At 70.0% G+C, this 57,671-nt stretch carries 48 protein-coding genes and 1 tRNA gene (1 of these 49 running past the window's edge); 29 read left to right on the forward strand and 20 right to left on the reverse strand.

Annotated features, from left to right (window positions below):
• Nucleotides 1-264: 264 nt before the first annotated feature.
• Nucleotides 265-2,004: a ubiquinone-dependent pyruvate dehydrogenase gene (gene poxB / locus MHO01S_RS07365; protein ID WP_060960111.1), complete on the forward strand. Its 1,740-nt coding sequence runs from the start codon at nt 265-267 to the stop codon at nt 2,002-2,004.
• Here the strand turns inward: poxB and MHO01S_RS07370 are convergent.
• Entirely contained in the window at nt 1,886-2,932 is a 1,047-nt protein-coding gene (locus MHO01S_RS07370; RefSeq protein WP_232784009.1) for a DMT family transporter, read from the reverse strand. The two genes, poxB and MHO01S_RS07370, sit on opposite strands and share 119 nt — an antisense overlap.
• A 71-nt stretch (nt 2,933-3,003) precedes the next feature.
• Here MHO01S_RS07370 and MHO01S_RS07375 point away from each other — a divergent pair, with 71 nt between their 5' ends.
• The 4 genes from MHO01S_RS07375 (at nt 3,004) to MHO01S_RS07390 (ending at nt 6,771) form a co-directional block, all read left to right on the forward strand.
• On the forward strand, nt 3,004-3,900 hold the full coding sequence (locus MHO01S_RS07375; protein WP_060960110.1) for a LysR family transcriptional regulator: 897 nt from the start codon (nt 3,004-3,006) through the stop codon (nt 3,898-3,900).
• A gap of 60 nt (nt 3,901-3,960) precedes the next feature.
• Nucleotides 3,961-4,179: a PLDc N-terminal domain-containing protein gene (locus MHO01S_RS07380; protein WP_060960109.1), complete on the forward strand. Its 219-nt coding sequence runs from the start codon at nt 3,961-3,963 to the stop codon at nt 4,177-4,179.
• Between the two features lie 95 nt (nt 4,180-4,274).
• On the forward strand, nt 4,275-6,686 hold the full coding sequence (locus MHO01S_RS07385) for an acyltransferase family protein (RefSeq protein WP_061782081.1): 2,412 nt from the start codon (nt 4,275-4,277) through the stop codon (nt 6,684-6,686).
• Nucleotides 6,687-6,699: 13 nt separating this feature from the next.
• Nucleotides 6,700-6,771, forward strand: a tRNA-Arg gene (locus tag MHO01S_RS07390).
• A gap of 201 nt (nt 6,772-6,972) precedes the next feature.
• On the opposite strand, the gene MHO01S_RS16735 is transcribed toward MHO01S_RS07390, so the two are convergent.
• Nucleotides 6,973-7,335, reverse strand: coding sequence for a tyrosine-type recombinase/integrase (locus MHO01S_RS16735; protein ID WP_174524668.1), 363 nt, complete (start codon nt 7,333-7,335; stop codon nt 6,973-6,975).
• Between the two features lie 821 nt (nt 7,336-8,156).
• Here MHO01S_RS16735 and MHO01S_RS16280 point away from each other — a divergent pair.
• The 6 genes from MHO01S_RS16280 (at nt 8,157) to MHO01S_RS16285 (ending at nt 20,336) form a co-directional block, all read left to right on the forward strand.
• On the forward strand, nt 8,157-9,428 hold the full coding sequence (locus MHO01S_RS16280) for a DNA cytosine methyltransferase (RefSeq protein ID WP_218016048.1): 1,272 nt from the start codon (nt 8,157-8,159) through the stop codon (nt 9,426-9,428).
• Nucleotides 9,429-9,487: 59 nt separating this feature from the next.
• On the forward strand, nt 9,488-10,390 hold the full coding sequence (locus tag MHO01S_RS07400) for a NaeI family type II restriction endonuclease (RefSeq protein WP_060960107.1): 903 nt from the start codon (nt 9,488-9,490) through the stop codon (nt 10,388-10,390).
• 582 nt (nt 10,391-10,972) lie between these two features.
• Nucleotides 10,973-13,009, forward strand: a complete 2,037-nt coding sequence (locus MHO01S_RS07405; protein WP_061782083.1) for a hypothetical protein — start codon at nt 10,973-10,975, stop codon at nt 13,007-13,009.
• Nucleotides 13,010-13,013: 4 nt separating this feature from the next.
• Entirely contained in the window at nt 13,014-13,937 is a 924-nt protein-coding gene (locus MHO01S_RS07410) for a hypothetical protein (RefSeq protein ID WP_060960105.1), read from the forward strand.
• A gap of 16 nt (nt 13,938-13,953) precedes the next feature.
• Nucleotides 13,954-19,383, forward strand: a complete 5,430-nt coding sequence (locus tag MHO01S_RS07415) for a DEAD/DEAH box helicase (protein ID WP_060960104.1) — start codon at nt 13,954-13,956, stop codon at nt 19,381-19,383.
• A complete protein-coding gene (locus MHO01S_RS16285; RefSeq protein WP_082734198.1) occupies nt 19,380-20,336 on the forward strand; it encodes a PD-(D/E)XK nuclease family protein in 957 nt (318 codons plus the stop codon). The genes MHO01S_RS07415 and MHO01S_RS16285 overlap by 4 nt, the downstream gene beginning before the upstream one ends.
• Before the next feature lie 155 nt (nt 20,337-20,491).
• Here the strand turns inward: MHO01S_RS16285 and MHO01S_RS07420 are convergent, their stop codons facing one another.
• The 3 genes from MHO01S_RS07420 to MHO01S_RS07430 all read right to left on the reverse strand — a co-directional run bounded on the left by MHO01S_RS07420 (nt 20,492) and on the right by MHO01S_RS07430 (nt 22,383).
• Complete coding sequence (locus tag MHO01S_RS07420) at nt 20,492-20,923, reverse strand: hypothetical protein (protein WP_060960103.1); 432 nt, start codon at nt 20,921-20,923, stop codon at nt 20,492-20,494.
• 236 nt (nt 20,924-21,159) lie between these two features.
• On the reverse strand, nt 21,160-21,558 hold the full coding sequence (locus tag MHO01S_RS07425) for an ester cyclase (RefSeq protein WP_060960102.1): 399 nt from the start codon (nt 21,556-21,558) through the stop codon (nt 21,160-21,162).
• A gap of 45 nt (nt 21,559-21,603) precedes the next feature.
• Entirely contained in the window at nt 21,604-22,383 is a 780-nt protein-coding gene (locus MHO01S_RS07430; RefSeq protein ID WP_218016049.1) for an SDR family NAD(P)-dependent oxidoreductase, read from the reverse strand.
• Nucleotides 22,384-22,439: 56 nt separating this feature from the next.
• Between MHO01S_RS07430 and MHO01S_RS07435 the strand changes: the two genes are divergently transcribed.
• Together MHO01S_RS07435 and MHO01S_RS07440 are read left to right on the forward strand one after the other, a co-directional pair.
• Entirely contained in the window at nt 22,440-23,186 is a 747-nt protein-coding gene (locus tag MHO01S_RS07435) for a TetR family transcriptional regulator (RefSeq protein WP_082734197.1), read from the forward strand.
• A gap of 69 nt (nt 23,187-23,255) precedes the next feature.
• Nucleotides 23,256-23,456 (forward strand): hypothetical protein, encoded by a 201-nt coding sequence (locus tag MHO01S_RS07440; RefSeq protein ID WP_060960099.1) that lies wholly within the window; start codon nt 23,256-23,258, stop codon nt 23,454-23,456.
• A gap of 28 nt (nt 23,457-23,484) precedes the next feature.
• Here MHO01S_RS07440 and MHO01S_RS07445 read toward each other — a convergent pair whose 3' ends face one another.
• The 5 genes from MHO01S_RS07445 to MHO01S_RS07465 form a co-directional block, all read right to left on the reverse strand.
• Complete coding sequence (locus tag MHO01S_RS07445; RefSeq protein WP_060960098.1) at nt 23,485-24,459, reverse strand: Dyp-type peroxidase; 975 nt, start codon at nt 24,457-24,459, stop codon at nt 23,485-23,487.
• A 71-nt stretch (nt 24,460-24,530) separates the two neighbouring features.
• Complete coding sequence (locus tag MHO01S_RS07450) at nt 24,531-25,745, reverse strand: cupin domain-containing protein (protein WP_060960097.1); 1,215 nt, start codon at nt 25,743-25,745, stop codon at nt 24,531-24,533.
• A gap of 136 nt (nt 25,746-25,881) precedes the next feature.
• A complete protein-coding gene (locus tag MHO01S_RS07455) occupies nt 25,882-26,166 on the reverse strand; it encodes a hypothetical protein (RefSeq protein WP_060960096.1) in 285 nt (94 codons plus the stop codon).
• A gap of 54 nt (nt 26,167-26,220) precedes the next feature.
• Nucleotides 26,221-27,867, reverse strand: a complete 1,647-nt coding sequence (locus tag MHO01S_RS07460; RefSeq protein ID WP_167626516.1) for an MFS transporter — start codon at nt 27,865-27,867, stop codon at nt 26,221-26,223.
• Nucleotides 27,860-28,585, reverse strand: coding sequence for an alpha/beta hydrolase (locus MHO01S_RS07465; RefSeq protein ID WP_060960094.1), 726 nt, complete (start codon nt 28,583-28,585; stop codon nt 27,860-27,862). The genes MHO01S_RS07460 and MHO01S_RS07465 overlap by 8 nt, the downstream gene beginning before the upstream one ends.
• 266 nt (nt 28,586-28,851) lie before the next feature.
• Between MHO01S_RS07465 and MHO01S_RS07470 the strand changes: the two genes are divergently transcribed.
• The gene (locus MHO01S_RS07470) at nt 28,852-29,913 is read left to right on the forward strand and encodes a helix-turn-helix domain-containing protein (RefSeq protein ID WP_060960093.1); all 1,062 of its coding nucleotides are present in this window, start codon (nt 28,852-28,854) and stop codon (nt 29,911-29,913) included.
• 93 nt (nt 29,914-30,006) lie between these two features.
• Nucleotides 30,007-31,131: an FAD binding domain-containing protein gene (locus MHO01S_RS07475; protein ID WP_061782085.1), complete on the forward strand. Its 1,125-nt coding sequence runs from the start codon at nt 30,007-30,009 to the stop codon at nt 31,129-31,131.
• Here the strand turns inward: MHO01S_RS07475 and MHO01S_RS07480 are convergent.
• From MHO01S_RS07480 to MHO01S_RS07495, 4 genes are all read right to left on the reverse strand, one after another.
• Nucleotides 31,101-33,407 carry an XRE family transcriptional regulator gene (locus MHO01S_RS07480; protein WP_060960092.1) on the reverse strand — a complete coding sequence of 769 codons (2,307 nt, stop codon included), beginning with the start codon at nt 33,405-33,407 and terminating at the stop codon, nt 31,101-31,103. The two genes, MHO01S_RS07475 and MHO01S_RS07480, sit on opposite strands and share 31 nt — an antisense overlap.
• A gap of 64 nt (nt 33,408-33,471) precedes the next feature.
• On the reverse strand, nt 33,472-34,695 hold the full coding sequence (locus MHO01S_RS07485) for an MFS transporter (RefSeq protein ID WP_060960091.1): 1,224 nt from the start codon (nt 34,693-34,695) through the stop codon (nt 33,472-33,474).
• A 3-nt stretch (nt 34,696-34,698) separates the two neighbouring features.
• Complete coding sequence (locus MHO01S_RS07490; protein ID WP_060960090.1) at nt 34,699-35,235, reverse strand: DsbA family protein; 537 nt, start codon at nt 35,233-35,235, stop codon at nt 34,699-34,701.
• Between the two features lie 13 nt (nt 35,236-35,248).
• A complete protein-coding gene (locus MHO01S_RS07495) occupies nt 35,249-35,755 on the reverse strand; it encodes a redoxin domain-containing protein (protein WP_060960089.1) in 507 nt (168 codons plus the stop codon).
• A gap of 259 nt (nt 35,756-36,014) precedes the next feature.
• Between MHO01S_RS07495 and MHO01S_RS07500 the strand changes: the two genes are divergently transcribed.
• Nucleotides 36,015-36,851 (forward strand): alpha/beta fold hydrolase, encoded by an 837-nt coding sequence (locus MHO01S_RS07500; protein ID WP_060960088.1) that lies wholly within the window; start codon nt 36,015-36,017, stop codon nt 36,849-36,851.
• Nucleotides 36,852-36,913: 62 nt separating this feature from the next.
• On the opposite strand, the gene MHO01S_RS07505 is transcribed toward MHO01S_RS07500, so the two are convergent.
• Nucleotides 36,914-38,065 carry a GDSL-type esterase/lipase family protein gene (locus MHO01S_RS07505; RefSeq protein WP_061782086.1) on the reverse strand — a complete coding sequence of 384 codons (1,152 nt, stop codon included), beginning with the start codon at nt 38,063-38,065 and terminating at the stop codon, nt 36,914-36,916.
• Nucleotides 38,062-39,165, reverse strand: a complete 1,104-nt coding sequence (locus tag MHO01S_RS07510; protein WP_060960086.1) for a LacI family DNA-binding transcriptional regulator — start codon at nt 39,163-39,165, stop codon at nt 38,062-38,064. Before MHO01S_RS07510 ends, MHO01S_RS07505 begins: the two co-directional genes overlap by 4 nt.
• A 76-nt stretch (nt 39,166-39,241) precedes the next feature.
• Here MHO01S_RS07510 and MHO01S_RS07515 point away from each other — a divergent pair, with 76 nt between their 5' ends.
• Entirely contained in the window at nt 39,242-40,459 is a 1,218-nt protein-coding gene (locus tag MHO01S_RS07515) for a serine hydrolase domain-containing protein (protein ID WP_061782087.1), read from the forward strand.
• Nucleotides 40,460-40,491: 32 nt separating this feature from the next.
• Here the strand turns inward: MHO01S_RS07515 and MHO01S_RS07520 are convergent, their stop codons facing one another.
• Complete coding sequence (locus tag MHO01S_RS07520) at nt 40,492-43,056, reverse strand: glycoside hydrolase family 2 protein (RefSeq protein ID WP_061782088.1); 2,565 nt, start codon at nt 43,054-43,056, stop codon at nt 40,492-40,494.
• A 162-nt stretch (nt 43,057-43,218) separates the two neighbouring features.
• Here MHO01S_RS07520 and MHO01S_RS07525 point away from each other — a divergent pair, with 162 nt between their 5' ends.
• From MHO01S_RS07525 to MHO01S_RS07545, 5 genes are all read left to right on the forward strand, one after another.
• Entirely contained in the window at nt 43,219-44,601 is a 1,383-nt protein-coding gene (locus MHO01S_RS07525) for an ABC transporter substrate-binding protein (protein ID WP_167626517.1), read from the forward strand.
• A 108-nt stretch (nt 44,602-44,709) separates the two neighbouring features.
• A complete protein-coding gene (locus MHO01S_RS07530; RefSeq protein WP_060960082.1) occupies nt 44,710-45,597 on the forward strand; it encodes a carbohydrate ABC transporter permease in 888 nt (295 codons plus the stop codon).
• A complete protein-coding gene (locus MHO01S_RS07535; protein WP_060960081.1) occupies nt 45,594-46,469 on the forward strand; it encodes a carbohydrate ABC transporter permease in 876 nt (291 codons plus the stop codon). The genes MHO01S_RS07530 and MHO01S_RS07535 overlap by 4 nt, the downstream gene beginning before the upstream one ends.
• A gap of 95 nt (nt 46,470-46,564) precedes the next feature.
• Entirely contained in the window at nt 46,565-48,637 is a 2,073-nt protein-coding gene (locus tag MHO01S_RS07540) for a right-handed parallel beta-helix repeat-containing protein (RefSeq protein WP_061782089.1), read from the forward strand.
• 104 nt (nt 48,638-48,741) lie between these two features.
• On the forward strand, nt 48,742-50,958 hold the full coding sequence (locus tag MHO01S_RS07545) for an alpha-L-rhamnosidase (RefSeq protein WP_061782090.1): 2,217 nt from the start codon (nt 48,742-48,744) through the stop codon (nt 50,956-50,958).
• Between the two features lie 29 nt (nt 50,959-50,987).
• Here the strand turns inward: MHO01S_RS07545 and MHO01S_RS07550 are convergent, their stop codons facing one another.
• The gene (locus tag MHO01S_RS07550; RefSeq protein WP_060960077.1) at nt 50,988-51,359 is read right to left on the reverse strand and encodes an ArsR/SmtB family transcription factor; all 372 of its coding nucleotides are present in this window, start codon (nt 51,357-51,359) and stop codon (nt 50,988-50,990) included.
• Between the two features lie 85 nt (nt 51,360-51,444).
• Here MHO01S_RS07550 and MHO01S_RS07555 point away from each other — a divergent pair, with 85 nt between their 5' ends.
• Together MHO01S_RS07555 and MHO01S_RS17020 are read left to right on the forward strand one after the other, a co-directional pair.
• Nucleotides 51,445-52,761, forward strand: a complete 1,317-nt coding sequence (locus MHO01S_RS07555) for an FAD-dependent oxidoreductase (protein ID WP_060960076.1) — start codon at nt 51,445-51,447, stop codon at nt 52,759-52,761.
• 130 nt (nt 52,762-52,891) lie between these two features.
• Complete coding sequence (locus MHO01S_RS17020; protein WP_371836320.1) at nt 52,892-53,098, forward strand: GNAT family N-acetyltransferase; 207 nt, start codon at nt 52,892-52,894, stop codon at nt 53,096-53,098.
• 3 nt (nt 53,099-53,101) lie between these two features.
• On the opposite strand, the gene MHO01S_RS07560 is transcribed toward MHO01S_RS17020, so the two are convergent.
• Nucleotides 53,102-53,776 carry an arsenate reductase/protein-tyrosine-phosphatase family protein gene (locus MHO01S_RS07560; RefSeq protein ID WP_061782091.1) on the reverse strand — a complete coding sequence of 225 codons (675 nt, stop codon included), beginning with the start codon at nt 53,774-53,776 and terminating at the stop codon, nt 53,102-53,104.
• 50 nt (nt 53,777-53,826) lie between these two features.
• Between MHO01S_RS07560 and MHO01S_RS07565 the strand changes: the two genes are divergently transcribed.
• The 4 genes from MHO01S_RS07565 (at nt 53,827) to MHO01S_RS16790 (ending at nt 56,650) form a co-directional block, all read left to right on the forward strand.
• Nucleotides 53,827-54,567 carry an aquaporin gene (locus tag MHO01S_RS07565; RefSeq protein ID WP_060960074.1) on the forward strand — a complete coding sequence of 247 codons (741 nt, stop codon included), beginning with the start codon at nt 53,827-53,829 and terminating at the stop codon, nt 54,565-54,567.
• Nucleotides 54,564-55,952, forward strand: coding sequence for an FAD-dependent oxidoreductase (locus MHO01S_RS07570; RefSeq protein WP_060960073.1), 1,389 nt, complete (start codon nt 54,564-54,566; stop codon nt 55,950-55,952). Before MHO01S_RS07565 ends, MHO01S_RS07570 begins: the two co-directional genes overlap by 4 nt.
• Complete coding sequence (locus MHO01S_RS07575; protein ID WP_060960072.1) at nt 55,949-56,380, forward strand: arsenate-mycothiol transferase ArsC; 432 nt, start codon at nt 55,949-55,951, stop codon at nt 56,378-56,380. Before MHO01S_RS07570 ends, MHO01S_RS07575 begins: the two co-directional genes overlap by 4 nt.
• A 117-nt stretch (nt 56,381-56,497) precedes the next feature.
• A complete protein-coding gene (locus MHO01S_RS16790) occupies nt 56,498-56,650 on the forward strand; it encodes a hypothetical protein (protein WP_197425773.1) in 153 nt (50 codons plus the stop codon).
• 76 nt (nt 56,651-56,726) lie between these two features.
• On the opposite strand, the gene MHO01S_RS07580 is transcribed toward MHO01S_RS16790, so the two are convergent.
• Complete coding sequence (locus tag MHO01S_RS07580) at nt 56,727-57,272, reverse strand: GNAT family N-acetyltransferase (protein ID WP_060960071.1); 546 nt, start codon at nt 57,270-57,272, stop codon at nt 56,727-56,729.
• A gap of 43 nt (nt 57,273-57,315) precedes the next feature.
• Here MHO01S_RS07580 and MHO01S_RS07585 point away from each other — a divergent pair, with 43 nt between their 5' ends.
• On the forward strand, nt 57,316-57,671 hold the 5' portion of the coding sequence (locus MHO01S_RS07585; RefSeq protein WP_060960070.1) for a TetR family transcriptional regulator C-terminal domain-containing protein. 289 nt of this gene lie beyond the right edge of the window; 356 of the gene's 645 nt are visible here — the first part of the coding sequence; the start codon lies at nt 57,316-57,318; its stop codon lies beyond the right edge, outside the window.

Consider the following 57,671-nt stretch of genomic DNA (forward strand, 5'->3'; position numbering starts at 1 on the left):
CGTTTCGACTCGGGCCTGGGGCCCTCGCTCAACGACCGGGCGGCGGTGACGTGCGGGTGGCGGGGGTGGGGCGTTTCGACTCGGGCCTGGGGCCCTCGCTCAACGACCGGGAGGCGGTGACGCGCGGGTGGCGGGGGTGAGGCGTTTCGACTCGGGCCTGGGGCCCTCGCTCAACGACCGGGCGGCGGTGACGTCCCAGCGGGCGCGCACGTTTCGACCGACGTCGAGGCCCGCCGTGCCGACAAGCGGCGTAGCGTCGAGGGCATGGCGAATGTTGCGGACTTCTTCATCGAGACTCTCAAGCGTGCCGGCGTCACCCGCATCTGGGGGCTCCCCGGCGACTCGCTCAACGCGTTCACCGACGCGCTGCGCCGCGACAGCGCCGGCGACGCGATCCGCTGGATGCACATGCGCCACGAGGAAGCCGCGGCCTTCGCCGCCGGCGCCGAGGCCGAGCTCACCGGCGAGCTCGCCGTGGTCGCGGGCTCGTGCGGTCCGGGCAACCTGCACTTCATCAACGGCCTGTTCGACGCGAACCGCAACCGCGTGCCGCTGCTGGCGATCGCATCCCACATCCCTTCGGCCGAGATCGGCAGCACCTACTTCCAGGAGACGCACCCGCAGGAGCTGTTCCGCGAATGCAGCGTCTACACCGAGCTCGTCGCCGACCCGTCCCAGCTGCCGTGGGTGCTGGAGATCGCGATGCGCACCGCGGTCGAGAAGCGCGGGGTCGCGGTGGTGGTCGTCCCCGGCGACGTGTTCTTCGCCGACGCGCCCGACCGCCGTCCCACCGCCCCGATCCGGGCGACGGGCTCGACCGTGCTGCCCGCGGCATCCGCCCTGGCCGCCGCCGCGACGGTGCTCAACGACGCGAAGAAGGTGACGATCCTCGCCGGATCGGGTGTCGCCGGCGCGCACGACGAGGTGCTCGCCCTCGCCGAGGCGCTCCAGGCGCCGATCGTGCACGCCCTGCGCGGCAAGGAGCACATCGAGTGGGACAACCCGCACGACGTCGGCATGACGGGACTGCTGGGCTTCGCCTCGGGCTACAAGGCGATGGAGTCGTGCGACACGCTCCTGATGCTCGGCACCGATTTCCCGTACCGGCAGTTCTACCCGTCGAAGGCGACGGTCATCCAGGTGGACGTCCGCGGCGAGCAGCTGGGGCGGCGCACGCCCATCGACGTCGGCGTCGTCGGCGGGGTGAAGGAGACGGCGAACGCGCTGCTGCCGCTGCTGCAGCGGGACCGCTCCTCGTCGCACCTCGATGAGAGCGTCGCGCACTACCGCAAGACCCGCGAGCGGCTGGACGATCTCGCCATCGACGACGGCAAGGCGCCCGTGCGGCCCGAGTACGTCGCCCGCGTCATCGACGAGCTCGCCGCCGAGGATGCCGTGTTCACGGCCGATGTCGGAAGCCCCGTGATCTGGGCCGCGCGCTATCTGCGCATGAACGGGCGCCGGCGGCTCATCGGTTCCTTCGCCCACGGGTCGATGGCCAACGCCATGCCGCAGGCGCTCGGAGCGCAGGGTGTCGACCGTTCGCGTCAGGTGATCGCGCTCGCCGGGGACGGCGGCCTCGCGATGCTGCTGGGCGATCTGCTGTCGATCCGCCAGAACGACCTGCCGGTGAAGATCGTGGTCTTCAACAACTCCTCGCTGAACTTCGTCGAGCTGGAGATGAAGGCCGCCGGCATCGTGAACTTCGGCACCGGGCTCGAGAACCCGAGCTTCGCGGCGATCGCGGAGGCGATGGGCATCACCGGCATCCGCGTCGAGAAGGCGAGCGAGCTGCGCGGCACCGTCGCGCAGGCCCTCGCCGTCGACGGGCCGGTGCTGATCGACGTGGTCACCGCCCGGCAGGAGCTCGCGATCCCGCCCGCGATCACGCTCGCTCAGGCGAAGGGGTTCTCGCTGTGGGCGCTGCGGACGGTGCTGTCGGGTCGGGGCGACGAGCTGATCGACCTCGCCGAGACCAACGTGTGGCGCCGTCTGTTCCACTGACCGCTCGGGCGGTGCGGTGCGGCTCACCCGCCGCCTCGCGGCGACCGAGGCGGTGGCGGCGCTCGATCGCCTGACCCGCGTAGCTGGCGGCGACGATGAGGGCCGCGCCGCCGATGCCGACGACCCCGATCGCCTCCCCGCCGAGGGTCACGCCCACGACGAGCGCCCACACCGGCTCGGTGCCCATGAGCATGCTCGCCCGCGCGGCGGAGGTGCGCCGCACCGCCCACAGCTGCACGACGAACGCGAAGACCGAGCAGAGCAGACCGAGGAAGACGACGTCGGCGACGGCCGCGGCATCCAGCGCGCCGACCGCGCGGGGCAGCGCCGGGCCCGCGAGGAGGGTGAACACGGCGCTGCCGACGACCAGCTGCACGAACACGACGCCGAGCGAGCCGTCGGCGCGTGAGCGCGTGAGGTGGCCGCTCGCGGTGACGTGCACGGCGCGGACCACGGCGGCCGCGATGACGAGCAGGTCACCGGCGGTGGGTGGGCGGATGCCGTCGCCGGAGACGAGCAGAGCGACGCCGACGACGGCGGCGACGGCCGCGACGAAGTAGGAGCGCGGCAGCCAGACCCGCGAGACGATCCCCTCGAGCGCCGGCGTCATCACGAGGGCCAGGCTGATGAGCAGGCCCGCATTGGTCGCCGAGGTCAGGCTCACTCCCCAGGTCTCCAGGCCGATGATCGCGGCCTGCGAGATGCCGAGGATCACGGCGATGAGCAGGCCGCGTCCGCGGGGCAGGCGCTGTCGCGCGAGCAGGCACAGGATGCCGGCGCCCGCCGCGGCGACGAGGAAGCGCAGCGCGTTGGCGCTCGGGACGCCGGTGACGGCGATGAGGTCCTTGGCGGCGAGGAAGCTCGCGCCCCACACGACGGCGACGGCGAGGAGGGCGAGGTCGACGAGGAGGTCGGCGCGCCGTGTCATGGAGTCAGAGTGGCAGCATCCGGCGTGAAGAACATCGGGCAATGTCTTCATCGATGTGTTAGAGATTGCTTATGGATCCGATGCGGCTGCGGCTGCTGCGCGAGCTCGGCGACCGGGGGAGCGTGACCGCGGTCGCCGCCGCGCTGCACGTCAGTGCGTCGGCCGTGTCGCAGCAGCTGGCGATCCTGCAGGCGGACGTCCCGGTGCCGCTCACCGTGAAGCAGGGGCGCACGCTCGTGCTCACGGATGCCGGGCGCGCGCTGGCCGCAGCGGGGATGCCGGTGGAGGAAGCCCTGGTGCGCGCGCGGGAGAGCGTCGGCGCCTACCTGGCGCTCGACCGGACGCCGGTGCGCGTCTCGGCGTTCCACAGCGCGGGCGTCGCCCTGTTCGGACCGCTGCTGGCCGCGGTCGGCGGCGATGCCGTCGCATTCGCCGACGCGGATGTCGCACGGGAGGACTTCGCCGGTCTCACCGCCGATCACGATCTGGTGATCGCGCACCGGCTCGCCCACGATCCGCCCTGGCCGCGCGAGCGGGTGCGGGTCACGCCGCTGTTCGCCGAGCCCCTCGACGTCGCCCTTCCCGCGGCCCATCCGTTGGCGGCCCGAGACGCGATCACCCCCGCGGAGCTGCGCGGTCAGACGTGGATCTCGACCCATGACGGTTTCCCGCTGGCCGGGGTACTCCATGCCATCGCCGCCGTCGGCGGCGAGCCTCCCGTGATCGGTCACCGGGTCAACGAGTTCTTCGTCGCAGCCCAGATCGTGCGTGCGGGCGCGGCGATCGCGATCATGCCGCGCTACACCGCCCGGGCCCTCGCGACGGAGGGCATGGTGCTGCGCCCGGTCGCCGGGCTCGCGCTGGTGCGCCACGTCGACGTGCTCGCTCGTCCCGACGCTCTCGCCCGCGCGGCGGTCCGCCGCGTGCTCGGTGCGCTCGCCGACACCGCCGCCGATCTCGCACGGTGAGACTGCGGGATGTCGGGCCGACCCCGTGAGTTCCGTCGCCGTGTCGGGCATGCTGGGGGCATGGTGATCTCCGGCTGGCACGTCCTGATCCTGATCGCGGTGCTCGCGGGCATCGCGTTGTTCATCGCGGCCGTCGTCAGCATCGCCTCGTCGGCGGCGACGAGCTTGGAGAAGACGCTCTGGATCCTCGTCACACTGATGTTCCCGCTCATGGGTCCGATCGTGTGGTTCGCCGTCGGGCGGCGTTCGATCGTCGCCAATCCCGCCGAGCGACGTTGAGCGTTGTCGAGCGGCGGATCGCGGTCCTGCGCCGTCGCAGTGGGAGCGCTCCCTTAGGCTGAGTCCAGCCCCTCTTCCCGTCCCCGGTCTCCTCCGTGCCTCTACGTCGCGACATCCAAGGTCTGCGCGCGCTCGCCGTGCTGGCCGTCATCGGCGCGCACGCCGCCGGCTGGCCGCGGGGCGGGTTCGCCGGTGTCGACGTGTTCTTCGTGATCTCCGGCTTCCTCATCACCGGGATGCTGCTGCGCGAGCAGCGGGCGACGGGCCGCATCCGCTTGGCGCGCTTCTACGGCCGGCGCGCCCGGCGGCTGCTGCCGGCCGCGCTCGTCACGGTCGGGGCGGTCATCGGTGCCGCGTTCGCCCTCTTCGGTCGTGCGCGGGCCGAACAGGTGCTGTGGGACGGTGTCTCGGCGCTGCTGCTGGTGTCGAACTGGCGGTTCACGCAGCAGGGCACCGACTACTTCCATGCGGGCGATGCCGTGTCGCCGCTGCAGAACTTCTGGTCGCTGTCGGTCGAGGAGCAGTTCTACCTCGTATGGCCCGGCCTTCTCATCGTGTCGCTGCTGTTCGTGCCCGCCGTCGCGCGCCGCGGGCGGGCGGTCGCCACGGTGGTGGCGGCGTGGGCGGTCGTCGTGATCGCGGCATCCTTCGGCTGGGCGCTGCTGCAGGGGGCGTCGGCGCCGACGGCGGCGTACTTCTCGACAGCGACCCGGGCGTGGGAGTTCGCTCTGGGCGCCCTGCTCGCCGCCGGGGTGCCGGTGCTGCGTCGGATTCCCGCGGCCGCCGCGGCCCTGCTGGCCTGGATCGGCGTCGCCGGTGTCGTCGCATCGCTCCTGCTCATCGACCCCGCGACTGTGGGCTTTCCCGGACCGTGGGCTGCCGCACCGACGGCCGCGACCGCGCTGGCGCTCGCCGGCGGCGTCGCCGCATCGCCGCGGGCGCTGTTCCCGTGGACGAACCCGCTGGCGGTCGTCGTCGGCAACGCCTCGTACTCGCTCTATCTGTGGCATTTCCCCGTGGTCGTGTTCGCCGCCGCCCTGCTTCCGGCGTCGCCCTGGTCGCTGCCGCTCACCCTCGCGATCGTCGCCGTGGTGGGCTTCGCGTCGTACGCGATCGTGGAGCAGCCGCTGCGCTACGCGCCGTTCCTGGGCGGCCGGGTTCCCGTGGCGGATGCGGGCGCGGACGCTGACGCGGCGCCGGACGTGGGACTGGATGCCGCGCCGGCGACGGCCGGTCGAGTGGCGCCGGCTGCCCCCGCTCCGCGCACCCCCGAGATCGCGACGCGCCGGCCCGCGGGGTGGCAGCCGGGCACCCGCTACTACCCGGGCGGCGCGCGCATGGTGGCCGAGGCTGCCGCGCCGGACGCGGAGGCGGTGCCGCCGGCATCCGTCGTCGAGGCGATCGTCGAGGAGCGGCTTCCGGAGCCGGACCCCGTCGCTCCGACACCGCCGGTCCTCGAGGCCGCCGGGCCGGTGGCGAGCGTTGCTCCGATGGTGGCCTGGCGGGAGCGGTTCCGCACGCAGGTGCCGCTCGCGACCGCGGGGCTGGTCGCCGCGGCGCTGCTGCTCGTGCTCGCCGTGCAGGTGCAGCAGCCGCGTCCGGTTCCGCCGAGTGCCGACGCGGCCCAGGCGGCGCCCGCGATCGACGACCCGACGGCTGCGCTGCAGGCAGACCTGGCCGCCGCGGTGTCGGCGACGACCTGGCCGGAGCTGCATCCGTCGCTCGATGAGGTGATGGCCCAGTCGTCGGGGGCCAACCCGGCGCACGACTGCTTCGCGCCGACGCCGCTGCCGGATGCCGCGGCGTGCACGTGGGGGAGCGGCGCCGCGCCGCGCCACCTCTACCTCGTGGGCGACTCGACGGCGATGGCCTACGCGCCGGCGCTGAAGGCGCTCGCCGAGGAGAGCGGGGGTGCGATCCGCGTCACCACCGTGGGGCTCTACGGATGCCGGTTCACGGACGTCTTGGTGCAGAACGACGACCCCGCGGTGATGCAGGCCTGCACGCAGCGGAAGAACGACGTCGCGGCGATGATCGCGGCCGACCAGCCCGAGACGGTGCTCGTCTCGAACGCGTACACGCTGGGCCGCACCGCCGACGGGCGCGACCTCAGCGCGGCGGAGCTCACCGCCGCCGAGGCCGCGGAGATGGCACGCTACGGGATGCCGGGGCGCATCGTCTATCTCGAGGCTCCGCCGGAGGGCGCCCCGCTCGGCAATTGCTACACGCGCCTCGGCTCGCCCTACGCCTGTGCGACGAGCATCACGCCGACCTGGCGCGACATGCAGGTGGCGACGACCGCCGCGGTGGCCTCGTCCGGTGATCGCGTCGTGGATGCCCTGGCCTTCACCTGCTGGCAGGGCGTGTGCCCGGCGTTCGCGGGGGCGCTGCCCATCCGCTATGACCAGACGCATCTGACCGTCGCCTACTCCGCACACCTCGCCCCGTACCTGCGGTGGGCGCTGGATGGGGGCGGCGGGGCCGGTGCCGCGGCGCCGCCCGGGTAGAATCGACGCGCCAGCCTCTGTAGCTCAGTGGAAGAGCCACTCCGTCCTAAGGAGCGGGTCGGGGGTTCGAATCCCTCCAGGGGCACCGCGTCTTTTTGCTCCTGACCAGGCATTTCTTCCGTGGTCGGACCTCTCAGGATCGCCTTTTGCCCGCGTTTTGCCCGCATTTGTAGACGCTGTGAATGGAAACAGAGCCCGTCAGAGCGCTACATCCGGCGTCCCCGAACACTGAGTTGGCTCGTTTCGTGCGGCGTGGAGTTCGACGAGAATTTGAGCAATCTGCTCTCTACGGTCGGGTCGGCAATTCGTAGCGCGTCTGCGGACCCGCCGGCAGCGCGACGAGCGGCATCTGGGCGTTGAGTTGTGCCGTGACGGCATCCAGATCGTCGTTGAAGAGGTCGGCATAGGTGTCGAGGGTCATCGCCGCGGACTCGTGCCCGAGCATCCGCTGCACGGCCTTCACGCTCGCGCCGGGGCTGATTACGAGCGACGCCAACGCTTGGTTGAGGTCGTGAGGGGTTGTCGATGGATCGAGGGATCGTTCGCTTGCGCGCTTCACCGCGTTCGCGAACCAACCCTGGCTGCCGAGTTGCGCAAGTGATGCACGCCATAGACGAAGAGCAACCGTTGTGGGCTCCTGCCAGAGCACGCCTGCTCGATCATCGGAGGGAGGCGATCGGGGTAGGGAACCGAGCGCTTCTCTTGCGTCTTCGGTGTGCTGACGTGGCTCGTGTCGCCGATCCTCACCGCATTCTGCTCGATGACGAAGCGCTTGCGTAGCCGGTTCGCGCTGCGCACAAGCACTCTCGTCGCTTCGCACCAGTACACACCGGTGTAGGCGAACTTCAGCACCCTCGTCGGGTGCGTTGAGCATGCCGTCGGCGTTGCGACCTGGTCGGGGGAGAGGAAGACGCGGCACTAGCCCGGCCCCGTCCGGCGGAGATTCCGGAAGGTTCGCGCTGGATTGGTTGCAAGGCGCGATCATCCATCGCGACGTCGAGGAAGTCGGCGAGCAACCTCAGCGCGTGAGAACGACTGTGCGCGGCTACATCGTCGAGAGCTCCGACACCCAATCCTGAACCTCGGGTGCCGGATCGGCCACGTATCCCTGCCCGCCCAGGGGGCGCGACGTTGCTCTTCCACGCCCGCTCGAGCGTCATCTAACTCAACGGCTTCGACGACATTGGCGGCTGCTTCGAACGCAGCCAGCTCTCGGCGAACACCATGACCGGCACCCGTTACTCCAGCTGGCGTCAACGCGCCTGGTGGCGGATGCGGGTCGATGGCGAACTACGCTGCCAACTGGCGTTGGTGAGAACACTTGCCTCGCTCCCCACACCCCGAATGTAGCGCCCGGGCGGGTACCTGAGTGGGCTGTGGGGGTTTCGGCGAGGGGCCGTGTTCAAGAGGACACGGCAACTTGCCATAGCCTCGTGCCCAGTGTCCCCGTTGACTCGTACTATCGACAGTGTGGACAGAAATGAGTCGCGGGTGCATACAGTAGTGGAGATCTGCGCTGGCGCTGGTGGGCAGTCACTCGGCCTCCACAAGGCAGGATTCACTCATTCGCTTGCGGTGGAGATCGACGCAACCGCGGCGGAGACGCTCCGCGCGAATCTGGATGGTCCCGTTGCGGTCGGCGATGCTGCCAACCCCGAGGTGTGGGATCCGCAGGACTACAGCGGCGTGACCTTGCTTGCGGGCGGTGTGCCTTGCCCTCCCTTCTCGATCGCCGGCAAGCAGCTCGGTTCGTCCGATGAGCGTGATCTCTTCGCATGGGCAATCGAGCAGGTCGGAGTGATGCGGCCGCGAGCAGTCATGCTGGAGAACGTGCGCGGGCTCTCGGCTCCCAGGTTCTCGGCATACCGGCAACGAATTATCGATCGCCTCGACGAGTACGGGTACGTCGGTGAGTGGAAGCTTCTTCACGCGTCAGACTACGGAGTCCCGCAGCTGCGACCTCGCTTTGTTCTTGTCGCAATGCGGCCTGAGGACCACGCGTACTTCCGTTTTCCAGACACCGACGGTAGCGAGACCACGACAGTTGGCGAATCGCTCTATGAGCTCATGGCATCCAACGGTTGGAAAGGCGCTGCCGCATGGAGATCGCTGGCTAATGGGATTGGTCCGACGCTAGTGGGTGGCAGCAAGAAGCATGGAGGCGCAGACCTTGGCCCGTCTCGGGCAAAGCTCGGGTGGGCCAAGTTGCACGTAGATGGGCGTGGGATCGCAGACGCAGCACCCGCGCGCGATGCACCGTCGCCCCACGAGTGGCATCCGCGCCTGACAATCGCGATGGCGGCGCGAGTCCAAGGTTGGACGGCGGAGGACAACTGGGTGTTCAGCGGTCGAAAGACATCTCAATACCGCCAGATCGGCAATGCTTTTCCGCCACCGGTCGCGGAATCAGTCGGGCGGAGCATCATCGCAGCCGTCAACCACGAGGGACCAGCTCGCGACGACATTGGTCGTGAGGTGGATCTACACGACTCCGTCTACCGCGCACTTGCTAGCGCGTCCGGCGCGCTCACGTTTGAGGACCTCGTGAAGGCGCACAACGAAGGAAGCAGCGCAGCCGTCGAACGGAAGCTGGCGGCACTCGCCCACGACTTTGAACTAGAGGTCCTTGAGGATCGCTCAGGCAAGACTCGATACCGACTTGGCGCGTTCAAGGGGTTCACTGGCCAAGCAGATCACCTGCGCCACGAGTTCGTAGCCCAACACCGCAACCGAGTCAGTTGAACTTGTCTGATCAGCTACCAGGAGACTGGTCCTACGATCCGGTCGCTTACGAATCCGATATGGCTCTTGTGCAGGTGTACCGAGCATTCGAGCGAGCCGATTCCGACGGAGCACGGATCGCGCAGATGATGCGGAAGACACTTGATCAGCTGTACGACGGGCAGCGTACCGGTCGGTACTCGTGGAATCAGCTTCACAAGACCGAACGCACCCATTTCGGGACTCTGTTCGAGATCAATCTTCGTCGTGAGTTCGACGACGTTATCGATGAAGGTGTCGGGCTCGACTATCGAATCGCTGGTCACGACGTAGACTGTAAGTTCTCGCAAACTATGAATGCATGGATGATTCCGCCCGAGGCCGTCGGCGAGCTGCTCTTCGTTGGTTATGTCAACGACTCCGCGAGTGAGTTTGCGGTCGGTGTGGTTCGCGCATCGCCCGAACATTTGAGATCGGGAGCGAACCGCGACGCCAAGGTCGGCCTGAACCAAGCTGGACGTGATGCTGTGCGCTGGCTTCACCGCCACGGTGACCTTCCGCCCAACGTGCTACTTCAAGCCGATCCGGATGATCTCGCTGCAATCTTCAAGAGGGGTCTGTCAGGGCAAGCTCGCGTGAACGAGCTGTTCCGCCGTATCGTGCGTCGCCGAATCGGCCGGAGTGCTGTTGCGACAGTGGCGCAGCAAGACGACTTCATGAAGCGCGTACGCGAGAACGGCGGTGCGCGCAGCCTCCTGCGCCCCGAGGGATACGTGATCCTTGGGGGCGACTACGCGCTGCACCGGCGGGCCGCCGAAGAATTTGGAGTGCCTGTGCCTCAACCGGGTGAGATGGTCAGCCTCCGGATCACCAAGGCGGACGACGGCGACGTGAACACCGTCGAAATTGCAGAATCGTCGTGGCGCGCTGCGGACGATGGAGAGCAGGTCAGCGGCCCCGCACCGCTGATTCCCCACCGATAGCGGAATGTGTGCCGATGGCGTCCGAGACACGGTCAAATGCGACTTCGGCATCCCTCGCGCTCCCGAACCTTGACATCCTCGTGCCGTGTCCCGAGCACCGCTGGCATCCTGCAGGTCTCGCTCGCGGTTACGTGCAAGCCTCACTTCCCAGTAGCCCGTGTTGAGGCGTGGCTTCGCGCCGCACCACGCCCCCGAGAAACCAAAGGCAATCCACTACGAACACTGCGCGCCGGGCTTCGTATAGAAGATATCCGGCCGCACCGACTCTGGACCGAACGCGAGACGATGGTCACACCGACTTCTGTACCCGCGGCGTGAAGCCTCGAGCGCGATGCCAACCAAAGCTTGCTGCCTCTGTCGGCGATTCGACGGCGTGCCTCTCTGGCGAGCTGATGGCTCGCTTTCGGCGGCCAGTGGTGCGACTTCGCTACCGCTCCTCGCGTGCCGGTGTCGGGCTGAGCTATCGGCGACTCGATTGTCACTGCGGGCACGCGGTCTCCTCAAGGGCGATCGACCGCCTTCCACTTTTAACGTTCTGTTGGCGGTGCTCATGAGTATTGTGTGTTGAATGGGGACCTGCCGATGACGAACGAGCGCTACCTTTGGTGGCAAGAGGCGCTTGCCGACTACTTCTTGGTGCCGCAGGACGGGGCCCTCGTACTGTTCATCGATGACGACGAATTACGAAAGATTGCCCCAGATCTAGAGGACCCGGCCGGTGACCTGGCGCAGGCCGTCCGCGACGCGAGCTCGCGTGCGCCGCTTTCCTACTTCGGTCGGGTAGCGGGCAATCGCCGAATATGGCAGCGCGGTGACCGCGCATTGCCGCCTCCTGTTCTTCCGGTGCTGGCGATGACTGTGCTCGCGGCCACCCGTATGCGCTCGGACGGGGAGGTGCGTTCCACGAACTACTACCGGCGCCTTGCCGAATCGATCGAGCCCGCTGCGGGTGCGTCGCGCGTAGCTCAGCTGAAGGCAGAGGTCGAAGGGAGCGCTTTCCTCGACGTCGTCGAAATGTGGTGCGCCCTCGACGAGTGGATTCACGAGCAGGCCGGTCGTGTCGGCGTATCAACGATCCGAACGCACGAACGTCTCACGCGAATCGGATACCCGCAGTCGCAGGCCCTTCTCACTAGGAACGACCGCGCCGAGCTGACGCGGTTCTTTGCCGCGCTCAGCATCAGCGAGTCCGGACTCCCCGATGAGAACTCGATGCTGAGGGCTCTGGAAGTCTGGACCTCCGCCAGCTCGAACAGGCTGGGCGACACGTTTATGGACGCGCTTCGTGGCGCAGACACGAAAGGACTGATTGCCGCGGTGGTTTTGGCGTGCGCGGCTGCATGGGACGGTCAGGTGATCACAAAGGATGGCCGCCGGCGCATCGCTGTGCGGCTGGGCATCGACCTCGAGGAATGGACTACAGGGTGGCTGTTCCCGCTTCAGGACGCGGGCTCGGGGCCCATCACGCTCGGCGGCCTGACAGCGGCGGACAAACCTGTCACGCTCGTCCCCAATCCGCCCTCACGCTACTACGCCGCCGGCGATGCCCCCTTCGTGACCATCGACAACATTACGCACGGTCTCCGCCTACGGGGCAGTGAGTACGCTGCTGAGTTTCCGAAGGCAGAAGTGGTCATCTTCTCCCGTGACGCCGACACCGGGGCGTGGTCGTCAACGACAGGCATCACCCCTTACGAGACCCATGTGATTGCCGCAAAGGGCGCAGAATCATCGGCAGTCTCCCGCGTGCTTGGTGCGGCTGCCGAGTCGGGATGGGCGACGCGTAGGCAGGGGGCGAGACCGCTTCTCCCGGGTTTCGTCCTGTTCGAGGGCGTCAGGTTCACCGAGGATGCTGCGCTTCAGAAGGCATTGAGCGACGAGCCGGGGCTGCGGGCGCTTGGAGTCGCCCCGACTCTCATTCCCCGGGCGCGTTTCGTCCGCGGACTGCCGCTAGACCGAGATCTTGCGCCGAATCACTATCTACTCGGTGGCGAGCCTGACCTTCTCCTCCCCACTGAGAATGAGAGCCGGATGGTTGCGCTGTCGCTCGGAGGCAAGGAGGACCGGGTCCCCGCGAACGGTTTTCCGTTCGAGGTGAGGCGCTGGCCGTGCCCCGAGGGTGTGACGGAGATCCTCGCGGAGGGGCAGCAGCTCAGCTTCACGCTTCTCGCGGAGTCTGTCGTTGAAGCGACCCCGAAGGGAACCGCCACGTTGGGTTGGGACGAGAACTCAGAACTCGGAGCGCTGAAAGTGACTCCTAAGCTCATCGGCGCCGTCGTCAGCGGCACGTTCGCTGACACATCCGTGATGTGCCGGTGCGGGCGTGACGAGTCCTGGCTGCTTCTGGAGGGCGGCAGAACTCAGCCTCTCGCGGAACCAAGGCCACCGACCTTCACCGATGCTGCTGGGTTCGCGTTCACTCCCCGATACTTCGAGGCATCCGCACCCCCGTCGGCGCGGTGGCTCGCGCAGCGCAGCGGGACGACCTGGCACCTCAGTAGCCTCGTTTCACCGCGGGAAGTGCGAGCCACTTTTGACGTGCTCGGAACGTGGTCACGCAACGCCGACGCCACGGGGCCCGCGCTCTGGGAGATTCAGATGGGACTCGCCAATGGATGAGACCGTGGGCGACCTGCTGTTCCGATGGATGAGCGAGGTCGGCTCAGGAACAATCACCGATGTGCGCACCCGAATCGACTGGATTGCCCGGACGACCAACATCGAGCCGCGCCGGCACACGAGCGGACGATGGCTGCGTGACCTCTCCTCGCTCGGTCACTGCGAAGTGGACTGGGACGGAGGCCGATGGTCCGTGGCTCCACCCGCGCTCGTGCGCCTCCCCTCCGCAGGCGGGCTTGCCGTCATCGCAGGCGCTCGCCGCCCCCGGATGATGCGTATTCTTGAGGACTTCTGCGGCTGGCTTCCGGCGGCTCGGCGGGAGCCGCCAGAAGGGGAGGTCCCGCTGCCCATCACCTTCTACATGCAGCACACACGCGAATCTGACCTCGTCGATGCCGCTGACGCCACGGGCCTCACTCTCGCCGGGCAGGCCGCGGAGCGTATCGCGCGCACGCTGCCCCCCACTCGCCCGCATGTCTTGACAGGCCCGCCCGCCTTCGCCGCCCAGCTCAAGCGCCTCGACTCGATGCACCCGCGTTTCTGGCAGAGCGTCAGCGCGGCCCAGGCGAATCACCCGGACGGCCTCTACTCCGAGCAGGTCAACGGCCGAGCTCGGCACATCACTCGGCGCAGCGGCGAGTGGTTCGCGTGCGACCTGTCCACCGGCACCTTCGCCGAGCTCGCCCGCCGACACGAGTCTGCTCTGCGTTGGCGCGCTGACACCGGGCGCGAAGCCGCTGGTACCGGCACGCTGTTTGTGGACTGGGGTGCTCCGCTACCCGCCCTGCATAGCCGCGCGCTTGTCCTGTGCACCGGTCTCCCGCCGAGATTCGGTGCGACCGCAACGACCGCCATGTACGAGAACGTGCCCCGCGATGTCGCGGCGCGTGTAAGTACGTCCCTTGGCCAGACGCTGGCCACCGACTGAGAGGCGCGCCCCGTACATGAATGCCCCTACCCCGCGTCATCTCGACGCCGTCAAGACCTTCGAGCACCTGCGCGAGGCGTACTTCAAGTACTACAACACGCCGTTCGGACTGGCCGACCCCGCCCTGCAGGCGGAACGACAGCTGCTTCTGGACCGTGACGGCGGCGTCTTCCGTGAGCCCCTCCTCGAGTTGCGTCCCGAGTACGAGGGAACCGGGCACACTCTTGCGGAGTCCGTAAGCGCTGCGGGAGCCGCACCCGAGCTTGCCGAGTTCGCCGCACGCGGACTGCTCAAGGGCGTGCCCGCTCTCCACGGCCATCAGGAGGCCGCCCTGACCGCTGGAGTGACGCCTGGGAAGAGCATGGTTATCACCGCTGGCACTGGCTCCGGAAAGACAGAGTCTTTCATGCTGCCTCTGCTCTCCTCCCTCCTCGAGGAGTCTCGGGATTGGAAGGGGTCATCGAGCCTCGGAGGGAAATGGTGGGATAGCAACAGCCCCACTTTCGTCTCCCAGCGCCAATCCGATGCGGGAAGGGCTGCCGTCCGCGCCATTGTGCTCTACCCGATGAACGCACTGGTAGATGATCAACTCATCCGCCTCCGCCGAGCCCTCGACAGTGAGGAGGTCCGCTCCTGGCTGAACGAGCGCCGGAGCGGGCATCGGTTCTACTTCGGCAGGTATACCGGCGCGACCCCCGTCACTGGATTGCGCTCGAACGGGTTGAGAGTTAAGGAGCTCGCCAGGTACCTTCGCGCGACTGAAGCGCGTGGCAGCCGTGCTCGCGAACTCGCCGCACAGCTCGGTGACGAGGGTCTGCAGTACTTCGTGCCACGGCTGGACGGCGCTGAGATGCGCTCGCGCTGGGATATGGCGGACGCCCCGCCGGACATTCTTATCACCAACTACTCGATGCTCAATGTGATGCTGCTCCGTGACCGCGATGCGCACTTCTTCGAGTCCACTCGTAGGTGGCTGGAGAATCCCGCGAACCGCTTTACCCTCGTCGTCGACGAGCTGCACACCTACCGCGGCACCGCTGGGAGCGAGGTCGCGTATCTAGTCAGGCACCTCAAGCGCCGTCTCGGACTTGACAGGAACCCCGAGCAGTTCCGCGTACTGGCGGCGTCCGCCTCGCTTGACGCGCAGCGTGACCAGGATTACCTCCACCAGTTCTTCGATGCCCAGCCCGGGTCCTTCGCTTTTATCGAAGGCACGAACAAAGTGCCCCCGCTAGAGGACCCGGTCTCTGCGGAGGATCCCGCCGGGCTCGCGGCGATGTCGGCGGGCGACGCCGCCGTCGTGGCCCGCGAGGCCGGCATCGTCGAATCGCTCCGGACTGCACTGCACGCTCGCAGTGGGGCGGCGAAGCGGCTCGACGACCTCGCGACCGCCATATTCCCCGATGCGAAAGAGGAGATTTCGCGTGCGGCTGTCGCACGTGTCCTCGAAGGCCTTGCCGCGGAACCGCACGAGAGCGACCCGAAGCTTCGTGCGCACCTCTTCTTCCGGAACGTTGCCGGAGTATGGGCCTGCTCCGACCGTGAGTGCAGCGTAGTGACGGACCCCTCTCCGGACCGCACTATCGGCAAACTCCACGCCGAGCCGGCAACGCGATGCGAATGCGGGGCGCGCGTACTCGAGCTCCTGTACTGCCAGAACTGCGGAGACGTGTTTCTTGGTGGATTCGCCCCCGAAGGCGAGCCCCAGCAATCGGGCGTGAAAACCATGCTCCTCGCTGACGTGCCCGAGCTGGCGAAGCTTCCCGACCAGGTCAGCTTGCAGCGCACCGCTGACAACTACATCGTCTACTGGCCGCGGGACGTGAGAAGCCTGGATGCGCTCGACTCGCGCTCGTGGACGCGAGACGGCCAGAAAGTTGAGTACTCCTTTCGGCCCAGCACCCTAAACCCGGGCTCTGGGGAACTGCGGAACATCGCGACCGGGCACACTGGCTGGAGCTTCCACGCGAAGGTCGCGCGAGACAATGTCGGCGGGCTCAAGCGTGACGTGGCGACGGTGAGTCCGTTCCCGACGCAGTGCCCCGCCTGCGGCGACGACTGGGAGCAGCAGTACGCAGGGCCCGAACGCCTCAAGGCGACGGATCCGCGCACTCAGCGGTCGCCCATCCGAACGATGCGCACTGGTTTTGAGAAGGTCAACCAGATCCTTACGACGGAGCTCGCAAATGACCTGAGCGAGCGGGAACGCAAGATCATCGTCTTCACCGACAGCCGGCAGGACGCTGCGAAGCTCTCCGCCGGACTCGGCCTCCGCCACTATCAGGACCTTCTTCGCCAGCTGATGTACCTCCGTCTCAAGCGAGCGGGTGACCCGGCGTCGGACGTTGAGCGAGCCCGGGAATACCTCGCAGAGGGGAACAAGACCCCTGACAGGTGGGAGGCGATCACACGTCTACGCGAGCGCGACTCCGCCAGTTTCAACGCGCTGCGGGATATCTGGGAGGAGGCGCCCGGTACGGACGTGACGGCGGCGCCAGCCCTCATCGCTGACCTGTCGAAGGGCCTCACCCTCAGTGAGCTCTCCTCGCTGGTCTCGCTCGATTTGCTCGACCTGGGCATGAACCCCGGCGGGCCTCATGCAAGCCTGCGTGAGCGTGGTGGTGACACCTGGTCGTCACTGTTCAACTGGAGCGTCACACCCGTCGTCCCTCGCAGCGGGCTCTCCCCGACCGGACAGTTGCTCATCGAGGACATCAGCGCCTCCCTCGAGAGCGAAATCCTCGAGGGCCTGTACGCCGGTGGTGGGCGTGACTTCGAGACCACCGGGCTCGGCTGGCTCACGCTCGCAGATGACACAGCTCCCGCCGACGCGCCGGGCACGGTGAGCGACGGCGAGGCGAGGGCAGCCCTGCGAATTCTCGCCGACCAGCGCCGCTTCAGCAGGATTCGCTCGGCGCGGGGCGAGCCCACACCCCGCCTCCGCAAGTTTTGGACAAAGGTCGCGGACGAGACCGCGGGAGACCCTGATGCGCTGCGCCAGGACGCGCTGAATCGCGCAGGCGAGGCGGTCATCGATTACCTGATTAACCCATCAAAGGTGTCCATCCGACTAAGCGACGGACGGGCCTGGACCTGTGAGAAGTGCCGTCGTCAGCACCTGACAACGGGAAACGGATTCTGCACAAAGTGCGCGCGGAGGCTCCCCACCCAATCCACTCCGGTCGTCAACGAAACCGACTACTACGCCTGGAAGGCCATGAGCGACGACGGTAGATTCCGTCTGAACACCGCGGAGCTCACCGGCCAGACCGACCGTGTCGATGCGCAGAACCGTCAGGCAAGATTCCAGGGTGTATTCCTGGCGGGCGACGAGAACGAGAAGACTGACGCTGTCGACCTGCTCTCCGTCACGACCACGATGGAGGCTGGCGTCGACATTGGCTCGCTGTCTGCCGTCGTTCTCGGCAACATGCCGCCCACGAGGTTCAACTATCAGCAGCGGGTCGGACGCGCAGGGCGGCGAGGTTCCCCGGTCGCCATCGCACTCACCATCTGCCGCGGGCGCAGCCATGATGAGTACTACTTCGAGCGACCTGACCGAATCACTAACGAGCCAACGCCCAAGCCCTACCTCACGCTGAATCGTCCCGAGCTGTTCGACCGCTCCCTGCGTAGCGAGATTCTCCGGCTCTCGTCCGCGGACTATCTGTCTGCAGCAGGTGGGGATGACCTCTCGTCGAACGTGCACGGTGAGTTCGGCAAGACCGGCGACTGGGACACGATCATTCGGCCGCGACTTGAGCGGTGGATAAACGACAACCGCGATGCCGTCATCGCTCTCGCGACCGCTTTGAGCTCAAGCACCTCGTTCCACGCCTCGGCCGCGGAACGGGCAGATGCCGTGCTCGGCACGCTTGTGTCCGACATCGCGGGGGCGGTGGCCACGGCGAAGCACGACGACCTCAGCCAGCTGCTTGCCGAGGCCGGCCTCCTGCCGATGTTCGGGTTCCCGACGTCTGTGCGTTACCTCTACCTCCACCGTCCGTTGTCGTCGAACCCGTGGCCGCCGACGGATGTGATAGACCGCGACCTGAGCATGGCCGTCAGCGCGTTCGCTCCGCTCAGCGAAGTCGTCCGGGACGGAAGGGTCTACCCCGTCATTGGCGTAACCGAGTTCAAGCCTGTCGGCTCTGGGACTCCGCAGCCGGTGCCCGACGCGCTGGGGAACTCGTCGGCGCTGTTCATCTGCCGGACCTGCTCGTACCTCGGCGATGAGCGCGCCGGTGACGGCACGGATACCTGTCCTCGATGCGGAGCCGGTCCTGCCTACTTCAGCGAGGTTCCCCTGCGCGAGCCGCTCGGATTCCGGAGCGGGTTCGACACGGACTTCGACGGCAACTTCTCGTGGTCTCCGCGCGCGATGGCGGCACGGGCCATGGCGGACCCGACGAAGCTCGCCGAGTCGGCTGTGGGCCGCGCCCAGGTCCTCGCTGGACCCGCCGAGCGATACGTCGTCAACGACAACGGCGGGCATCTGTTCCCACTCCGCCGCGCCGCTACCGGCGGGCCGAACTGGGGTGGATACGTGTCGGTGCAGGCCATCGAGCAGGGGCTGATACCCGGCACCTTCGCGACGGGAGATGTCGAGCACGTCGCGCTAGGAGCCGTGCAACACACGGACTTCCTCTTCATCGGTTCCGTCACCCCGACGGACTGGGACCGCGGAATCCGGCTGAATCTCGTATCCGGCATCCATCAGCCGAGCGGCGCGCCGGACGTCACCGACGGGCGCCGAGCTGGCTGGTTCTCGCTTGCCTTCCTCCTGCGCACTGTCGCCGCAACGAAGCTCGACATCCTGCCGCTTGAGCTCAACGCGGGCATCTACTCGGGTGTAACCGTAACGGGGGAGCCGACCGTTCAGGCGTTCCTCGCGGACACGCTCGAGAATGGTGCAGGCTTTAGCACGCATCTCGGGTCCGAGCAGTTCCTTCCTGAGTTCCTGGACGCAACTACGACGTACCTTACGGAGCTGGAGCGGGGCGATCACCCTCACGCCTGCAACTCGTCGTGCTACCGGTGCCTGCGTGACTACGGGAACATGGCCTACCACGCGCTTCTTGACTGGCGCCTCGCCCAGGATCTCTTCGGCTTGCTTCGCGACGGCACGCTGGACATCGACCGCGAAGCGGAGTCGAAAGCGCTGAGCCGGTGGGCTGCATCGTTCGGCGCAACAGTCCTCGACTTGCCTAAAGCCTCCGCCGCTATCATCGAGACACCTCAGTACGGCGTGTACGGGGTGGTGCTCCGCCATCCGTTCGAAGGCTCCGACGTGGACGTGATGTCCGAGCGACTCGCCGAGGCAGCAGCGGATATCGAAACCTCGACAGACTGCAACGGTGTGGTGTTCGTGGACTCATTCACGATCGACCGCGACCCTAGGCGCGTGCTCAAACTCATCGCCGACGCGGCGCAGGCCATGACGTGACCCAGCGAGGTGAGTGGTTGTCGGCGACGTCAGCCGGACGATTGCTGCGGTGCCCAGCGTCCGCGGCGTTTGTCACTACCCCGAATCCCATCCCACCTTCGCCACCTCAGAACGCTGGGACCCTCGCACACCTCGCGATGAGCGCTTGGTTCGAGAGCGGTGCCTGGCTGGACGACGAGCACGGACATGGCCTGCAGCAGGCGTGGGATCTCGAAGTAGGGCGATGGATGGTTGACGCGAAACGGCTGCCCAACTCGGTCATGACCCGCGCGAGATTGCGTTCGCGAGGCCCCGAGCTCGCAGCGGTCCTCAAGAGCGTCGGTATCACTGCGCGCTCCGAGGTATTCCTACGAGATGACGTCAGCATGCTCTACGGTCAACTAGACGTGGTCGCCGACGATTCACGCGGTGGTGCGGTAGTAGACCTAAAGACCGGCAACGATACTGACAGCGAACGCGTGCGGACTCAGTTGCTGATCTACGCAGCCCTGCTCAAGAATGAGACAGGGCATCTTCCGACTTTGGTTGCGTTCAGTCTCGTGCACGGCCCGGTGCCGATCGAGTTCTCACAGGCAGATGTGGACGATGTATTCGCGCGCGTCGAAACAGCACGCGGGCAACGTGGATTAGAGGTGCCGAACCCCGCGGGCTGCAAGTACTGTCGTCGTCGACACGTCTGTGAACCGCACTGGAGCGCTGCGACAACATGGGCTGAGCCTGATTGCGTCGAAGGTCGTATAAGCAAGGTCGAGACCGCTGCCGGAGGACTGACTGCTGTTCGGGTCAGTACCGCAGCTGGCGAGCAATGGGTGACAGGCCTGGTGCCTCCGGGCCAGCACAGTCTGGCCAGGGGGCGCACGATTCGAGTGACCGAGGCGGCCGGACGGGGAGCGGGCGCTGAGCGTGAGTGGCGAGCCAACCGATCGACTCGCGCTTCGGTGCTACCCGACTAAGGGTAACAGGGTCCCAAGCCCAACGCGCATATTGAGCCCGAACCGGCACAGCCGGCTGGGCGGCTCAAGACGCAATCGCATACAGGCCGACGTGATCGAACGCACCCCCGGCGCGCGTCGTCGGCCTTGAGAGCGCGAGCGCGTCAACTCACTTCTCAGGGCGCTGCGGCGGTCGTCGGAGTCCAGGTCGGTGTCGGGAGCACGGCGAGTCCGGTGGGTTGAGGCCACCGATTCAGGCACGCGTATCCCGGCGGGCAGGGGTCCCGAACGCAGGCCGCTGCGGCCGGACCCCCGCTGTTCACCCACTCGGAGTGATCGAAGTCGGACACGTCGATGAGTGCTGAGAATTCGTGGTCACCGTGGGAGTCGGCCGCACGGATGGTGGCCGCGAACTGATCGCCGAGCGCTGCGGCCATCTCCTGTTCGCTGCGAGGCCCGATGGTGACCTGAAGGCCCGAGGGTGCCGCACCCACCGCGAACTCGAACCCCTCCGGAACGGCGGCGGATCCGGCGGCTGACCAGACGAGAGTGGCGCTGTCGTCGTCCTCGCCATTCATCCGTTCGAGCGTGATGGAGGAGATCGTCACGGGAGGGCACAAGCGAACGATCGTCGTCCCGCCCGGACGGGGTCCGCGGCCCAGCTGTCATACCCGGCGAGCGAGACGGCGGCGGCGGCGCACGTCACCACAGCCCCCAGATGAGCCAGAAGGTGCATTCTCCGATCCCGCTCATGACCGCACGTAGTGCCCACCGCCATCGACGCAATCGTCATGAGTCCGCCGCTTCTCGCCGGCACGCAGGCGATGTCGTCGACGACGCCACGTCACGCCGCCAGCTCCGCCGCGACGGCGGCGGAGTCGATGAAGACGCGCTCCGCCACGACGCGGCCGTCGTGGTCGAAGGTGACCACCGCGATCATCTCGAGGTCGATGACGCGTCCGGTGGCGGCGAACCCGCCGTAGACGCCGTCGTGGGTTCCGTCGAATCGCACGAGCATCGCGCCGGTGTCGCCCTCCTGTCCGAGCGGGGCGATCGTGGCGCGCAGATCGCTGAACGCGGCGAAGAGCGCCTCTTCTCGTTCCTGCAGGGCGTGCAGCCCGCTCTGCGCACCGGTCAGGGGGGAGTGGTAGGCGGCGGGCTCCGCCCACAGTGCGACGACGGCGGCCGGGTCGTGCGCGTTGACCGCGGCGGCAGCGGCGCGGGCGAACTCGTGGATGTGCATGGTGATCTCCTTCGATCGGGGTGAGGATGCCGGGGACCCGGCGGTTCAGGGACGGACGGAACGTTCTGCGAGCGTGAGGGACAGCCGCTCGGGAAGTCGCGGGGCGAGCCAGGACACGAGCGCGTTGCCGCGGCCGTCGACCACCGAGGGGCGGCCGCGTCGCAGGGCGCGCAGGGCCGTCTCGACGACCTGCTCGGGTGTGCGGCGGGCGCCGACGGAGGCCGCGTCGCCGGCCGTCGCGAAGAACGCGGTGTCGGTGGCGCCGGGGCAGAGGGCCAGCACGTCCACGCCGGTGCCGCGGGTCTCGCGCCACAGGGCACGGGTGAAGGTGAGCACATACGCCTTCGAGGCGGAGTAGACGGCCATGTGGGGGACGGGCTGGAAGCCCGCGGTGCTCGCGACGTTGATGATCGTGCCCCGGCCCCGCGCGAGCATCGGCGGGAGCAGCAGCGCCGTCAGCGCGGTGAGGCTGTTGACGTTGACCGCGATCTGCGTGGTCGCCGAGCTCAGCGGCTGCGTCGCCACGTCACCGTGGATGCCGAGCCCGGCATTGTTGACGAGGGCGTCGACGGCGATCTGCTCGCGCTCGAGGCGGGCGACGAGCTCCTGCGCGGCATCCGGGCGGTCGAGGTCGTGCGCCATGACGGTCACGGACACCGCATGCCGTGCCCGGAGGTCGGCGGCGAGCTCGTCGAGCACGTCGGCGCGACGCGCGACGAGGACGAGGTCGGTGCCGAGGGCGGCGAAGCGGTGGGCGAAGGAGCGCCCGATTCCGGAGGAGGCTCCGGTGATCACGGCGGTGGTCCCTGCGGTGATGGTGCGCACGATTCTCCTAAATAAACAAACCGGGCGGTCTAATAAATCAGGACTATAGTGGGAAGATGCCTGCGCGTCCAGTCGCCGAAGCCGAAGCCGGTCGAACCGCCGCCCGCCGCGTGGGGCGTCCGGCCGGGCCGACGGCGCAGGGTGCGGCGTCGCGAGAGGTGATCGTCGACGCCGCCGCGGGGGTGTTCGCCCGCCTGGGCTACGACCGGGCGCGCATGGCCGACATCATCGAGGCGAGCGGGATGTCGAAAGGGTCGGTGTACTTCCACTTCGACAGCAAAGAGGCTCTCGCGGTCGCCGTGCTCGAAGACCGGCACGAACGGTGGATCGCCGCCGTGGAAAGTGCCGTCGCGGACGTCGACGCGGGGCAGCCGAGGCTCTCGCGGCTCCTTCCGGCGATGCTCTCGCTGCACCGTGAGGATCCCGACGCCTGGGTGATCTCGCGCCTCACGCAGCGCCTCGCCGACGCCGAGCCCACCCGCGATCTCGCGGCGGCGGTGACGCGGCGGTGGATCGACCTCGTCGCGAGCCTCATCCGCGAGGCCCAGGGCGTCGACGACAGGGCAGAGTCCGTGGACGCGGCCGCCCTCGCCACGGTGCTCGTGGGCGCCTTCGACGGTCTGAAGATGACCGTGGATGTCGTGGGCACCGGCGACCGCGCCGACGACGGCCGGCTTCTCGCCGAGGGCGGTGCCGTTCTCGAGCGGATGCTGTTCGAGACCGTCGGGATCGTGCCCGCCGAGAAGTCGCGACAGAAGTCGAACGTTCGCCCGACCTCGAGCCGGGCTGCCCGAGTACCGTGAGGTCAGCGACCGCGCCGGTGTTCGCCGCGGCGGTCACCTCCGGCGGCATCCACGGATATGAGGAGTGACATGACTGAGACGAACGGCTCCGGCCCGGCAGACCTGAGCGGCACCGTGGACGAACGACTCGCACAGCTGACGGCTCTGGAATCGGCCTCAGAGCCGCTGAGTGCGCAGTGGCTGCATCGTCAGCTCCGCTCCGCGCTCAACGCCTGGGCCGAGGATGCGACCACGGTCGACATCGACCTGGAATCCCGCACGGACTACTGACCGCGCGGCTACCCCGGCTGCCGCCCGGCTACGCAGGCGGCGTCGCCGGGTCGTCGGCGAGCCCGCTGAGGGCATCCGCCGACGGCACGAAGAACGTGCAGCCCATCACCGGCGTCGAGAAGTCCAGGATCCGGTCGTGGAGTCCGGGCGGGTCTCCGATGAACATCCGCTCCAGCATCTTCTCGATGACCCACAGGTGGCGCGCGTATCCGATGAAGTAGGTGCCGAACTCCGACGCGCCGGGGCTGCCGAACGGCATGTTGTCGCGGAGGATGTCGTGCTCGACACCGTCGACCACGATCGTCGACAGCGTCTTGTGCGACTTCTGCCCGGTGTCGGCGTCGTCCAGTTCGACGTTGTCCGCCTTCTTCCGACCGATGATCGCCTCCTGCTGCTCGGTCGTGAGGGCCTGCCACGTGTCGAGGTCGTGAAGGTACTTCTGGATCACGACGTAGCTGCCTCCCGCGTTGTCGGGATCCTCGTCGCCGATCAGCGTCGAGTCGGCGACCGCGTTGCCGACGGGATTCGCGGTGCCGTCGACGAAGCCCAGCAGGTCACGGACGTCGAAGTAGCGGAAGCCGGTCGTCTCGTCCACCACGGTCACGGCATCCCCGAGCGCATCCATCAGCTGGCGCTCGAACTCGAACGTCAGATCCTGCCGGTTCGCGCGGATGTGGAACAGGATGTCGCCCGCGGTGCTCGGCGCCGTGTGCGTCGCGCCGGTGACCGCCGTGAAGGGGTGGAGCCCGCGGGGAGCGGCCCGCGACGTGAGGCGGGGCCACACCCGCGAGCCGATGCCCACGGTGCAGGAGAGCTGGGCGTCGAGGTCGCGGAATCCGACGTTCTTGATGATGTCGTCGATTCCGCTGATGGTGTCGCGGACGGTGGCCGCGGCATCCGCGTCGTCGTTGACGGTCACGACCAGGAAGGTCGCACTGGAGGTGAGAGGCGCATCGACTTTCTGGGCCTCGATGGGAACGCGTCTCGACGAGGAGTTGCTCATGCTCCCGAACCTAGGGCACCGGGTGGGTAATGCGTTCCGACGCCTGTCGAGCACCTCCGCCGCGGCGCGGCCTACGTGCGGAGGGGGGTGATGCCCTGCGTGCCCCGCGGGAACGTCGCGAGGTTCGCCGCATCGATGTTGAGATGCGCGGCCACCAGCGCGGGCGGGACGTGGCTCAGCCAGTTCGCCAGCGAGATCTCCTCGTACTTCGGCGCCTTGAACACCTCGAGGAACTGCAGCACGTCATCCCCGGTGTTCTCGACGTAGTGGCCGAAGTTCTTCCTCACCACGCCGACGTCGCCCGCGCGGAAGTCCGTGGTGTTGGCGTGGGGGCCGGTGTTGAACACCGTCATCCGGGCCGACCCGCGGAGGTAGTACTGCCACTCGTCGGCGTTCGGATGCCAGTGCAGCTCGCGCATCGACCCGGGCTCGACGGTCACCAGCGCGGCGGCGACGGTGCGCGAGAGCGGGAAGTTCGTGCTGTCGGCGATCTGGATGCTGCCGCCCGAGTTCTTGTGCAGGGGCTGCGACCGCGACAGGCGGAAGATGATCGGTTCCGAGGCGCCCCATTCCACGCCCGCATCCGTCTGGTCGGTCGCGAGGTCGCCGGGCTCCTCTCCGGGGAAGATCCAGAGGTTGTGCAGCGGGATGTCGGCGAAGACCTCCTGTGCGACGCCGAAGTTCTTGGCGAGCACCTCCGGGGGAGTGTGGGCGAACCAGTCCGTGAGCAAGAGCGTGTTCGACTCGGACTGCTCTCCGTCGTCGAACGCCAGCACGAACTCCGCGCCGTCGGGCCCGAGCCCCTGCAGCGAGTGCGGCGTCCCACCCGGGAAGAACCACAGGTCGCCTTCCTCGACGTCCTCGACGCTCGGAAGGCCGGAGCGGCCGAGGGTCGTCACGCGGCACCGGCCGCGGGTCATGACCGCCCACTCGGCCGTCTGGTGCCAGTGCAGCTCGCGGATGCCGCCGGGCTCCAGATACATGTTGACCCCGGCGATCTCGTCGGAGATCGCGAAGTCCTGCTTCGTCAGCTCGCGGGCCCATCCGCCGCGCTGTACCCGGCGCGGGGAGATGTTGAACGACGACCAGAACAGCGCCTGCGTGGAGATGTCCGTTCCGGGCGCATCGATCTGGTCGGGGAACTGGCTCTCGATGACCGGGTTCCGGGGCCCGGTCATCGTGAGGCTCGCCGGGTCGTCCACGGTGTTGGACTCGCCCTCCGGGGGGAGATCGGGGTTGCCGAACACCGGCGACTCGTGGTGCGGGGTGGGGGTGTTGTCGTGCATGGGGAGCTCCGTTCGTTCTCGCGGCCGTCGTGCGGGCATCGGCCCGCCCTCTCAGCACAGTCGTCGAGAGGGGACGCGGCCTCAGACAGATGCAGAAGATTGCCCGGATGCCGAAGGTCGCGGCCCCGTTCGGCGCCTACTTCTTCGTCGTGAAGATGCCGTTCTCGCGCAGCAGGCGGCGCACGTCCAACACCATCTGCTCGTCGACGTCCTTGTGACGCGGTCTGGTGAGGAAGAGCTCGGACTGTCCGAGCCGGACCCGGAACGTCCCGTCGTGTCCGGCGGTCACATCCGCGATCTCCTCGAGGAGGGAGAGGATGTCGTGCCATTCGAGATTGTGCGAGGTGGGGTGCTGTTCGAGGTGGTACAGCGTGGTGCGGTGGTGCTCGGACAGGTGCGCGGTGAGCGGCTGGTCGGACATGTGGGTCTCCTTCGTCGGATGCGGGGTGGGGTGGGTCTGTCGGTGCGGATCTGATCAGGCGGGGGTGGATCGGGGGTGTCGGCGCGGGTGCGTCCGTCCGATGTCGAGGAGGTGCGTCGCTTCGGGGGCGACCGCGCTCATCGCCCACGCGCGGGAGATCAGCTCGCCGTCGAACGCCGTCGTGCGCCCCTCGTGCTGGCTCACGTGCTCCCGCCACGACCCGACGGTGTACGCCTCCACGAGGATGTCCGCGTCGTCCGCATCCGCGTAGACGCGCCACTCGCGGCCGCCGGTGCGCAACCGGGTCTGCTTGACCTGCGACAGGAGAGCAAGGAACTCCGTGCGCCGGTCGCGGGGGACGGCGTAGCGGATCAGGACGAGCACGGCCGCGTCGTCGCGGCCGTCCGCCCGCGGCTCGTCCTGGACGCCCGGGACCTCGACGATGTCGCGTCCGATTCCGGTCGTCGTCGGCAGGGGCCACGCGAGCAGCGACAACGCACTCAGGATGCAGAGAACCCCCGCGCCGACGACGACGGCCCCCGACCCCCATACGGCCGCGAGGATGCCGGCGAGCGCGGCGCCCGCCGCCGTGCACCCGTAGAGGACCAGCTGATAGAAGGAGAGTCCGCGGGTGCGCACCCACACGGGCAGGAACGCCTGGATGGTGCCGTTGATGGTGGCGATCACGCCGATCCACGCCAACCCCGTCGCGACCAGGACCGGGAAGGTCACCCAGAGCGTCGGGGAGACGACCAGGACCACCAGCCCCGCACCGAACACGGCGGAAGACGCGAGGACGACGCCGTTGAGCGCGGCGATGCGGCGAGCCCACGGGAGCACGAACGCCCCGATGATGGAGCCGGCGCCGAGGGCGGCCAGCAGGAGGCCGTAGCCGGTGGCGGCGAAGCCCAGGGAGTCTTTCGCGATGGTCGGCAGGAGTGCCCACAGGGCGTTCGCGGGGATCAGGAAGATCGCCAGTCGCAGCAGGGTGAGCCGCACGACGCGGGAGTGGAGCACGTAACGCGTGCCGGCGCGGGTGGCGTCGACGAACGGTTCGTGACGGGCGGCGGGCGGGCGATAGGTCTTCCAGAACAGCAGGACGCCGAGGAACACCACGAACGAGGCCGCATTGAGGAGGAAGACCGCGACGACCCCGAACTGTGCGACGACGAGTCCGGCGACCGCGGGGCCGACGGCGCGCGCGATGTTCACGCCGATCGACGAGAGGCTGGCCGCGTCGACGAGCATGTCGCGCGGGACGATGTCGGGCACGAGCGCCTGGAAGGCGGGCAGCTGGACGGCCGAGATGGTGCCGAGGACGAAGGTGCACACCAGCAGGATGGTCGGGGTGGTCTGGCCGCTCCAGGTCAGGAAGGCCAGCACCAGCACCACGACGAACTGGACGGCCTGCGAGTACAGGAGCACGAGTCGCCGGTTGAGGAACTCGCCGATGACGCCGGAGGGAATGGCGAAGATCAGCACCGGCGCCGCCGATGCCGTCTGCACGAGCGCCACGAGCAGGGCGGAGCTGTTCGTCTCGACGAGCAGCCACTGCGCACCGACCGTCTGCATCCAGCTTCCGATGTTGCTGACGAGGGAGGCCAGCCACACCAGTCGGAAGATGCGTACCGTCAGCGGTGTGAATCCGGACGCCCAGACGCGGGGCCCTGCGGGAGGCCGTTCGGCCGGCGCGTCAGTCATCGGCGGCGACGTCCCCGAGGATGGTGTCGATGAAGCCCACGATCTCGGCGGCATGGGTCTGTGTGACCAGGTGCGGCGCGGCGAGGGCGACGACGTCGCGGCAGTGGGCGCGCCGGTACCCGAAGCGCTGCACGTCGGGGTTGATCGCGCGATCCTCCGTGGCGACGACGCCCCAACTGGGCCTGCCGCGCCAGGCCTCGACGCGCGCGCGCTCGCTGAACACCGACACCGACACCGGCCGCTGCGAGACGGCGAGCACCGAGGCCTCGTCGGCGGGGAGACCCTCGGCGAGCAGGCGGGGGAACGCGTCGACGGCGACGGTCACCTCCGTGCCGGGAACGCCGTGGTCGTCGCGGAACATCGCGGGGACGAGGTGCTGGGAGACCTCGTCCGGGGCGAAGGCGTCGCGCATCTCGCCGATGCTCTCGCCGCGCTCGAGCGCGTAGCCGGCGATGAAGAGCAAGCCGGTGACGTTCGCCGCGTCTCCCGCGACGGTGATGACGGCCGCCCCGTAACCGTGCCCGACGAGCAGCACCGCCCCGTCGATGCGCTCGACGACGGTGCGGATGTAGGTGCAGTCGCCGTCGAAGCTGCGGCCGACCAGGGGAGGGGCGAGCACGGGATGCCCGCCTCCGAGCAGGCGCAGCGCGATCGGCCACCAGCTGGACGCGTCCAGGAAGGCGCCGTGAACCAGGACGACCGTCGTACGTGCTGTCATGTGGATACCTCGTGGTGGTTGTGCCGGCCCTGAGACGAATCTAGGAACGAGTGCGCCGACAGCACTCCGACAGGAGTCGGAGACGTGGCCCGGCCGGCGGACGGTGCCCACGGTGGATGCGGAGACGTCGCACTTCTGCCTGTTTTCTTCCTGGTGCTGCCGTCGCGGACGCGGTCGGATGGCTGTGACTCGACTTCGGTGTGGCTGCGTGTCGGCTACTGCCGGCGCGGCCTCATGGTGGGCCCGGCCCGGATAGGAGTGCATCCGTGAAAGCCAGCGAGAGCAGCGCCGTCGTGCCTGCCACGTTGCAGGGCATCGCCGAACAGCTCACCGCCGCGCTCGGACGTCCGGTGTGGGTCCGCGGCGGACCGCCGTCTGCGCCCGCCGGCGTGTGCGGCGCGACGGATCCGTCGCTCGCGGCACCGCGCCGGCTCGACGTGACGGTGGAGGACCGGGGCGTCGTGGTGGCGCACATCGCCGTGCGGACGGAGGGACGATCCCTCGGCCCGTCGGACTTCGAGGCGCTCGATGCGGCATCCCTCCTCGTGCGAGACCTGTTGCGCGCGGAGGGAGGGACGAGCCGCGAATCGGTGCTGCACGATCTCCTGCACGACGACGAGGGCGTTCGGCGGAGCGCGTACGCCCGCGCGGTGCAGCAACGGTGGCTGCACCGCGACGAGGGCACCGTCGTGCGCGCGCTGCTCGTCGATGCGACCGTCACGGACATCCATGCCATCGCCTTCGCCCGGCACCTCGCGAATCTGCGCCCCGTTCCCCACCACTTCATGGCCCTGCACGCCGGCATGGTCATGCTCGTGGGGCAGCCGTCCGATCGCGGCATCGACGACGTGATCCTCCGGGAGGCGACCGCGCGCGGCATCCGTGTCCTGGGAACCGGCTCGGCCTCTCCTGCGCCGGGGGCGGAGGACGTGCGTGCCGCGGCCGACGAAGCAGTCATCGCCGCTTCTCTCGCCGCCGCGCTTCCGCAGTTCCATCCGGCCGTCGACGCCAGTGAGCTCGGCGGCTGGCTGCTGCTGGCCTCGGCCTCGGCGAACCCGGAGCACCTGCGCATCATCTCGCCGGCCGCGCATGCGCTGTACGTGCACGGCGACGGCAGCCAACGAGAGACCATCGAGACCTACCTGGATGTCGGCGCGAACGTGGTGGCGGCGTGCGAGATCCTCTTCGTGCACCGCACGACGCTGTACTACCGGCTCGAGCGGATGCCGGAGGTCGTCCGCGACGCTCTGAGCGACGGCATCAAGCGCAGCACGCTCCACGTCGCGCTGAAGCTCATCCGGCTCTGGGAGGCGACCGGACGTGCTTGATCGTGTGGGGGCGGACTTCCGGCGAACGTCGAAGCGCCGCGTGCGGCCGGGGCGATACCGTCGACCCATGCCCCGCTCAGGAGAGGTCGGACGATGAGGACGGCGTTGCGGGTGGGCGTGATCGGCGGGTCTCTCGGGGGCCTGTTCACCGCTGCCCTGCTGCATCAGGCAGGTCACGACGTCACCGTCCTCGAACGGTCCCGCGCGGGGCTGGCCCGACGCGGCGCGGGCCTGGTCGGTCAGCAGGACCTGTTCGACGTCCTCGCGAGGCTGGGGTTGACCTCGGTGCTGCGATCCGGCGTGGAGGCGCGCGAACGCATCACGCTCGGCCGCCGCGGCGACGTGCTCCATCGCGACCCGACGCCCCAGACGCAGCTGTCGTGGGACTACATCTACGACGGCCTGCGGGCGCTCATCCCCGCCGGCCGCTACCGGCTCGGCAGTGCGGTCACGGAGGTGCGGTCGGACGGCCGGCACGCGACCGTCCGCATCGAGGACGGGACGACGATCCCGTTCGACCTGGTCGTCGGCGCCGACGGTCTCAACTCCGTCGTCCGCCGCGCCGTCGCGCCCGAGCGGTCGGACAACCGCTACGTCGGCTACCTCACCTGGCGCGGGCTCGTGCCGGAGGCGGCGCTCCCGGAGCGGGCCGCGGAGACCCTGCTCGAACGGTTCGCCTTCTACACGGCGCCGGGCGCCCACATGCTGGGCTACCTGGTCCCGGGACCGGACGGGCAGACGGCGCCGGGGCGGCGTCGGTACAACTGGGTCTGGTACCGGACGCTGCCGTCACCGGAGCTGGAACGTCTGATGGTCGCGTGCGGGCACGGCGCCGCGAGCACCTCTCTCGCACCGGGAGACCTCCCGGCAGACCTCCGGCAATCGCTCGTCGCGGCCGCCGCGGCAGAGCTGCCGGTGCCGTTCGCGGATGCCGTCGCGGCCGAGCCGCGACCGTTCCTGCAGGCCCTCTACGACTACGTCGCGCCGCGGATGGCGGCGCCGTCCGTCGCGCTCGTCGGCGACGCCGCCGTCGTCGTGCGCCCGCACACCGCGATGGGCGCGGCCAAGGCCGCGGGAGACGCGATGGCGCTGGTGGACCTCCTGGGCACCGAGCTCTCCCTGGCCGACGCGCTCGCGACCTACGACCGGGACCGGCTGCCGGTGGGCCGCGCCATCGCCCGCTACGGTCAGGAGCTGGGCGACTCGCTCCCGCTGTGAGGCGCATCTCGCGCGGTCGTCCGTCCTGCCGTCATCCCCGCGATCTCTCGGCGGAACCGGGCGAAGATGAACGCCTCGCTGCTTCCCGGGCCGAGCAGGCGCAACGCCTCCTCCGCCTCGGCCATCGCCGCTTCCGACTCCCCGGCTTCGATCAGCGCGCGGATGTGGCGGCGCATCATCAGGGCGACCCGCATGTCGTCGTTGAGCGAACGGGCGATCTGGATGCCGATCGCGCCCGCCCGGATCCCGTCGTCGTAGCGGCCGACGGCGATGTACGCGTCGACGAGGTCCAGATAGGCCGCGTATCGCGTGATGAGCGTGAGGAAGCCGTCGGCCTCGGGTTCGGCCTGGATGCGCGCGAGCGTGGACTCCAGCTCCTCGATCGCCGCGAGGTGCTCACCGCGGGTGTTCATGATCATCGTCGTCAGCAGGCGCGCGTTCTCCACTCCCACCTTCTCGCCCGCGAGTGAGAACGCCCGGATCGCGCCCTCGGCGGCGTCTGCGGCCTCGACGACACGGCCGAGCAGCCAGCTCGCCCATCCCACGTAGTAGTTCGCCCACCCCTCCTGCGTGGCGTCGCCGGCGCTCAGCGCCGCGCGGAGTGCCGAGCGTGCCGTCACGACGGCGCGCTCGCGGTCTCCGACCTCCACGATCTCGGCCCACGCGAGGTAGCCGAGATGCGTCGCCTCCATCAGCGGATTTCGCAGACTCTGCGCGGCGGTCACGGCGAGGGAGAAGAACCGATGCCAGTTCCCCCAGGAGAGCCAGACGTCGGAGTACCAGTGGAGGGCGTCGGCGACGTCGACGACCGTCTCGTTCTCGCCGAGCTCGGCGGCCTCCGCATACGCCGGCCACCAGTGCTCGGCTTCCGTGCGGATCCACAGCGCCGCCGCGTCGGCGCTGACGAAGCCACGACCGACCCGGCCCGCCGTGTGCTGCTCCCTCTCCGGCTCGAACCAGGCCCCCGCCCGTTCCAGGCTCCCCAGGATCCAGGCGCGGATGTGCGCGCGGCGCCGTTCGAGCTCGTCCGCACCGACGACGTCGCGCAGCCTGTTCAGGCCGAACAGCCGCATGAGGTCGTGCAGGCGATAGCGGTCGCCGCCGCGCGCTTCCAGCAGCCCGAGGTCGGTCAGGTCGTCGAGTCGGAACTCCACCTCTGCGACCTCGGTCGAGCGGACCGCGGCGGCGGCCAGCTGCGCATCGAAGGTCTTGCCGCCGATGAGCGCGACCCACCGGAAGAGCGCGGCCGTGCGAGGGTCGAGCTCTTCGTAGGAGAGGGAGATGGCGGCTTCGACAGCCAGGTCGCCGGCGACGAGCAGCCGCAACCGGTCCTCGGTGGTCCGCAGTCGCCGCAGCAGGTCCTCGACGTTCCATTCCGGCCGGCTGGCGATGCGGCTGCCCACCACGCGCAGTGCGAGCGGGACGTCGTCGCACAGCCCCGCGACTTCGTCGAGCGCCTCGTCGTCGGCTCCGGCCTGCGGGATGAGGCGGCGCAGGAGAGAGACGCTCTCGTCGCGTTGCAGAGGACCGAAGCGCAGCCGCCGCACTCCTTCCAGCCCGGCGAGGCTGCGGCGCGACGTCACGACGACGATCTCGCCGCTGCAGATCGAGAGGATCGGGCGGACCTGCGACTCGTTCGCGGCGTTGTCGAGCAGGACGCGCACCGGACGGGCGTCGACGGCCGCGCGCCATTGCCGAGCGGCGACGTCGAGATCCGCGGGTGCCTTCTGCTGCGTCCCCTGCAGCTGGCGGAGCATCGCGGTGATGATCTGGAGGGGCGTCAGCGGCGAGGCGTTGAAGCCGTCCAGGCCGACGAAGACGGTGGGATCCTGTGCGGATCGGCCGCGGGCGAGGATCTCGACGGCGCCCGTCGTCTTGCCGATGCCGGGGGCGCCGCTGATGACGAGCGCCGGGCGGCTCTCGCCGGGCTCGCGTTCTCCTTCGAGGATGTCGAGGGCCTCACGGATCTCGCGCTCTCGCCCGGAGAAGTCGAACACCCGATGAGGCGAGACGCCCCCGGTCGCCTCCGCGGCGTCGACGCCGCGGGGACGGGCGCGGGCCGCCCGGAGGAACGTGTGTCGCGTGGCGACGTCCAGGCCGAGTCCCTGGGCCAGTGCCTCGACGGTGCGACGCTGGGGCGAGGTGCTGGCGCCTCTCTCGAGGTCGCCGATGGTTCGTACGCTCACACCGGACGCGGCCGCGAGGGACTCCAGCGTCGAGTTCTGCCCGACGCGCAGCGACCGGAGCAGCTGGCCGAACGGTGACGGCTCGGTCACGACGCCCTCCCTCTCACAGTCGTCAGTCTGACAGAGCCTGCCGCCGACGAGCCGCCCGCTCCTCTCACGCGCCGGATGCCGCCGCGCGGCGCATGACCAGCGCCGCGGAGACGGTCGCCACCAGCACGGCGGCGGAGAAGACGAGGAGCACGATCGCCTGCGGGGCGACGGTGAGGCTCACCCCGATCGCGAGCACCGGAAGGGCCAGCCCGCAGTACGCCACCAGGAAGATGAGCGCGAGGGTCTCCCCGCGGCGGCCCGGCTCGGCCAGCCCCGCGGCGGTGGCGATGGCGGACTTGAACAGCACACCGACGCCGACGCCCGACACGACGCCGCCGACGAGGAAGACGCCGAGCGAGGGAGCGAACGCGCCGACGGCGACGGAAGCCAGCCCGACCGCGCAGCACACGGCCGCGATGGTCAGCTGGATGCGCAGCGGGACCGCGGCGAGTGCCGCTTGGCCGATCGCCGCCGCGGCGAAGACGCAGGACGCCGCGATGCCGGCGAGGAGGTGGTCGTGCTGATCGAACGTCGCGATGAGGATGGTGGGCGCGAGCGAGGTGAACAGCCCGAACAGGGCGAAGCCCGCGAACGCCCCGAAACCGGCGGCCACGAACGCGGCGCGCCCGCGCGGGGGAGCGGCGATGCGTTGCGGCCGATAGCGCCGACGCTCCTCCGGCTCCGGCACCGTCTCGGGGACGCAGCTGACGGCGATCGCCGCGACGATGAGCAGGACGAGGAACACGGCGTGGGGGAGGACGAGCGGATCGGGGAGGAACTCGGCGAAGAGTCCGCCGATCAGCGGACCGAGCGCCAGGCCGCCCAGATTGGCGGCGCCGGCGACCGACGCCGCGACGACGACGCTCTCGGTGGGCCGGGCGTGGGTGCGCAGCTCGCCGAGGTGGGCGGTCGCCGTCGCGGTGAGGATTCCGACGCTCGCCCCGTTCACGAGCCGCGCCGCCAAGAGGCCCGGAACCTCCGTCCAGAGCAGGAACATGCCGGCGGAGAGCGCGGCGATCAGAATCGCCACCGTCAGCATCCTTCGCCGGCCCATCCAGTCGCTCACGTGCCCGAGGAGGAACAGGCTGAGCACGACACCCACCGCGAACGCGGCGAAGACGAGCGTGATGACCGCGACGGGGAAGCCGTCGCGCTCCTGATACAGCGGATACAGCGGGGTCGGGACGGTCGCGTAGGCCATCACGAGGACGAAGGCGCTCGCGACGACCCAGAACCCCGCCCCGTGCGAGATCTGCGGCAGCCCGAGCGGGGTGGCCCGCTGCGCCATGGGTCAGGACCCGCTTCCGTGGCCGGCGAGCGCCGACCGGATCGCCTCCGCGAGTCCTGCCGTCCCGGCCTCCACGAGGGCGCCGTTGAGGAAGAAGGTGGGGGTGCCGTTGACCCCGCTGCGGATGCCGCCCTCTTCGTCGGCCCGTATCCGAGCGGTGTACCGGTCCTCCGCGGCCGCCTTCCCCAGATCGGCGACGGCGAGGCCGAGCGCCTCGCAGATGCGCTGATAGAGCTGAGGGCCGAGGTCGATCTGGTTCTCGTAGAGCAGGTCGTGCGCCTGCCAGAACTCGCCGTGCTCCGCGGCGAACTCCGCGACGAAGGCGGCGTCGACGGCCTCGGGGTGGATCTGCGCGAGGGGGAAGTTGCGGAAGACGAATCGGATCTTCCCGTCGTACTCGTGCAGCAGCTGCTTCACGATCGGGAAGGCCTGGCCGCAGTACGGGCACTGGTAGTCGCCGTACTCGACCAGCGTCACCGGGGCGTCCGGCGGGCCGAAGCTGTGGTCGTGGTCGGAGACGGGGATGCGAAGGTGGGACATGGCGGGTCCGATCTCAGGGGGAGGGCGTGGTGGGCGATGCCAGGGCGTCGAGCGCGTCGAGGACGCCGTCGACGCCCGGGTTCACGTCGATGGGCGACAGGTAGCTCCAGGCGATGACGCCCGAGGAGTCGATGACGAACAGCGCACGCGTGCTCGTGCCGGTGTGGAAGTCGTAGGCGCCGTAGCGCCGGGACACCTGCCCCTTCGGCTCGAAGTCGCTGAGCAGGGCGAAGGTGAAGCCGCGATCCGCGACGAAGGCCCGATGCGACCAGACGCCGTCGACGGAGACGCCGAACACCGCCGCGCCGTGGGCGGTGAGAAGGGGCATCGCCGCGTTGACGACATTGAGCTCGTCGCCGCACACCGCGCTCCAGTCGGCGGGGTAGAAGATGAGCACCACCGGCTGTCCGCGAAGGCTCGACAGGGTGACGGTGTCCTCCGGCGTGCGGTGCAGCGTGAAGTCCGGCGCCGCGGTGCCGGCGCCGAGGACGCTCTTCGGATGGTGTTCGACGTAGCCCATCGTCGGCTCCTCTTCGCATCGGTCGGACGTTGTTCCCCTGCGCCAGACGGTACGCGCGTGCGGGCCCGCTGTCACAGGACAGATGTCGAAACGCGGGCGGGCCGGCGTGCGGGAGCCTCCCAGAGTCTGAACAAAAGTAGGAGCGCCGCGGTTCTCGTCCGGCGTTATCGTGAACGCGCTCCCGGCTCGATCAGCAGTCGGGAACACCGGATCGTCGTCCCGAGACCGCCTCGGGATCACATAACCCTGGAGGTCGACCATGTCTTTTGTGACGACGGAAGATGGCGCGGAAATCTACTTCAAGGACTGGGGTCCCCGTGACGCCCAGCCCATCATGTTCCACCACGGCTGGCCGCTGTCCTCCGACGACTGGGACGCGCAGATGCTCTTCTTCCTGAACGCGGGCTACCGCGTCGTCGCCAGCGACCGCCGTGGTCACGGACGGTCCTCGCAGATCGCCACCGGCCACGACATGGACCACTACGCCAGCGACGCGAGCGCCGTGGTCGAGCACCTCGACCTCCGCAACGCGATTCACGTCGGACATTCGACCGGCGGCGGTCAGGTCGCGCGGTACGTCGCCCGGTACGGCGAACCCCAGCGGCGCGTCGCCAAGGCCGTGCTCGTCTCCTCGGTTCCGCCGCTGATGGTGCAGACCGCGGCGAACCCCGAGGGCACGCCGCTCTCCGTCTTCGACGGTTTCCGCAGCGCGCTCGCGGCGAACCGCGCGGAGTTCTACCAGGCGGTCGCGTCCGGGCCGTTCTACGGCTTCAACCGCGAGGGTGCGACGGTGTCCGAGCCCGTCATCGCCAACTGGTGGCGGCAGGGGATGACCGGCAGCGCGCAGGCCCACTACCTCGGCATCGCGGCCTTCTCCGAGACCGACCAGACCGACGACCTGACGTCGATCACCGTGCCCGTCCTGGTGCTCCAGGGCGACGACGACCAGGTCGTGCCGTACAAGGATGCCGCGCTCAAGCAGCACGAGCTCCTGCAGAACTCGACCCTCAAGATCTACGAGGGCTACCCCCACGGCATGCTGACGACCCACGCGGAGGTCATCAACCCCGACATCCTCGCCTTCATCCGGGCCTAGCCCGCGGCTCCGCCCTCGCGACAGCGCACTCCGGAGGTCCGGAGTGCGCTGTCCGCGTGGGCTCAGGCGCGGCGTCGCCCGACGGCGGCGAACGGGCCGTCGGGCGCGAACGCGTAGTCGGCGAACCGGGCGCCCATGCGCTCGTAGGCCGCCGCGTTGGGATGCAGACCGTCGTCGAGGTCGCCGATCTCGCTGTCGGGCAGCAGCGCACGACCGTCGAGCCAGAACAGCCGCGGGTCGTCGGCGCGAGCGGCCAGCACGTTCCCCCAGGCCTCGCGGACGATCGCGAGGCTCATCCCGCCGCGCTCGAGCTCCCGCGCGTCGCCGGCGCTCACCGCCTGGCCCGTCGCGGGGTCGATCACGGTCGGGCCCGGCATCCGCTCCAGGGACGGGCAGGGGATCGGCCCGATCGCGACGAGCGGCGTGTCGGGGTGGCCTTCCCGGATCGTGTCGAGCACGCCGTGCAGCACGGGTTCGAACAGGCGCCGGCGCAGGAGATCGCCGTTGACGACATTGACGCCGATCTCGATGCTGATGGCGTCGGCGGGGTGGTCGCGGATCGTCCGCGCCACGAAGGGATCGCCCACGGCGTTGCCGCTGAAGCCGAGGCTGCGCAGGCTCACCGCGCCCGCCGCCGCGGCCACCGCCGGCCACGTCCGGGTGGGCGCGGACGCCTCGCCGCACTGGCTGATGGACGAGCCGTGGTGCAGCCACACGGGCCGGGCGTCGCGGGGCGGCGCGAGAGGCGCGTCGGCGCGCAGCGCCACGAGCTCCACGGCTGTGGTGTGCGGGAGCCACACCTCGACGGCGTGCGCGCCGCGACCGGGTGCAGGAAGGGCGAAGGAGACCGTCACGGGGGGGCGCTCCTGGGTGAGCGCGCCGTCCGCGGCGACGAGGGTCTGCGCCGGGACGGGGACCGAGACGGAGCCTCGGCGCTCGCCGTCGACGACGAGCTCGACGATCGCGGGCGCTCCGGGGGCGATCCCGATCACGACGAGCTCGACGGCGATCGCGCCTGCCGCGGTCGACGTGGCCACGCGCACGCCCGAGGTCATGGCCACCACGAAGTCGAAGCCGGGGTCGGGGATCTGCCGCCGCGTCCACTCCGGCAGCCGCCGCGGGCGCACCCCGTACCGCCCCGGCGCGAAGCCGAGCGCGCCGACCACCTCGACATCGGCCGAGGGGAACGGGGCCGTGTAGGTCAGGGCGCTCATCGCGGGTCGGCGTCGGGCGTGGACGACGAGGTTCCGCGCACCGGCGGGGCGGTCACCGTCCGCAGCAGCGTCTCCACCAGGTGCAGGCGGGCGGCGTCCCCGCCGCGGACCGTCGCGCCCGGGGCGTAGGCGGGAGCGATGGGGGTGGCATCCGCGGTGTCGTCCTCGTCCAGGGCGGCGATGAGGTACTGCGCCGCGCGCTCGCCCACGGCCGTCAGCCGCGGATCGATCGACGCGAGGTACGGGTCGGCATCCTCGCCGTAGCCGGCGACGTGGTCGTAGCCGATGATCGCGATGTCGTCGGGCACCCGCACGCCGGCGGCTTCCAGGCCCGCCGCCAGACCGATCGCGATGGCGTCGCTGCCGGCGAAGACGGCGTCGGTGTCGGGCGCCTGCGCGAGCAGCAGCTCGGCGGCGCGGTGCCCCCAGTCGCGGCTGAACTCGCCGTGCAGGATCACCGCGGGCTCCCGTCCCGCCGCGTGCACGGCTGCGGTGAAGCCGTCCGCGCGCTCCCGCACCGACGGCAACGCGGCCGCTGCCGTGACGTGGGCGATGCGCCGCCGGCCGGCCTCGAGGAGGGTCCGGGCCGCCAGCGCCCCTCCGGCGTGCTCGTCGGGGTGGACGCTCACCGCCCGGTCGGGCTCGTGCGGGCCGAACGCGTGCACGACGGGGTGGGAGTCGCTCGCGCCGATGTCGGCGATCGGGACGTCGGGACCCTCGCCGATCACGATGATGCCGTCGACCTGCCGATCGAGCATGTGCCGCACGTGCTGGTGGCGCCGCTGCGGATCGTGGCGCGCGTCGTAGAGGATGCTCGCCAGGTCGTGGTCGCTGAGGGCGCGGTTGATGCCGATCAGCACCGGCATGCAGAACGCGCCCGCGGCGTTCTCGGCGAGCACGCCGATGGTGCGGCTGCGTCCGAGGGCGACGCTGCGGGCCAGGGCGTTCGGTCGGTAGTCGAGGTCGCGCGCGGCATCCAGGACACGCTGTCGGGTCGCCTCGGCGACGCGCCCGGTGTCGTTCATCACCTGGGAGGCCGTGGGCACGGACACCCCTGCGGCCCGGGCGACGTCGGCCAGGCGCGCGGATCTCTGCGGCATGGGCACATCCTCTCGCAAGCGGTGGCGCTTCTGTCGCCCATCTTATGCCAAAGCGCTTCGGCAGTAGACTGGCGGCGTGACGGACGACCCGCAGACCCCCCGCATCCACCCCCGCGCGACCGCCCCGGCCCACGGCCACGTCCATCCCGCCTACGCCGGGGTGGCCGAGGCGTTCGCGCGCGTGCTCGAGAGCGATGCCGCCGGTGCGGCGCTCTCGATCGTCGTCGACGGGGAGACGGTGGTCGACCTGTGGGGCGGCGCCGACCCCCTCTCGGGGCGGGCGTGGGAGCGTGAGAGCGCCACGCTGGCGTTCTCCGCGGCGAAAGGCATGGTGGCCCTGCTCGTGGCACAGCAGGTGCAGGCCGGTGCGCTCGATCCCGCGCTCCCCGTCGCGCACTACTGGCCGGAGTTCGCCGCAGCCGGCAAGGAGCGCATCACCGTCGCCGACGTCCTGACGCACGTCGCCGGCATGCCCACCCTGCCGATCCGCGAGCCCGAGGACCTCCTCGATCCGCTCGCCCTCGCCGCCCGGGTCGCGGCGGCGCCGCCCGACTACGCCCCCCGCAGCGCTCGTGTCTACCACGTGCTCAGCTACGGGGTCATCGCCGCCGAGCTGCTCCGCCGCGTCACCGGGGACGACGCGGCGACCCTGCTGCGCGAACGGGTCGCCGATCCGCTGGGTGCGGCGCTCTGGCTCGGGCTGCCGGCATCCGAGGACCGTCGCTACCTCCCCGCCCTCATGGAGCCGATCGTGCCGCCGCCCGCGCCGGCCGGTACGCCGGAGTCGACCGGCGCGGCCTGCGCGGCCGCCTTCCGCAGCACGGTGCAGATCGTCCCGTTGTTCGAACGGGTCGACGGGATGCTGGGCACCGAGCGGGTCAACGGCCTCCCCTTCCGACGCGCGCTCGTTCCCGGGGGCGGTCTGGTCGCGGACGCACGCGCCCTCGCCCGGGTGTACGGGGCGTGCGTCGCGCCGGTCGACGGGGTGCGTCTGCTCGACGACGACACCGTCGGCCTGGTGTCACGCGACTGGCTCGGCGGCATCCGCGAGCCGCTGTGCCTTCCCGGCGCCGCCGCGACCGTGCGGTGGGGGCTGGGGTTCGAGATCTCGCACGCTCTGAACCGCATGCTCGGCGACGGCTCGTTCGGTCATTCCGGCATGGGCGGCCGGCTCGCCTTCGCCCACGCCCCCTCGCGCACCGGCTTCGCTTTCGTGGGACAGCGGATGACCTTTCCGCCGCCCGGCCAGGACCCGCGGTGGGCGCTTCTGCTCGACGCGCTCGCCGCGGTGTGACGGCCGGGGCGTGAGACGCCCCGGGGCCGCCGTCAGGATGCGTCCGCTCGCGCGAGCTTCTCCGCCTTCAGCTGCGCGAGACCGCGGTAGCCGGCGTCCGGGCTCGTCGCGGCGCGGGCGGTGCGCAGCGCGGCACGCACCGCCGCGGGCGTGAACGCGTCCGGCGCGGCGGTGCGGATCGTCCACGCCACCGTCTCGCCGGGCAGCAGCGTCTCGAGGGTGCGCTCGGCGTGCGCGTCGGGGTCGATCTGATCGACGAGCAGGGTGGCGTCGCGCAGCAGCGTGCGCGCGGTGAGGTGCACCGACACCCCCGCGGGCACCGCGTCCACCTCCACGTCGAACCGCGGCTCCGGGTCGGGGTGGACGCGATCCGTCTCGCCGAGCAGGACGCTCCGCGACGCGCGCGCCCCGGACGCGCCGGGTGCGCCGGACGCCCCGGGTGCGCCGGTGTCGGCATCCGTCGGGGTGAGCACCGTCGCGACGAGGAGCTCGTCGCCACCGAGGTCGGCGGCGAGGGCGTGCATCGGCACGGCGATCGCCGTGTGCGCCGGCACGTGCACGGTGGCCTCGGTCTGCCCCGAGGGCGCACCGCGCGTCCAACGCTGCACGTCGACGACCGCGTCCCACGGCTCGGGTGTGCTGTTGCACGCGAACAGGGTGGGTCCGTCGGCCTCGTGTCGCAGGACGACGATGCGCGGGCGGTAGGCCTCGCGCACGGCGTAGGCGACCGGCTTGTAGCGGTCGGCGACGTCGATCATCGACCACGAGAGCGCGGGCCAGCAGTCGTTCAGCTGCCACACGATCGTGCCGCGGCAGAAGGGCTCGAGAGTGCGGAACCGCTCGACGCCGTAGCGCACGGCGCGCGCCTGATCGAGCTGGGCGAGCCAGTACCACTCGTCGAAGTCGGTCGGCACGCCGAAATGGGCGTCGAGCACGTCGTTGATGCGCTCCGTGCCGCCGGCCGCCTTCTGGCGCTGGATGGTCCCCGCCGAGAAGGGTCCCGGCCACTCGTCGTGGACGACCGCGTCGAAGGTCGCGCGGGCCGGGGGTCCCTGGAACCCGAACTCCGAGACGAACCGCGGGCGTACGTCGTCGTAGGCGCGGTAGTCGTCGGGGATCCACCAGTGCACCACGCCGCGGGAGGGATCGTTGGGATCATCCCACCGTCCGCCCGACGACGGGCTGCCCACGAGATAGGCCCGCGAGGGGTCGAGCTCGGCGACGAGTCGGGGGAGGAGGTCGACGTAGAACGTCTCGCCCCAGCTCGCGCCGTCGAGCACGTGCTCCCAGTCGTGCAGGAACCAGAACCACAGGTTCTCGTTGTTGCCGTTCCAGAGCGCGAGGCTGGGGTGCGGCATCAGCCGGGTGATGTTCTCGCGCGCCTCCGCCTCGACCTCGCCGGCGAAGGGCTCCTCCTCGGGATACGCCGCGCAGGCGAAGAGGAAGTCCTGCCACACGAGGATGCCGGCCTCGTCGCACGCGGTGTAGAACTCGTCCGACTCGAACACGCCGCCGCCCCACACGCGCAGCAGGTTCGCGCCGAGGTCGAGCGTCTCGGCGATCCGACGGCGGATGTCCCGGCTCGTGACGCGGGCGGGCGAGGTGTCGTCGGGGATCCAGTTGAAGCCCCGGACGAACATCGGCACCCCGTTGACCGTCAGGCCGAAGCTGCGACCCTCTGCATCCTCGGTCTGATCGACCACGAGATCGCGGAACCCGATCCGCCGCGTCCAGACGTCCAGTGCGGCGCCGTGCGCGTCGACGAGCGTCACGGTGAGCTCGTGCAGCACGGGCGCCCCCATGCCGGTCGGCCACCAGCGGGCGGGGTGCGGCACGACGAGCTCGCCCCGGAGGCGGTCGGAGTGCGCGGGCGCGGCGATCCAGGTGCGGGCGCCCCCGACCTCGACGAGCACGCCGAGGTCGCTCTGCCGCCCGGACTCGGCGGTGCGCTCCAGCTCGATGTCGAGCGAGATCACGCCGTCGTCGCCCGCGAGACGCGACGTGGGCCGCACGGCGCTGAGCCGTGCGGTCGACCACGCCTCGACCTCGACGGTGCGCCAGATGCCCGACCCGGGCAGGGCCGGGCCCCAGTCCCAGCCGAACGCGCACGCGTTCTTGCGGATGAAGGGCGACAGCGTGCTGAAGACGGTCCAGCGCGCTCCGAGCCGGTCGCGTTCCGCCTCCGCGGCGGCGACCGGCGAGCGCAGGGCGACGCGCAGCTCGGCGGGGCCCTCGGCGAGCTCGGGCGCGGCGACGCGCCAGGTGCGGTGCATGTTCGACAGGCGTGCGCGCGGGTCGCCGTCGATGAGGATGTCCGCGTGGGTGTCGACGCCGTGGAACACGACCTCGATCCGCTCGGGGGTGCCCGTCACGGCGGGGAGCCGGGTGCGGTACTCCCAGTCCGCTTCGCCGATCCACGTGAGCCGGTGCTCGTTGTCGTCGTCGAACGGGTCGGCGATGGCCCGCGCGTCGCGCAGCGCCATGTGCACGTCGCCCGGCACCGGGGCGTCGAAGGTACGGCCGACGACGTGGTCGGGGAGGGGGCCCGACGCTCCGCGGAGCTGCCAGACGGCGTCGGTGGGGATACGGGTGAGCACGGCGTCGTCCTCGTCTCTCAGCGGGTGTCACGGATTTCGGATTGCGGTCTTGCGTCCGCCGCCACCCTCGGGCTAATGTGCAAAAGCGCTTTGGCATCTGGCCCGACCAAAGTACATCACGCACCGAGTCGCCTGCAATCCGACTCAGAAAGAGAAGTTTCGATGAAGAGACCACTCCGCTCCCGCCCGTGGGCGAAAGCCGCCGCTCTCGCGGCGATGACGGCCCTGACCGTCGGCGGGCTCACCGCCTGCGGCGCCGGCTCCACCCCGGCCGAGTCCGCCGGACCCGTCGAGATCGTCATCGGCAATCAGCCCGCCGCGACCGAGACCGCCCGCCTCGCCCTGTTCAACTCCCTCGTGGAGACGTTCAAGTCGCAGCATCCGAACTACGTCGTCACGACCACCGAGGACGGCTGGGACGCGCAGACCTTCTCCGCGCGGCTGGCCGCCGGAGACCTGCCGACGGTGATGGGTGTGCCCTTCACCGAGATCCGCGGACTGATCGAGCGCAAGCAGGTCGCCGACCTGACCGACGCCGTCGACCAGCTCGGGGTCACCGACCTGCTGAACCCCCAGCTGGTCGACCTCGTCTCCGCCGACGGCAAGAAGTACGGCGTGCCGACCATGGCCTACGCGATGGGACTCGTCTACAACCGTGCCCTCTTCGAGAAGGCGGGCCTCGACCCCGCCGCCCCGCCCACCACGTGGGACGAGGTGCGCGCCGCCGCGAAGCAGATCATGGACAAGACGGGCGTGCCCGGCTTCGCCCAGGTGACCACCGACAACCAGGGCGGCTGGGTGCTCGGCGCCCAGGTCGCGTCGCGCGGCGGGTCGCTCGTGAACGAGGCCGGAGACGAGATCACCTTCGACGATGCGGCCACCACCGACGCGCTGACGCTCCTGCACGAGATGCGCTGGACCGATGGCAGCATGTCTCCCAACGGGCTGATGGCGGCGCTCGATCTCGCGCAGGCGTTCGCGGGGCAGCAGGTCGGCATGTTCATCCTGCAGTCCGACGCCTACCGGCCGCTCACCGAACAGCTCTCCTTCCCCAGCGCCGACTTCGGCTTCGGGGCCATGCCGACCGTCTCGGCGGGCGACGCGCCCACGACCCTGTCGGGCGGCACCATCGACATCGTGCGCCCCGATGCGTCGCCGGCGCAGGCGAAGGCCGCCGTCGAGTGGATCCAGCTCGCCGAGCTCGGCAAGTACACCGACAAGGATGCCGCGCGCGCCGACGCGCAGGCACTCGCGTCACAGGGCTCCGCCGTCGCGATCCCCGGCCTGCCCGTCGTGACCGCCGCGGCCTACGAGCAGTACCTGTCGTGGATCTCCGATCTGAACAACGTCCCGATCGAGAACTTCCGCCCCTACCTCGACGAGGTCGCCGAGCAGAAGGTGCAGTCGGAGCCGCCGGTGAAGGGGCAGGACATCTACGCGACGCTCGACCCGGTCGTGCAGGCGGTCATCACCGACCAGGGCGCGGACATCCCCACGCTCGTGTCCGGCGCCGCCTCCACGGCTCAGGCGCTGTTGTCCCGCTGATCCGTGCGGGGCGGCGGTGAGCCCGCCCGTCGCCCCGCACCCCCACGACTCCTCGCCGCGCCGCGGCGGGGGAGCCCACCACCCGTCCCCGTCGCACCGAGGAGTCCGATGTCCGTCCGTTCCCGACGTCGCCGCACGTCCCTGGCGGCGCTCGCCGTCGCCGCGCCGACGATCGTCGTGTTCGCCGTGTTCTCGTGGTGGCCGATCGTGCGCGGCGCGCTCATGAGCGTGCAGCACCCGACGTTCGTGGGCGCCGTCGAGTGGGTCGGCTGGAGCAACTTCGCCTACGTCCTCGCCGACCCGCAGCTCGGGCAGGCGGTGGGCAACACCCTGTGGTTCACGGTGCTCGCGATCGTCTTCGGATTCCCCCTGCCCCTCGCCCTCGCCGTCATGATCTCCACGGTCCGCGCCCGCCGCCGCGGCCTGTTCGCGGCGCTGGCGTACTTCCCGGTGATCGTGCCGCCGGTGGTGGCGATCCTGCTGTGGCGGTTCGCGTACGACCCCGCCCCGACCGGGCTGTTCAACAGCATCCTGGCGACGGTCGGGGCCGGACCGTTCGCCTGGCTCAACGACGCCGCGCTGGCCATGCCGTCGATCGTGCTGCAGGCCACGTGGGCGGCGGCCGGGACGAGCGTGCTCATCTACCTGGCCGCGCTCACCGCCGTCCGCCCCGACCTCTACGAGGCCGCGGCGCTCGACGGCGCGTCGGTGTGTCAACGCGTCTGGCACGTCACCCTTCCCCAGATGCGCACGATGATCCTCATCATGCTGCTGCTGCAGCTCATCGGTGCGGCCCAGGTGTTCACCGAGCCCTTCCTCATGACCTCGGGCGGACCGCAGAACGCCACGCTCACGATCCTGCTGCTGATGTACCGGTACGCGTTCGGCGGCTCCGCCGACTACGGTGCGGCCACGGCTCTCGGGCTCCTCCTGGCCGCGGCGCTCACCGTGCTGTCGGTGCTCTACCTGCGTCTCACGCGGAGGTGGCAGGCATGAGCGGCGGCCTGCTCACCCCGGCGGAGCTGCGGCGCCCGCGCACGCGGTGGGTGCTGCGCGGCGTGCACGCGGCCGTGCTGGCCGGACTGGTCGTGGCCGGGTTGGGGCCGCTGCTGTGGCTCGTCGCGGCATCCCTCGGCGAGACCACCGACGTCCTGCGCGACCCGCTCGGGGTCTTCGGGCGGATGACCGAGTGGCACCACTACGCCGACGCTTTCCGCGGCGTCGACACCGCGCGCCTGCTGGGCAACACGCTGGCGATGGCGGCGGGATCGGCGGTCACGACCGTCGTGGTGGCCCTGAGCGCGGGATACGTCATCGCGATCATGCGGCCGCGCTGGGCGCCGCTGCTGTCGGCCGGCATCCTGGCGACGGTCTTCCTGCCGGCGATCGTGTCGTTCGTGCCGCTCTACCTCACGGTGGTCGACCTGTTCGGCACCGGCATCTCGCTGCAGAACACCTTCTGGGCGGTGTGGCTGCCCGCGGGCGCCAACGCGTTCGCGGTGCTGCTGGTCACCGGGTACCTCCGCGGCATCCCGCGCGAGCTCATCGAGGCGGCCGAGATCGACGGCGCCGGGCCGCTGCGCATCCTGTGGAGCGTCGTGCTGCCGGCGGCGCGGCCCATCCTCGGTGTGGTCGCCCTGCTGGCCGCGATCGGGGCCTGGAAGGACTACCTGTGGCCCTCGCTGGTGCTCACCGACCCGAAGGTGCGGCCCATCTCGGTCGCGCTGCCGATGCTGGAGCGCACGAACGACCTGACGACCTTCTTCGCGATCCTCGTCGTCTCGGCGCTGATCCCCATCGGGCTGTTCCTGGTCTTCCAGCGTCCCCTCCTGGCCAGCGCCGGCCTCTCCGCGGGGATGAAGGACTGAGACCCGCCGCCGTCGCCCCCCGTCACCGATGCGGCCCCGCCGCCACGAAGCTCCCGCGCGCAACGGTGCGTGCGGACGAGAGAGGAGATTGGTCCATGACCGAACAGCCCATGTCGCGACCGGAGGGCCGCCGCCCCAGGTCGCGCCGCCGCGCGCTGGCCACTGCGCTCGCCGTCGTGCTCGCGACCGCAGGGGGCGTGCTGGCGGCCGAGCCCGCCCAGGCCGCCCCCACCGCGTACTACGTCGACAGTGTGAACGGCAGCGACGCCGCCGCCGGCACCAGCCCGGCCACCGCGTGGAAGTCGCTCGCTCCGGTGAACGCGCACACCTTCGCCGCCGGCGACAGCATCCTGCTCGCGCGCGGCGGCACCTGGACGGGACAGCTCGCTCCGCAGGGGTCGGGCACGGCGTCCGCCCCCATCACGGTCTCCGCCTACGGCTCGGGCGCGCTGCCGCACCTCAGCGGCGCGTCGCTCGCGTCGGGCGGCACCGTCCAGCTGCAGAACCAGAGCTGGTGGACGATCCAGAACCTCGACGTGTCGAACGACTCCGGCACCGACAACTTCGGCGATCCCACGGGCGGCACGCCCCGCTCCGGCATCCTGGTGCGCAACACCGTCGCGAACACCCTGCAGCGCGGGATCGTGATCCGCAGCAACGTCGTCAGCGACGTCAACGGATGCTTCCACTGCGCCGACATCGACGCGCACGACAACGGCGGGATCGTCGTGGACACCACCCAGCTCGGCGCGAGCTTCGACGGGGTGCTCATCGAGAACAACACCGTGCACGACGTCGGCCGCACCGGCATCGTCGTGTGGGACGCCAGCTACTTCACCACCGACATGACGGTGATCGTGCAGTCCGCCCTCACCTCGAACGTCCGCATCCGCGGCAACACCGTGATCGACCCCGACAGCGACGGCATCCTCGCCTTCGGAACCGACGGTGCCGTGCTGGAGTACAACGTCGTCCGCGGGGCGGGCCAGCGCACCACCGATGCGGGCAACATGCCGGCGTCGGCGGGACTGTGGCCCACGCGCGGCATGAACACGCTCGTGCAGTTCAACGAGGTGTCGGGCACCCGCACCCACGGCACCGACGGTCAGGGCTTCGACGTCGACATGGGCAGCAAGAACACCCGCGTGCAGTACAACTACTCGCACGACAACGAGGGCGGCTTCCTGCTCCTGATGGGCGGCTACTCGAGCGACGTGGTGGTGCGTGACAACCTGTCGGTCAACGACGCCTGGGGAGGAGTGAAGGGCGTCTTCACCTTCTCGTGGGGCGTGCCGGGACCGGTGAAGATCTACAACAACACCGTCTACATCCCCGCCGGATCGCCCGCGAACCCCATCTACTGCGACGGCGACGCCGGGGCCTGCGCCTCATCGACGCCGGGCCAGTGGTCGTTCGTGAACAACATCGTCGACAACCACGGCACCGGGTCGTACACGTACCCCGGCATGGGCACGAACGCGACGTTCGCCTCGAACGTGTTCTCGGGCAACCACCCCGCCAGCGAGCCGGCCGATGCCACGAAGATCACCGCCGACCCGCGGTTCGTCGCGGCGGGCACCACCGGCAACGGGTTCGCCGTCGCCGACGCCTACAAGCTCCTGTCGACCTCGCCGGCGATCTCCACCGGGCAGGTCGTGAGCCCCAACGGGTTGCGCGACTTCTTCGGCAACGCACTGTCGACGACCGCGGCGCCCTCCCGCGGGTTCCACGAGGCCGCGCCGCCCGCCGTCGCCCCGGCGCTCTTCGACCCGGTCAACGACTGGAGCATCAGCACGGCGCGCTCGGCGAACATCATGCTCGACACGACCGCTCCGGCATCCAACATGGCCGGCGACACCTCGCGCATCAAGCGCAGCGACGACCAGCCCGGCTGGGTGCGCTGGGATGCGGCGGCCGGCAAGACCGTGACCCTCTCGACCTTCTACTTCAACCAGGGGCCGAGCGCGTTCACGATCGTCGCCCTCGACGGCTCGGGCACCGCCACGACGGTGGCCTTCACCGCGACGGCGGCTACGGCCACGACCAACGGGTGGACCAAACGCACGATCACCAGCGCGGCGCTGCCGGCCGGCACGCGCGCCGTCGAGGTCCGGTTCGGGCTCGTGTCATCGTGGGGCGTGCAGATCGGCGACATCACGATCGGCTGAGTCCCCGCATCCGCAGAGCGGGCTCCGCGTCGTTCGCCGTCCTGGGCGACGCGGGGTCCGTTCTCGGGGGTGGTGCCCGTCGAGGAGAGGCAGGAGGAAGAAGGATGCTGGAGGGTGCGAGCGTGCTCCGCGCGCCGGAGGGATGGCGCGGTGCGCCGGGGTTCGTGCGCGCGTTCTCGGTGCCGGGCGGCGCCGCGCTGACCGCGGCGGTGCTGGAGGTGACGGCCGAGGGTCTGGTCGAGCCGCTGCTGGACGGACGGCCCGTGACCGCCGACGTGCTCCTGCCGGGGTGGACGGCGTACCGCCACCGGCTGCGCGTGGCGACCTACGACGTCACCGCGCAGCTGGGCCCCGGGCGCTCCCACGAGATCGAGCTGCGTGCCGGCAACGGCTGGTACTGCGGTCGCCTCGGATGGAGGGGAGCCCGCGCGCTCTACGGCGATCGGCCGGGTGTCGCCGCCGCGCTGACCCTGCGTTTCGACGACGGCTCGTCGCGCCGTCTCGTCACCGACGACGCCTGGCGGACGGTCCGCACGGCGACGCTCTCCGATGACCTCTATGACGGTGAGCACCTCGATCTGCGCACGCGCCGCGGCGCTGCGCATCCGGTCGTCGTGGAACACCTCGACCGCTCCCGGCTCGTGCCGTTCGCGGGGCCCCCGATCGTGCGGACCGCACGCGTCGCCCCCATCTCGGCGTGGAGCGACGGCCGCGGCGGCACGATCTTCGACTTCGGACAGAACCTGGTGGGTCGGCTGCGGATGAGGGTCCGGGGGCCGCGCGGCCATCGGCTCACCGTGCAGCACGCCGAAGTGCTCGAACGCGGAGAGCTCGCCCGCCGCCCGCTGCGCAGCGCCCGCGCCGAGGACGTCGTCGTGCTGTCCGGCGGCGACGACGACGTCGAGCCCGCCTTCACCTTCCACGGGTTCCGCTACGCGCGCATCCAGGGATGGCGCGCGGTGGAGGGCGACGTGGAGGCCGTCGTCATCGGCAGCGACCTGCGCCGCACCGGACGCTTCGCCTGCTCCGATCCGGTGCTCGACCGCTTCCACCGCAACGTGGTGTGGAGTCTGCGCGGCAACACCGTCGGCATCCCCACCGATTGCCCCCAGCGGGACGAGCGCCTGGGATGGACGGGCGACATCGCCGTGTTCGCCCCCACCGCCTGCTTCCTCTTCGACATGGACGGGTTCCTCCGGGAGTGGCTCACCGACCTTCGGTGCGAGCAGGACGATGCCGACGGGCGGGTGCCCTATGTCGTGCCCGATGCGCTGCCGGGGTGGAGCGTGCGCGCGGGGGAGCCGCCGGAGGCGGTGGGCGTCTGGAGCGACGCGGCGGTGTGGGTGCCGTGGGCGCTGTGGGAGTCGTCGGGCGAGCCCGCCGTGCTCGCGGAGAGCTGGGCGAGCATGACCGCGCACGTCGAACGGGTGCTCGGCCGCCTCTCCGCCGACGGGGTCTGGCGCGACGACTTCCAGTTCGGGGACTGGCTCGATCCCACGGCTCCGCCCGACGACCCGTTCGCGGCGATCGCTGACCCCGGCGCGGTCGCGACGGCCGCGCTGCACCGCAGCATCCTGATGCTGTCCCGCGCCGCGAGCGTGCTCGGCCGTCCCGGCGATGAGAGGCGGTGGGCGGCCCGCGCCCGGCGGCTGCGCGACGACTTCCGGCGGGCGTACGCCGAGCCCGGCGGGCGGCTGCGCTCGGATGCGCCCGCCGTGTATGCGCTCGCGATCGTCTGCGAGGTGCTCGACGGGGCGGATGCCGCGAAGGCCGGGCAGCGGCTGGCCGAGCTCGTCCGCGCGTCGGGACACCGCGTCATCGCCGGTTTCGCCGGTGCCCCCTACCTGTGCGACGCCCTCACGGCGACCGGTCATCTCGACGACGCGCTGGCGCTGCTCGTCAACCGCGAGACGCCGGGGTGGCTCGCCCCGGTCGACCTCGGAGCCACCACCGTGTGGGAGCGATGGGACGCGCTCCTTCCCGACGGAACGGTCAACCCGGGGGAGATGACGAGCTTCAACCACTACGCGTTCGGCGCTGTCGCCGACTGGATGCACCGCGTCGTCGGCGGACTCGCCTCCCTCGCCCCGGGGTGGGCGCGGGTGCGGGTCGACCCGCGTCCGCCCGCCGGCCTCGCCTGGGCGCGCACCTCGATCGACACGCCGCGGGGCACCATCGGCGTGCACTGGGAACGGGATGCCGAGGGCGCGCTCCACGTGGACTACGCCGCGCCCGAGGGTGTCGAGGTCGAGCTGGCCGAGGACATCGCCGATCGCGCGCGCCGCGTCCCGCCTGCGGCGCTCGCTCCGGCGACGGCATGACGGCCGGAGCGATCCGCCGCCTACGGCCGCTACCCAGAGCTGCGGCTGGGCTCAGCGTTGATCAGCACCCCGGCGACTTGCTCGAGCGCGGTCGGCACGAGACGGTAGTACGCCCACGTTCCCCGCTTCGCGCGGGTCAGGAACCCGGCATCCGTGAGCACTTTGAGATGATGCGACACGGTCGGCTGCGACAACCCGATCGGCTCGATCAGGTCGCACACGCACGCCTCCTGGTCGAGGCTGGACGCGACGATCGACAGCAAACGCAACCGGGCCGGATCTGCAAGAGCCTTCAACGTCTGCGCCAGCTGCTCCGCGTCAGGCTGCGACAACGGCTCGGCGACCAGCGGCTGGCAACACGTCACCGTGGAGACGTCGTGGACCTCGAGCATCGCACCCATGCATCGATGATAGTCGATATTGACAGTCATCGATAGATGAGTCGATACTTGCATCGACGCACATCGATATCTTGGAGGTCACGTCGTGATTCTGTTGGATCTGACTCCCCGCGCCGTGCACAGCGATCGTCTCGCGACGCTGCCCGTGGTGATCATCGGCGCGGGGCCGGTGGGGCTCGCAGCGGCCGCAAACCTCGCCGAGCGCGGCATCGACTTCGTCGTGCTCGAGGCGGCGGATGAGGTCGCGGCGTCGGTGAGGCTCTGGGGCCATACGCGCCTGTTCTCGCCGTGGCGGCATCTGATCGATCCGGCCTCGGAGCGACTCTTGGAGGAGGCCGGATGGGTCGCTCCGGCATCGGATGACGCCCCGACGGGCGCCGAGCTCGTGGAGGCCTACCTTGCCCCGCTGGCGGAGCTGGAGGCGATCGGGTCGCGGATCCGGTTCGGGGCGCGGGTCGTTGCGGTCAGCCGGGAGGGCATGGATCGGACACGCACGGCGGGCCGCGCACAGGCGCCGTTCCTGCTGCGGCTGCGACACCGTGACGGGTCCGTGGAAGACATCACCGGGCGGGCCGTGATCGACGCATCCGGCACCTACACGACGCCGAACCCGCTCGGTTCATCCGGGCTCTCCCCGATCGGCGTCGAGGCTGCCGGCGATCTGGTCGTGCACGCTCTCCCGGACGTGCTCGGCGCGGACCGGTCCCGGTTCACGGGCCTGCACACCACTGTGGTCGGCGCCGGTCACTCGGCCGCGAACACGCTGATCGCGCTGGCAGAGCTGGCGAAGACCGCGCCGGGAACCCGGGTCAGCTGGCTGATCCGCAACGCCTCCGCGATCCGCGTCTCCTCGTCCCCTGACGACGAGCTGGAGAACCGCGCGCTGCTGGGCTCGCGGGTCGACCAGCTCGTCGCGACCGGGCGCATCGACCTCGTCGACGGGTTCGAGATCTCCACCCTCCACCGCGGCAGCGACGGCGTGGTGCTGCACGGCTCACGGCGCGGGGAACCCGCGCAGCACAGCACCGACCTGGTCGTCAACGCGACCGGGTTTCGGCCCGACCTCGACATGCTCCGCGAGGTGAGGTTGGAGCTGGATGACATCGTGGAGGCCCCGCGCCGGCTGGCGCCCCTTATCGACCCGAACGAACACTCCTGCGGCACCGTCGAACCGCACGGGTTCCGCGAACTCACCCACCCGGAGCCAGGGTTCTTCCTGGTCGGCATGAAGTCCTATGGCCGCGCACCGACCTTCCTGCTCGCGACCGGTTACGAGCAGGTCCGCTCCATCGTCGCCTGGATCGATGGCGACATGCCCGCCGCCACCCAGGTCGAACTCGTCCTGCCCGCGACGGGGGTCTGCTCCACCGACATCGGCAACGGCAGCTCCTGCTGCTCATGACTCGTATCCGGCCGATGACCTCGGAGGACTGGGCCGCGGTCGAGGAGATCCTCGCTGCGGGGATCGCCGGGGGTGAGGCGACTTTCGAGACCACGGGCAGGGCATCGGCGCCGCGCTGCTGGACGCGTTCATCCACGTCGCCGACGACGCCGGCTACTGGACCATCCAGTCGAGCATCTTCCCGGAGAACACCGCGAGCCTCCGCCTGCACGACCGGGCCGGGTCCCGGCGCATCGGCACGCGGGAACGCGTCGCGCTCATGACCGTCGGCCCACACGCCGGCACCTGGCGAGACACCGTCTCGATCGAACGCCGCTCCACCCGCAATGGCGGCTGAGGGTCAGGTCAGGGCGAGTATCCGCGGTGCCAACCGCGTCACCCGCGCGGACAGATCCGCGAACGTCGCCTCGAACGCCTCGTCCGTCGCGACCGGCACCGGGTCGGGCACCGACCAATGCACCATCCCTGCGGGGAACTCCTCGTGCGCGCGGTCACACACCGTGATCACGAAATCCGTGTCCTTCACCAAGCCTTCGATCTGCTGCGGCGCCGCGCCGGCAAGATCCAGACCGTGACGCGCCGCGGCGGCGACGGCACCGGTAGCCACGTCGGCTGCGGGATGCGTCCCCGCGCTGACGGCGGGGATCTCGCTGACGTCGTTCCACAGCGCCTGTGCCAGCTGAGACCGAGCCGAGTTGGCCGAACACACGAACACGACCCGGTCGGCACCGGCCGTCGCGAACGATCCCAGTTCGACCAGTGCGCCCGGGATGAGCGCCACATACATCCTCCGGCCGTCGCCTTCGGACCGAGTCCGCGACACGATGCCCACCCGCTCCAGCACTTTCAGATGATGCGCGAGCAGGTTCGAGGTCATCCCCGGCAGCTCGTGCAGTAGCTCGGTCGGAGAGAGATCTCCGAAGGACAGCAGGTCCAGCATCCGCAGCCGCGCCGGATCGGCCAGGGCGGCGTGTTTCGCAGCCCGCACCTCGAGAGAATTTCGCTCAACTTTCATTACCTCAATCTTGACTGAGTTATAGTCGTGTCGTCAAGATGAGGGAGCCCATGAACACGATCGCGTTGCTGCGCCGCGTCGGCGCCGAGCTCCTCGGCACCGGGCTTCTGGTGACCGTCGTCGTCGGCTCCGGGATCGCCGCCGCGCGGCTCTCAACCGATTCGGGCCTGCAGCTGTTGGAGAACTCGATCGCGACCGCGCTCGGCCTTGCGGTGCTGATCCTGCTGCTCGGCCCGGTCTCCGGCGCGCACTTCAACCCCGTCGTCTCCCTCGCTGACACCCTCCTCGATCGTCGGCACGGCACCGGCATGCCGTTGCCGCTCTCGGTGTTCTACATCGTCGCGCAGGTCGCCGGGGCGATCCTGGGGGCGATGCTCGCCAACGCCATGTTCGAGATCCCGACCTCCATCGCCACCACCGCCCGCGCCACTGCGGGGACGTTCCTCGCGGAGATCGTCGCGACCGCCGGGCTGGTGCTGCTGATCTTCGGCCTGGCCCGCGCGCGCCGCACCGCCCCGACGATCGCTGCGGCGGTCGGGGCCTACATCGGCGCCGCGTACTGGTTCACCAGTTCCACCTCGTTCGCCAACCCCGCCGTGACCATCGGCCGGATCTTCACCGACACCTTCGCGGGCATCGCCCCGACGTCGGTGCTCCCGTTCCTGGCTGCGCAGCTGTTCGGCGCCGGCATCGGTGTCGCCCTCGCGGTGCTGTTGTTCCCGCGCGCCACCGTCACTGCGGACGACCTCGCCGTCACTCGTACCCTCACCGACCCCAAGGAAGCCTCATGACCCACATCGTCGCCATCGGCGGCAGCGACGCCGGCATCTCCGCCGCGCTGCGCGCCCGCGAACTCGACCCGACCGTCGAGGTCACCGTCGTGGTCGCGGACGCCTACCCGAACTACTCCATCTGCGGCATCCCGTACTTCTTCTCCGGCGACGTGAAGCCATGGCAGTCCCTCGCGCACCGCACCCACGCGGAGCTGGAAGCCACCGGAATGCGCCTGCGCCTGGACACCCTGGCCACCGGCATCGACGTCGCCGGGCAGCGGTTGAGCATCCGCGACCAGCACGGCCGCGAGGAACAGCTCAGCTACGACGAACTGATCGTCGGCACCGGCGCCCTCCCGGCCCACGCCGGCATCACCGGCCTCGACACCCTCGGCCCCGACGACGGGCTGCACGTCATCCACTCCATGGGTGACACGTTCGCCCTGCAACGGCAACTCGAGGAACAGAATCCCGGCTCGGCGATCATCATCGGCGCCGGCTACGTCGGCCTCGAAATGGCCGAAGCGTTCACCGCACGCGGCATGCACGTGCTGGTCCTGCAGCGCGGACCCGAAGTCCTCTCCACCCTCGACCCCGAGCTTTCCGGGCTGGTCCGCACCGAACTCGAAGACCACGACGTGCTCGTGCACACCGGCACCACCGTCCACACCGTCGAGAAGACCGCCGAAGGCCTCATCGTCCGCGGCACCCGCAACGGGCAGCCCGTCACCCACACCGCGCAGCTGGTCCTCGCCGTCGTCGGCGTCCGCCCCAACACGACCCTCCTCGAACAGGCCGGCGCGACCCTCGGGCCCGGCCGCGCCGTCGTCGTCGACGAGCAGATGCGCACCGGCCTGCCACACGTCTTCGCCGCCGGCGACGGCGTCATCACTCACCACCGCCTCCTCGGGCTCACCTACCTGCCCCTCGGCACCACTGCCCACAAGCAGGGCCGCGTCGCCGGGGAGAACGCGCTCGGCGGCACCGCCCGATTCGCGGGATCCGTCGGCACCCAGGTCGTGAAAGTCTTCGACCTGGTCGCCTCCCGCACCGGCCTGCGCGAGGACGAAGCCATCGCCGCCGGCTACCGTCCCGCGACCACGCAGGTCGCCGCCGACGATCACAAGCGCTACTACCCGGGCGCGCAGCCCATCAGCATCCGGATCACCGGCGACGCCCAGAGCGGCCTGCTGCTCGGCGCGCAGCTGGTCGGCCGCCTCGGCACCGAAACCGCCAAGCGCGTCGACACCTACGCCACTGCCCTGTTCGCCGGGCTCACCGTCGAACAGATCTCAGACCTCGACCTCTCCTACACGCCCCCACTCGGCTCCCCGTGGGACGCCGTCCACGTCGCCACTCAGGCCTGGTCCCGCACCCACACCCCCGCAGGAGTCCTCGCGTGAGCACCCCACCCACCGTCCTGTTCATCTGCCAGCACAACGCCGGCCGATCCCAACTCGGCGCACACCTCCTCGCTCACATCGCCCCCGGGCAGGTGAACGCGACCAGCGGAGGACTCTCACCCGCCGAGCACATCAACCCGGTCATCGCCGACGCCCTCGGCGAGTTGGGCATCGACACGAGCGCGGCCGTTCCGCGCGCCGTCACGGCCGCAGACCTCGCCGCGGCGGACATCGTCGTCACCATGAAGCCCCGGCTTGCTCTCCCCGGACCGGTGAGCGGGCGGCTTGTCGAATGGGAGTTCCTCGACCCCGAGAACTGGGGCATCGACGGCGTCCGCGGTCTTCGCGACCGCATCCTCGCCCACATCCGCATCCTGGCAGCTGACCTGGGCACCACGGCCGCGTCGAGCGGGCCGGTCACCGGCTGAGGGTGCGCTCCACGTGGACTACGCCGCGCCCGAGGGCGTCGAGGTCGAGCTGGCCGAGCAGATCGCCGATCGCGCGCGCCGCGTCCCGCCTGCGTCGCTCGCTGGAAGACTGTGACCGTGCCGGGCTTTCATCACGTCGAACTGTGGGTCGCAGACCGTCCGCGAGTGCGTCGCGAGTGGGGCTGGCTGCTGGGCGGACCGGATCACTACGCGGGCTGGCTGGAGGACTCCGCGGGAGCCAAAGCCGAGATCGTCGCCGACGACCGCTGACGACCCGCTCCTGCGCGGATCGAGCGCGGGCGAGCGCGGCGCTCCGGAGGTGGCCGCACATGCCCGGCGGGCGGGGTCACGCCGGGGCGAGGTCCTCGCGCACCAGTGCCCACACCTGCTTGTCGTGGAACACCCCGCCGTTGAGCCAGGCGCCGCGCAGGGTACCGTCCAGTGTCATCCCCAGCCGTCGCGCGACCGCGGCGCTGCGCTCGTTGTCGGCCCGGCAGCGCCACTCGACGCGGTTCAGGCCGCGCTCGCGCAGCGCATACTCGACGAGCACCCGGGATGCCGCGGTCACGAGTCCCCGTCCCTCGGCCGCGGGCTCGAGCCAGCATCCGATCTCGCAGTGGCCGGCGGCGGCGCTGAAGGCGACGAACATCACGCCGCCGACCAGCCGCCCGTCCGCCCAGATGCCGAACAGGCGCGCGCCGTCATCGGCCGCACTCGCTGCGTAGCGGTGCAGCGTGGCGCGGGCGCCCTCGACGGTGTCCGTGACGAACGAGGCGCCCACCCAGGGGCGGATGTGCTCGCGCGCCCGCTCCATGTGCGCGGCGAACTCGTCGGCGTGCCAGAGCTCCAGAGGTCGCAGCTCGGCGGAGGGGGAGAGGACTCGATGAAACATGGACGCCTTCCATAACGATCGTTATGTCGGGCAGTCTAGACCCATGCCTCCTGCCGAGCGGACCCGCCGCGACCGTCAAGCGGAGGTGGCCGAAGCCGTCTGGCGCGTGCTGGACCGCGACGGTTTCGTCGGGCTTTCCCTGCGTGTCGTCGCCGCCGAGATGGGTGCGACGACCGGAACCGTGACGCACTACTTCCGCTCGAAGAAGGAACTCACCGATTACGCACTCGACCTGCTCGCCGCGCGCCGGGCCGCGGATGCGGGATCGCCGTCGGAGAGTGCTCGATCGGCGCTGCGGGCGGCGCTGCGCGGCATGCTGCCGCTCGATCGGCCGTCACGGTCGGCGACGCGCATCTGGGTGAGTTCGTGGGATGCCGCGCTCGCCGAGCCCGACCGTGC

The sequence above is a fragment of the Microbacterium hominis NBRC 15708 genome (assembly GCF_001592125.1).
GTDB lineage: Bacteria > Actinomycetota > Actinomycetes > Actinomycetales > Microbacteriaceae > Microbacterium > Microbacterium hominis.

Excerpts from the sequence above, each read along its gene's own strand:
- poxB (WP_060960111.1), top strand. The coding sequence starts at position 265 with ATGGCGAATGTTGCGGACTTCTTCATCGAGACTCTCAAGCGTGCCGGC.
- MHO01S_RS07370 (WP_232784009.1), bottom strand. The coding sequence starts at position 2,932 with ATGACACGGCGCGCCGACCTCCTCGTCGACCTCGCCCTCCTCGCCGTC.
- MHO01S_RS07375 (WP_060960110.1), top strand. The coding sequence starts at position 3,004 with ATGGATCCGATGCGGCTGCGGCTGCTGCGCGAGCTCGGCGACCGGGGG.
- MHO01S_RS07380 (WP_060960109.1), top strand. The coding sequence starts at position 3,961 with ATGGTGATCTCCGGCTGGCACGTCCTGATCCTGATCGCGGTGCTCGCG.
- MHO01S_RS07400 (WP_060960107.1), top strand. The coding sequence starts at position 9,488 with ATGGCTCTTGTGCAGGTGTACCGAGCATTCGAGCGAGCCGATTCCGAC.
- MHO01S_RS07405 (WP_061782083.1), top strand. The coding sequence starts at position 10,973 with ATGACGAACGAGCGCTACCTTTGGTGGCAAGAGGCGCTTGCCGACTAC.
- MHO01S_RS07415 (WP_060960104.1), top strand. The coding sequence starts at position 13,954 with ATGAATGCCCCTACCCCGCGTCATCTCGACGCCGTCAAGACCTTCGAG.
- MHO01S_RS07425 (WP_060960102.1), bottom strand. The coding sequence starts at position 21,558 with ATGCACATCCACGAGTTCGCCCGCGCCGCTGCCGCCGCGGTCAACGCG.
- MHO01S_RS07435 (WP_082734197.1), top strand. The coding sequence starts at position 22,440 with ATGCCTGCGCGTCCAGTCGCCGAAGCCGAAGCCGGTCGAACCGCCGCC.
- MHO01S_RS07440 (WP_060960099.1), top strand. The coding sequence starts at position 23,256 with ATGACTGAGACGAACGGCTCCGGCCCGGCAGACCTGAGCGGCACCGTG.
- MHO01S_RS07445 (WP_060960098.1), bottom strand. The coding sequence starts at position 24,459 with ATGAGCAACTCCTCGTCGAGACGCGTTCCCATCGAGGCCCAGAAAGTC.
- MHO01S_RS07450 (WP_060960097.1), bottom strand. The coding sequence starts at position 25,745 with ATGCACGACAACACCCCCACCCCGCACCACGAGTCGCCGGTGTTCGGC.
- MHO01S_RS07455 (WP_060960096.1), bottom strand. The coding sequence starts at position 26,166 with ATGTCCGACCAGCCGCTCACCGCGCACCTGTCCGAGCACCACCGCACC.
- MHO01S_RS07460 (WP_167626516.1), bottom strand. The coding sequence starts at position 27,867 with ATGACTGACGCGCCGGCCGAACGGCCTCCCGCAGGGCCCCGCGTCTGG.
- MHO01S_RS07465 (WP_060960094.1), bottom strand. The coding sequence starts at position 28,585 with ATGACAGCACGTACGACGGTCGTCCTGGTTCACGGCGCCTTCCTGGAC.
- MHO01S_RS07475 (WP_061782085.1), top strand. The coding sequence starts at position 30,007 with ATGAGGACGGCGTTGCGGGTGGGCGTGATCGGCGGGTCTCTCGGGGGC.
- MHO01S_RS07485 (WP_060960091.1), bottom strand. The coding sequence starts at position 34,695 with ATGGCGCAGCGGGCCACCCCGCTCGGGCTGCCGCAGATCTCGCACGGG.
- MHO01S_RS07490 (WP_060960090.1), bottom strand. The coding sequence starts at position 35,235 with ATGTCCCACCTTCGCATCCCCGTCTCCGACCACGACCACAGCTTCGGC.
- MHO01S_RS07495 (WP_060960089.1), bottom strand. The coding sequence starts at position 35,755 with ATGGGCTACGTCGAACACCATCCGAAGAGCGTCCTCGGCGCCGGCACC.
- MHO01S_RS07500 (WP_060960088.1), top strand. The coding sequence starts at position 36,015 with ATGTCTTTTGTGACGACGGAAGATGGCGCGGAAATCTACTTCAAGGAC.
- MHO01S_RS07505 (WP_061782086.1), bottom strand. The coding sequence starts at position 38,065 with ATGAGCGCCCTGACCTACACGGCCCCGTTCCCCTCGGCCGATGTCGAG.
- MHO01S_RS07510 (WP_060960086.1), bottom strand. The coding sequence starts at position 39,165 with ATGCCGCAGAGATCCGCGCGCCTGGCCGACGTCGCCCGGGCCGCAGGG.
- MHO01S_RS07525 (WP_167626517.1), top strand. The coding sequence starts at position 43,219 with ATGAAGAGACCACTCCGCTCCCGCCCGTGGGCGAAAGCCGCCGCTCTC.
- MHO01S_RS07530 (WP_060960082.1), top strand. The coding sequence starts at position 44,710 with ATGTCCGTCCGTTCCCGACGTCGCCGCACGTCCCTGGCGGCGCTCGCC.
- MHO01S_RS07535 (WP_060960081.1), top strand. The coding sequence starts at position 45,594 with ATGAGCGGCGGCCTGCTCACCCCGGCGGAGCTGCGGCGCCCGCGCACG.
- MHO01S_RS07540 (WP_061782089.1), top strand. The coding sequence starts at position 46,565 with ATGACCGAACAGCCCATGTCGCGACCGGAGGGCCGCCGCCCCAGGTCG.
- MHO01S_RS07545 (WP_061782090.1), top strand. The coding sequence starts at position 48,742 with ATGCTGGAGGGTGCGAGCGTGCTCCGCGCGCCGGAGGGATGGCGCGGT.
- MHO01S_RS07550 (WP_060960077.1), bottom strand. The coding sequence starts at position 51,359 with ATGGGTGCGATGCTCGAGGTCCACGACGTCTCCACGGTGACGTGTTGC.
- MHO01S_RS07560 (WP_061782091.1), bottom strand. The coding sequence starts at position 53,776 with ATGAAAGTTGAGCGAAATTCTCTCGAGGTGCGGGCTGCGAAACACGCC.
- MHO01S_RS07565 (WP_060960074.1), top strand. The coding sequence starts at position 53,827 with ATGAACACGATCGCGTTGCTGCGCCGCGTCGGCGCCGAGCTCCTCGGC.
- MHO01S_RS07570 (WP_060960073.1), top strand. The coding sequence starts at position 54,564 with ATGACCCACATCGTCGCCATCGGCGGCAGCGACGCCGGCATCTCCGCC.
- MHO01S_RS07580 (WP_060960071.1), bottom strand. The coding sequence starts at position 57,272 with ATGTTTCATCGAGTCCTCTCCCCCTCCGCCGAGCTGCGACCTCTGGAG.